We start from the raw sequence: 49,035 nt of genomic DNA on the forward strand, positions 1-49,035 counted from the left end.
TGTTCTAGTCGATGCCCTCTTTACCGGAGTTCCGTTGCCTCACCAGCGGCGACACGCCCAACACCGAGCTTCCTTGACCACCCCGCCCTCCGCTTAACTACACGGCATTGCGGCTAGAGTGGATGGACACCGCCCTACCGAGTTGCCCGGGAGATCCATGCCGTCCCCTCACGCCACCCCCGACCAGGGCGGCCCCGGCTCTGCCGGCACCTCCCCTGACATCACTACTGGTACCGATGCTGATGTCCCCGGTGGGATCCCGGCCGGCATCACGGCTGAGCAGGACGCTTTCCGCTCCGCGCTGACCACCACGATCGAGACCTTCCTCCAGGAGCAGCTCGCCGTGCTCGGCGCCATCTCGGACGAATCGGTACCCCTGATCTCGAGCATCGCGACCCTCACCAGTGGCGGCAAGCGCATGCGGGCCCTGCTGTGCTACTGGGGATGGCGTGCTGCGAGTGGCACACCCGGAGCCCCGGCCCCGGTGATCGCCGGCACCGCCCTCGAGTTCTTCCAGGCCGCCGCCCTGATCCACGACGACGTCATCGACCGCTCCGACACCCGACGCGGTCGGCCGAGCGTGCACAGGCAGTTCTCCGCCCGGCACGCCGATGCCGGCTGGCATCTGGACGCGGAACGCTTCGGCGTCTCGGCGGCGATCCTCGCGGGTGACCTCTGCCTGGCCTTCAGCGAGGAACTCTTCGACGCCTCGAGCTCCGACGCATCGTGTGCCCGGGCGGGCAGGACCAGCGCACGAGCCATCTTCAACCGCATGCGCACCGAGGTCATGGCAGGGCAGTACCTGGATCTCCTCGAGGAGGCCGTGGGTCCGGACCAGACGCCGGCGCTCGCCGAGGAGCGCGCTCTGAACATCCTGAGGTTCAAGTCCGCCAAGTACTCGATAGAGCGGCCGTTGATGCTCGGCGGTGCCCTCGCCGGAGCCGACCGGGCGCTCCTGGACGCCTACTCCGCCTTCGCTCTTCCGCTCGGGGAGGCGTTCCAGCTCCGCGACGACGTCCTGGGAGTCTTCGGTGATCCGGAGGTGACCGGAAAGCCTGCCGGCGACGACCTGCGCGAGGGCAAACGTACCTTCCTCATAGCCCGCGCTCTCCGTTCGAGTTCAAAGGACTCCTCGACCAGGATCAACGCGATGCTCGGGGACACCGATCTGGACGCGGAGGCGATCGCCTCACTGCGCGCGACGATCGTCGCCAGCGGCGCACTGTCGCACACGGAGGCGCTGATCGACCGGAAGTCGGCGGAGGCCTTCGACGCCCTGACCCGGCTACCCACCGACGCGATCAGCCGTGAGGCGCTCCGCCGGCTGGCCGAAGCCGCTGTGACCCGAACGGCCTGACGGCGTTGCAGGCCGCCGGTGCCCTGCTACCAGGCGGCGGCCTGGGCCCGACGCCGGATCTCCGTCTTGCGACCCTCGCGCAGGGCATCGATCGGACGGCCGGGCAGTGATGCATCCTCGGTGAAGAGCCAGCGGATGATGTCCTCGTCCTCGTAGCCGGAGTCCACGAGGACGATCACCGTCCCGCGGAGGCTGTCCAGGACGGCGTCCTCGACGAGGAACTCGGCCGGCACGCTGCGGATGTTGCGCTCGCCGATCCGCACGCTGACCAGGGACCTGTCGTTGATGAGAGAGTGCACCCTCGTGATGGGCACATCGAGGACTTCTGCTACCGCAGGGAGATCGAGCCAGGCGGGAACCAGGTGTTCTATGTCAGTCACGCACCAAGCGTGCCATGCTCCGGCAGTCAACTCCACCTGCTCCGGCACCCGGGACGCTCCGGGCAACGTCCCGCGTGCCGGTCGGCGACTCGTGTACATTTTCTCGGGTTGCATCCGTGACACCGGGAACAGCAGCAAGCCCTGCAAGATCAGCAGCATCGTGAATTCACGCCCCGATGGTCCCACCTGCGCCTTCCCGCCCGGTGCGAGCAGCCCGGGGAATGCGCGTCCGCGCGGGCTCAGCCGCCAACAGACGAGGAACGACACATGAGCGACCAACGACCGAACGTACAGCAGCACACCGTCCGCAGGAAGGACCTCGACGGCGGCCCACGCCTCCTCGACGTCGCCGTGACCGCCGCCGCGCTTCCGGCCGTGGTCCTGTCCTCCGTCGCCCTCGCAGGGCCGGCGTCGGCAGCACCGCCCCAGCACGCACCGATCACCCAGCTGACGGGCTCGCCCGTCGGTCAGCTCAAGGCCGGGAGGATCGTGCCGGCGGACCTCGTTGCCGTCCAGGTTCCGTCGCAGGCGATCAGTGTCACCGCGTCCGTCCCCGCCAGGCACGCCGGGATGACCACCGGGATGACCACGGACGGACACCACACGGTGAGGCAGGGCGAGACGATCACCGCCATCGCCGAGCAGCACGGCCTGTCGACGGAGGCCGTCCTGACGCTGAACCGGATGGACGCCGGTACCATCATCCGCCCGGGTCAGAAGATCACCGTCAGCGCTTCCCCTTCCCCCGGGTCGGTCGGACCGGCTCCCGCTGGGACCTACACGGTCGCGGCCGGGGATACGCTCACTGCGATCGCGGCCAGGAACCAGGTGCCCCTCGGGCCCCTCCTGAGCGTCAACGAGCTGTCGATGACTTCCCTGATCCATCCGGGCCAGGAACTCGTGCTGCCCGGCGGCGATGCCGCGCGCGGCCCGGCCGCCGAGCCCGTGTCCGCCGCTCCTGCGCCAGTCGATCCCGTCCCCGCGACCTTCCTCGGACACACCTACCCCGAGCAGGTCGTGTCGGATGCCAACGCCAGCAAGGCCGCGCTGGAGTCCCTCCCCGTTCCCTCGCGCGACGAGATGCAACAGATCGTCACCGACACGGCGCGCTCCATGGGGGTGGAGCCCAGCCTGGCGCTGGCCTTCTCCTTCCAGGAATCAGGGTTCGACCAGCGCGCTGTCTCTCCCGCCAACGCCATCGGGGCGATGCAGGTCATTCCCTCCTCCGGTGCCTGGGCGAGCGAGCTGGTGGGTCGCCCGCTCGATCTCCTCGACCCGAGGGACAATGCAACCGCCGGAGTGGCCATCATCCGGTCCCTGATCCGCACGAGCGACTCGCTGGACCTCGCGATCGCTTCCTACTACCAGGGCCAGTCCTCCGTGACGGCCCGCGGCATGTTCGACGACACGAAGCAGTACGTCGCGGCTGTCAAGGCGCACCAGGAGAACTTCCGGTAGGTTCGTCCTCTCCTGCGGTGGTCCCACCGGTGTCGTCGCACCCGCTTACGATCGTAGGGTGCACCAGCAACGGAAGGACCCCCTCGAGGGCGCAACCATCGACGGGCGCTACCTCGTCCACTCGAGGGTGGCCCGCGGCGGGATGTCCACCGTGTACGTGGCCACCGATCGTCGCCTCGACCGACGCGTGGCGCTCAAGGTGCTGTACCCCCACCTGGCGGACGAACCGGGTTTCGTCGAGCGATTCGAGCAGGAAGCCAAATCCGCCGCCCGGTTGTCCCATCCGCATGTCGTCGGCGTTCTCGACCAGGGCGTGGACGACAGCGATGACGCGCCCGTCGCCTACCTGGTGATGGAGTTCGTCCGCGGCAGGACGTTACGGGATCTTCTGCGCGAGCACGGCAGGCTCACTCCGCGCCGCACCCTCCAGCTCCTGGATCCCGTCGTCGAGGGACTCGCGGCGGCGCACGAGGCCGGCCTGATCCACCGGGACCTCAAGCCCGAGAACGTCCTGCTCTCGGACACCGGGCAGATCAAGATCGCCGACTTCGGCCTCGCCCGTGCAGTGTCGGCGTCCACCGGGGATGCACCTCTCCTGGGTACGGCCGCCTATCTTCCGCCCGAACTGGTGCTCGGTCGTCCGGCGCAGGCCCAGAGCGACATCTACTCGATCGGCGTCATGGCCTTCGAGCTCCTGACCGGAGCGCAGCCCTTCACGGGGGAGTCCTCCTTCCAGGTGGCGCTCCAGCACGCACAGACCGATGTACCGGCACCCTCCGTCCTGCTGCCCGGACTGGCGCCGGACATCGACGAGCTGGTGCAGTGGTGCACGGCAAGGGAACCGGAGAAACGCCCGATCGACGGCGCGGCGCTTCTCGGCGAACTGCGGCACATCCACGCCACCCTCACGGACGAGGAACTGGACCACTCCCCCGCCGGTACCGCGGTGCACCCGGTGCGCGACCAGCCCACGGACGTGGTCCTGCCACAGCTGCCGTCCGGAGCGCCCCCGGACGAGACCCACGTGATCGGCCGGAACCGGAACGAGACCCGGGTCCTCGGGTCGCTGCCGGGCCGTCCCCCGCTCGCGGGTTCAGCCGCCGCAGCGCCGCGAGCGGGGGCCACCAGGGCACTGCCGGTGCGCGAGGTGGAACCTGGCAGGCCCGCCGGGACATCAGTGCACGCACCGCGCGGTGCAGGGTCTGCCGAACGGCACCTCTCGAGGCGGCAGCAGGCACGGGTGGCCCAACGACCCGAGAAGTCCTTGCACAGCAGGACGGCGCGACGCTCGGCCTGGCTGCTCGCGGTCCTGCTGATCCTCCTCGGCGCCCTCGTGGTGACGAGCGGCTGGCTCATCGGCGCCGGTCAGAGCTCCATCGGTCGACCAGCGGACGAGGACACACGCCTGGGCTCAGATCTTCGCCAGGGCACCCGCGACGAGGAACGCCATCTCGAGGGACTGCATGTGGTTCAGGCGTGGATCGCAGACGGACTCGTACCGCTCGGCGAAGGCGTCCTGGTCGATGGGGTCAGCACCTCCGAGGCACTCCGCGACGTCGTCGCCCGTCATCTCCACGTGCACTCCGCCCGGGAACGTCCCGAGTGCCTTGTGCACCTCGAAGAAGCCCTGGACCTCGTCGATGACGTCGTCGAAGTTACGGGTCTTGTACCCGTTGGGCGAGGTGAGGGTGTTGCCGTGCATCGGGTCGGTGACCCAGAGGACCTGCGCACCGGAGGCGGTGACACGCTCGACGAGCTGCGGCAGCTTCTCCCGGATGTTCCGGGCACCCATGCGCGTGATGAACGTGAGCCTCCCCGGTTCGCGGTCCGGGTCGAGCTTGTCGATGAGCGCCAGGGCGTCGTCCGCCGAGGTCGAGGGACCGAGCTTGACCCCGATCGGGTTGCGCACCCGCGAGAGGAACTCGACATGGGCGCCGTCGATGTCGCGGGTCCTCTCCCCGATCCACAGGAAGTGGGCCGAGGTGTCGTACGGGAGCGAGGTCCGTGAATCGATTCGCGTCAGGGCGCGCTCGTAGTCGAGGAGGAGAGCCTCGTGGCTCGCGAAGAACTCCACGCGCTTGAGCGCATCGAAGTCGGTGCCGCACGCGTCCATGAAACGGACGGCGCGGTCGATCTCGCGTGCCAGGGATTCGTAGCGGGAGTGCGCCGGGTTGGCCGTGAAGCCCTTGTTCCAGTGATGGACGAGCCGCAGATCAGCGAAGCCGCCCTGTGTGAACGCGCGGATGAGATTCAGTGTCGACGCCGACGTGTGGTAGGCCTTCACCATCCGGGAGGCGTCGTGGCCACGACTCTCCGGGGAGAAGTCGTACCCGTTGACCATGTCGCCGCGGTACGCCGGGAGCGTGAGACCGTCGCGCGTCTCGTCGTTGGAGGAGCGCGGCTTGGCGAACTGCCCGGCCATCCGGCCCATCTTGATGACGGGGAGGGAGGCGCCGTAGGTCAGGACCACGGCCATCTGGAGGATGGTACGCACGCGGGCACTGATCTTGTCGGCCGTCGCACCGTCGAAGGTCTCCGCGCAATCCCCGCCCTGCAGCAGGAAGGCCTTGCCCTGGGCAGCGGCGGCGAGGCGCTCCCGCAGGACGTCCACCTCTCCTGCGAACACGAGGGGCGGAAGGCTCGAGAGTTCCTTCACCGACGACGCATGGACCTCCGGATCCTGCCAGGCGGGCTGCTGCGCTGCTGTCTTCGAACGCCAGGCGTCCAGGCCGTCGATGGTCGAAGCAGGATCCGCGGGGCGCGGAAGGGCCGGGGCAAGGGAATCAGTCACAGGGAAATTCTACCGGCTGGCGGTCGGCGCTACGATTCGGCGCGTGACCTGCCCTACTGGTCGGGCGACGTGCGCCTGGCCCACCGGCGCTTCTTCGGCCCTCCGCTGCGTGCGACTCCGGCGGTGTCCGATCCCGGACCGCCGGCGGTATTGCCGGAGGTGTTCCCGGCCGGATCGGCCGATGCCGTGGTTTCCTGGGGCCGGGTGCCGATCTCGGTCACCGCGCCCGGTGCGGGATCGGTTGTCCCGCTGGGCATCCTCACGGCGGCCCTGCGAGTGTCCGCTCCCGGTCTGGGCGTCTTGCGTCCTGCCGCCTTCTCGGCGGCGAGTCGCTCCTTGACTGTGCTCGCGTACGCGTCGACGTACTCCTGGCCCGAGAGCCGCATCAGTTCGTACATGATCTCGTCCGTGACGGAGCGCTGTACGAATCGGTCGTCCTCCAGGCCCTCGTACCGGGCGAAGTCGAGCGGCTCGCCGATGATGATGCCGACCCGGCGGATGTTCGGGATCCGGCGCCCGATCGGCTGGACCTTGTCGGTCCCGATCATGGCAACGGGGATGACCGGCACCCCGGTGGCCAGGACCAGCTTCGCCACGCCCGTCTTCCCCCGGTACAGGCGCCCGTCCGGACTGCGCGTCCCCTCCGGGTAGATCCCGAGGATCGCACCCTCGTTGAGGATGTCCATGCCCGCGCTGAGGGACGACGACGACGCCGCACCGCCCGAGCGATCCATCGGGAGCTGGTTCGAGAGGCGGAAGAACAGCGCGGTGAGTCTGCCCTTGATTCCCCTGCCCGTGAAGTACTCGGACTTGGCGAGGAAGGCGACGGGTCGCGGCACCACGACCGGCAGGAAGATCGAGTCGGAGAAGGAGAGGTGGTTGCTGACGATCACCGCAGGCCCCGACGCGGGGATGTTGTCGAGTCCCTTCACCCAGGGCCGGAACAGGAGATTCAGGAGCGGACCGACGATGATCCGCTTCATCACCCAATAGAACACGCCGCCCGCCTCCTGCATCATCGCCGCGGCACGTCGAATGCCACCCGCTTTTTCCTGTGGAAGCCTACTCTAGGGCGCCCTGGCCGATGCGACGTCGGTGCGAGGCGACGGACCGGGCCTGCGCACTCCCGTGCGCGACACGCAGGCCCGGTTGACGTAGCGCGACGGTGTGTCCACGATTGGATCAGCACCCTCTCGAATCCCAGGATGCCGGGCGGAAGTGATCCGACCCCAGGCTGCAGTACCCCGACAGCAGGTAGCAGAGTATGGGCCCTCGAGGTCAGGAACCGAACGAATCGACCGACGACGCCGTCTGGCAGGACCTCGTGGCACGCCTCGAGGGAACACCCGCGAATCCCGCGCCCGGGAACGGCACCCCCCAGCCGGAGCCCGGCCCGAACGATGATGCCGGGCCGACGGATCGCGAGCGCGCCGATGCGATCTTCCGGAACCAGCCGCTGAGGCGGTCCGGCCCCCGGGACCATGTGGTGCCCGAATCCGACGACGACGAGGGCCTGGAACCCGACGAGGGCTTCGTGCCCGAGGAGCCGCCGCCCCTCGGAGCCGGCGATCCGCTGACGATCCTGGCGTGGATCGGAGCAGCGGGTGGGCCGATCACGCTCCTGTTGTTCGCGCTCTTCTGGCGCGACGCACCCCTCGCGGCCACGCTGGGTATTCTCGCGCTGTTCCTGGCCGGCGCCGGGTACCTCGTCACGAAGCTGCCCCAGCACCGCGACATCGGCGACGACGGCGCAGAAGTCTAGCGACCCGTGCTGCCCGGCGGCGCCGGGAGGCGCCGCGGCAGGCGGGACAGATCGGCTGCTCCGATCAGCCCTGCTGCAGGTCCGAGCGCGGCCGGCTCGATACGCGCAGCCGGCCGGAAACCACGCCCCGTCAGATTCTCGCCGAACGCGCGGCGGGCGGGTTCGAGCAGGAGATCACCTGCTCCGCTCAGACCGCCGCCGATCACGAAGGTCCCCGGGTCCAGTGCCGCAGCGAGATTGGCCAGTCCCAGGCCCAGCCACTGACCGACGTCGTCGACCAGTGCGCGCGAGGCGGCATCACCGGCGAGCGCGAGCTCCGTCACCAGGGCGCCCGTGATCGGCGTCCCGTCGGCGGACGCGTCGATGACGGCCCGGGCCCCGGGCGAACGGGCGGCAGCGAGGTCGCGAGCCTTGCGACCGAGAGCATTGCCGGAGGCGTACTGCTCCCAGCAGCCGCGGTTACCGCACTCGCACGAGCGACCCTGCGGCACGATGATCTGGTGTCCGAACTCCCCCGCCATCCCGTGGCGTCCTCGTTCCACGCGGCCGTCCATGACCATGGCGCCCCCGATGCCCGTGCCGAGCGTGATGCTCACGAGGCGCGACTCGCCCCGACCGGCTCCGAATCGCCACTCCGCCCACGCCGCGGCATCGGCGTCGTTGGCAAGACTCACGTGACGGCCCAGACGCTGTTCCAGACTCCGCCTCAGTGGCTCGTTGCGCCAGGCGAGGTGCGGGCTGAACAGGACCGTGCTGTTGGTGGGATCCATCCAGCCTGCTGCGCCGACACCCACGGAACGAATGCGGTACCCGGCTGAGAGCTCACGGACCAGCTGCGTGATGACAGTTTCCACGGCGCGCGGATCATGGCCCGGTGTCGGACGGCGCACCTCGGCCAGGACGGTGCCGTGCCCGTCGATCACCCCGGCGGCGATCTTGGTGCCTCCGATGTCGACCCCGACCGACAGCCCGCGTCCGGCCCGGCGAACCGGGCCCGCGCCCCCGGCCCGCCCACCCGGTGGGAACACAAGGCGTGATTCCTTCCCTGCTTCGTCCTGCGTCCGCAGGAACCGGCGTCGGACCGGGCCGGAATTCATCGGAAGGGACTCCTGTCCTGGTGCCGGGGCGCCGTGCACGCGCGCTGACGCTCCACCCTACGGGAGCGTCGGGGAAGCGGAGGAGCCTATAGGCTGAGGCAACCGGTCGAAGTGATACCGAAGGAGCTATCGTGCGCGACATCAGCGTTCCCGTCCTCGTGGACGTCCCCCGCAAGACGAACACCACGGAACTGGTCATGCGGCAGGCGGCGAAGCCGTCCGACCCTGCGCTGTTCGCGGTCAAGGGTTCCTCGGGTGAGTGGGAGAACATCTCGGCCACCGAGTTCCGCCGGCAGGTCGAGGACATCGCGAAGGGACTGATCAGCTCGGGTGTCCAACCCGGGGACCGGGTGGCCCTCATGGCCCGGACGCGCTACGAGTGGTCCATGGCGGACTTCGCCATCTGGTTCGCCGGTGCCGTCTCCGTTCCCGTCTACGAGACCTCCTCCCCCGGGCAGGTCGCCTGGATCCTGAGCGACTCCGGCGCCGTCGCCGCGTTCGTCGAATCCGCCCGGCACGAGGCCGTGGTGCGCGAGGCCGTCGAGCTGGAGGACATCGGCTCCCTGCGGCACGTCTGGCAGTTCGACGGCGACGGACTCGACACGCTGCGCACCGCCGGAGCGGGCACCGACGAGCAGACGCTCGCCGAACGCCGCGATCGAGCCGGGCTCGACGACGTCGCCACCATCATCTACACCTCCGGTACCACGGGCAAACCGAAGGGCTGCGAGCTGACGCACGGCAATTTCGTGGAGCTCTCGGACAATGCGGGTGCGGCCCTGCCCGAAGTGGCACGCGAGGGCGGCCAGACCATCATGTTCCTGCCGCTGGCCCATGTGTTCGCCCGCTTCATCTCGGTCCTGTGCGTGGCCGTCGGCGCCACCGTGGCCCACACCCCGGACATCAAGAATCTGCTGCCCGACCTCCAGAGCTACAGACCCACGTTCATCCTGGCCGTACCCCGTGTGTTCGAGAAGGTCTACAACAACTCGATGCTCAAGGCCGAGGACGGCGGCCGGGGAAGGATCTTCCACAGGGGCGCCGAGGTGGCGATCGAGTGGTCTAGGGCCGAGCAGGCCGGGAGGATCCCGCTGTCCCTGCGGGTCAAGCACGCCGTCTTCGATCGCCTGCTCTACGGCAGGATCCGCACCGCCATGGGAGGGCGCGTGCAGCACGCGGTCTCCGGTGGAGCGCCTCTCGGGGACCGGCTGGGCCACTTCTTCCACGGCATCGGTCTGCTGGTGCTGGAGGGATACGGCCTGACCGAGACGACGGCGCCGATCACGGTGAACACCCCCCAGCGGGTCAGGATCGGCAGCGTGGGGCTCCCGCTGCCGGGCAACGCGGTGAAGATCGCGGACGACGGCGAGATCCTCGCCAAGGGTGTCTGCGTCATGAAGGGCTACCTCAACCGTCCGGGCCTGACGGACGAGGCCTTCGTGGACGGCTGGTTCCGTACCGGCGACATCGGTCAGCTGGACGAGGACGGGTTCCTGAGCATCACCGGGCGCAAGAAGGAGATCATCGTGACCGCCAGCGGGAAGAACGTGATCCCCGCGGTGCTGGAGGACGCGATCCGGTCCGATGCCCTGATCTCGCAGTGCGTGGTGGTGGGTGATCAGCGCCCCTTCGTCTCGGCACTGATCACCCTCGACGAGGAGGCCCTGCCGGGCTGGCTCGAGAGGCACGGCATCCCGAAGGACACGAGCACGAGCGAGGCCGCCGAGCTGCCGCAGCTCCTCGAGGAGATCCAGCGCCTGATCGACGACGCCAATACCACGGTGTCCCGTGCGGAGGCCATCAAGGCGTTCCGGATCGTCACGACCGACTTCACGGAATCGACGGGTCACCTGACGCCGTCGCTGAAGATCAAGCGCGCCCAGGTGCTCAAGGACTACTCCGACGTCGTGGAGGCCATCTACTCCTAGAAGTGCAGCAGATCTAGGGGTGCAGCAGCTCGCGGTTCGTTCTGAGCTTCAGGAGCGCATTCTCGACCACTTCGGTCAGTGCCGGATGGATCCAGTACTGGCCACGGGCCATCGAGTAGGCGTCGAGGTCGAAGGACATGGCCTGAAGAATGGGCTGGATGAGCAGTGATGCCTCGTGCCCCACGATATGGGCTCCGAGGATCCTGCCCGTCGGCTGCTCGGCGATGAGCTTCACGAATCCCGTCGTGTCCTCCATGGCCCACCCGTACGCCGTCGCGCCGTACTGCTGGACCGCCGTGACGACCGGGACGCCACTGGTCTCGGCGTAGGCGAGCGCCTGCTCCTCGGTCAGGCCCACGGCCGCGACCTGCGGGTGGGAGAAGACGGCAGCGGGGACGAAGCGGTGGTCACTGGCGCGCAGCTCATCGGGGTGCAGCAAATTGTGGGCGACCGTCCGGGCCTCGTGGTTGGCCACGTGCTTGAGCTGGTGGGCACTGCTGACATCGCCCAATGACCACACGCCCTCCACCGGCTCACCGGCGCGCAGCACGCGCTGGTACTCGTCCACCGCGAGCCGCCTGTCGGGGTGCAGGTCGAAGCCGACCTCCTCGACACCCAGCCCGTCCGTGTTCGGTGCCCTGCCGACGGCGACGAGCACGAGATCCACCTCGAGGTCGCTCTGTCCGTCGGGGCCCTCGAGCCGCGCCGTGACGCTGCCGTCGTCGTTGGCCGTCAGCCCGGTGACGGCGGTCCGGAGTCTGACGTCCCACTGCTGCGCGGCCTGCTCGGTGAAGACCGTGGACACGGTCTCGTCGAGGTGGCGGAGCATGGTCCCGGAGCGGACGGTGATGGTCACCTCGGTGCCGAACGAGCCGAAGATGTGGGCGAACTCGGCGGCGATGTACCCCCCGCCCTTGATCAGGAGGCGCCGGGGCCGGTCGGGCAGGCGCATGATCGTGTCGGAGGTGTGGACCTGGGGAAGATCGATACCCGGGATGTCCGGCCGGATGGCGTGGGATCCGGTGGCGATGACCAGCTGATCGGCGGAGATCACCTCACCGGAGGAGGTCTGGAAGGACTTCTCGCCCACGAGGTGGACATCATCCTCGATCAGGGTGACGTACTCGGGCTGGTCCGCCCGGTAGGAGCGGGCATCGGCCGAGTTGGCGTCGATCCGGGTGAAGATCCGGTCCCGCACGTCCTGCCAGCGCACCCCCTCGAGGGAGAGGTCGACGCCGAGCCGCGCCGCATCCCCCGACGCAGCCGCGAGGTCCGCGGGATAGACGTACATCTTGGTGGGGATGCAGCCCCGGTTCAGGCACGTCCCGCCGAACGCTCCGCGGTCGACGAGCACCACCTTCCTGTCGGCCCACCTGCGGGTGATGAGGCTGTTTCCGGAACCGGTACCGATGATCGCGAGGTCGTAGTGGGTCACGAAGGCAGTCTAGCCGCGACGCGGCCGGAGCAGCCCGTCGGCTCACTCCTTCGCCGGCGTGATGACGAGGAGAAGGTCACCGCCCTGGGTCGGTCCGACCTCGGGGAGCGCCACCCGCTGGACGGTTCCGGCCACCGGCGTCGTGATGTTGGCCTCCATCTTCATCGCCTCGATCGTCGCCACGGTGTCGCCCTCGGCCACGGTGTCGCCCTCGGCCACGGTGACGGTCACGGAGCCCGCGAAGGGCGCGGAGACCTGGCCGGGCACGGACGGGTCGGCCTTCTCGGCGGCTCTGACGTCGCTGTCGACACTCCGGTCGCGGACGGTCACCGGGCGCATCTGTCCGTTGAGGGTGCACATGAGGGTGCGCATCCCCTTCTCGTCGGGTTCGGAGATCGCCTCGAGGGTGGCGATGAGCCGGACACCCTTCTCCAGTTCGATGATGTGCTCGGTGTTCTGCTGCAGACCGTACAGGTAGTCGGCGGTGCCCAGGACCGAGACGTCGCCGTACGTTTCCCGGACGGCCCGGAAGTCCTTCGCCGGTCCGGCGAAGAGCAGCGTGTTCAGTGCCGTACGCCGCTGGGGCGAATCCCCGGCGAGCTTCTGTTCGTCCTCGGCGGAGAGCTCGGCGTCGCGGGGCCTGACCTCGCGGCCCTGCAGCGCCCTGGTGCGGAACGGCTCCGGCCATCCGCCCGGAGGGTTCCCCAGCTCACCGTTGAGGAATCCGATCACGGAATCGGGAATGTCGAAGGCCTGCGGGTTCTCCTCGAACTCGGCGGGGTCGGCGTCGCTGCCCACGAGCGCCAGGGCGAGATCGCCCACGACCTTCGACGACGGCGTGACCTTCACGAGCCTGCCGAGGATCCGGTCCGCCGCGGTGTACATGTCCTCGATCGCCTCGAAGCGCTCGCCGAGTCCGAGGGCGATGGCCTGCTGCCGGAGGTTGGAGAGCTGTCCGCCGGGGATCTCGTGCTGGTAGACCCGTCCCGTCGGTCCGGCCAGACCCGCCTCGAACGGTGCGTACATGCGCCGCACGGCTTCCCAGTAGGGCTCGAGCGCGCTGACGCTGTTCAGGTCCAGGCCCGTGTCTCGCGGCGTGTGGGCGAGGGCGGCGACGAGGGCCGAGGCCGCGGGCTGGCTCGTCGTGCCCGCCAGGGCAGCGCTGGCGACGTCGACGGCGTCGACCCCGGCGTCGGCTGCCGCCATCAGTGTGGCCAGCTGGCCTCCGGCGGTGTCGTGCGTGTGCAGGTGCACCGGAAGGTCGAAGCGCTCCCGCAGGGCGCTGACGAGCTTCGCTGCCGCGGCAGGCCGGAGCAGGCCCGCCATGTCCTTGATCGCCAGGATGTGCGCACCGGCGTCGACCATGCGCTGGGCGAGCTCGAGGTAGTACTCCAGCGTGTAGAGCTCCTCGTCCGGATCCAGCATGTCGGCGGTGTAGCACAGCGCCGCCTCGGCGACGGCCGTGCCCGTGGCGCGGACGGCGCGGATGGCCGGCTCCATCTGCGACACGTCGTTGAGGGCGTCGAAGATCCTGAAGATGTCGATGCCCGACGCCGCGGCCTCCCGCACGAACGCTTCGGTGACTGCCTCGGGGTACGGGGTGTAGCCGACGGTGTTCCGGCCGCGCAGGAGCATCTGCAGGCAGATGTTCGGCACCTCGCGGCGCAGTGCGTCGAGGCGCTCCCAGGGATCCTCGCCGAGGAAGCGCAGTGCGACGTCGTACGTGGCTCCGCCCCACGCCTCGACGGACAGCAGCCCGGGCGTCAGCCGGGACACGCTGGCACCGGCGGCCGTGAGATCCCGCGTCCGGACGCGGGTGGCCAGCAGGGACTGGTGGGCGTCGCGGAACGTGGTGTCGGTGACCGCGACGGCGTCCTGCTCGCGCAGGTGACAGGCGAAACCCTCCGGACCGAGTTCGAGCAGGCGCTGTCGGCTCCCCGCCGGAAGCGGTGCCTCGCGCTGGGAGTCGGTGAGGACCGGCAGCTTCTGCCGCGGGTCGAGATGGACGGGCCGTACGCCGTTGGGCTGGTTCACGGTGACGTCCGCGAGCCAGGTGAGCAGCTTGGTCCCCCGGTCTGCCGGCAACCGGGCCGTCAGCAGCTCCGGGCGCTCGTCGATGAACGACGTCGCCACGTTCCCGGCGATGAAGTCCGGGTCGTCGAGCACGGCCTGCAGGAACGAGATGTTCGTGGAGACCCCGCGCACCCGGAACTCCGCCAGCGCGCGTCGTGCCCGGGTCACTGCCGCCGGGTAGTCCCGCCCGCGGCACGTGAGCTTGACGAGCATCGAGTCGAAGTGCGGGCTGATCTCCGCGCCGGCGTAGACCGTGCCGCCGTCGAGCCGGACTCCGGCTCCACCGGCGGACCGGTAGGCGGAGATGCGTCCGACGTCGGGACGGAAGCCGTTCGCCGGGTCCTCCGTGGTGATCCTGGACTGCAGGGCCGCTCCGCGGAGGTGGACGGTGTCCTGGCTCAGTCCGAGATCCTCGAGGGTCTCGCCTGCGGCGATGCGCAATTGCGACTGCACGAGGTCGACGTCGGTGACCTCCTCGGTCACGGTGTGTTCCACCTGGATCCGCGGGTTCATCTCGATGAACACGTGCTGCCCGGCGCGCTCACCGACGGTGTCCACCAGGAACTCGACCGTGCCCGCGTTCACGTAGTCCAGGGCGGTCGCGAACTTCACCGCGTCCCGGTGCAGCGCCTGCCGGATCGAGTCGTCGAGATTCGGCGCCGGTGCGATCTCGATGACCTTCTGGTGGCGTCGCTGCAGTGAGCAGTCACGCTCGAACAGGTGCATCACGTGCCCGTCCGCGTCGGCCAGGATCTGCACCTCGATGTGCCGCGGGCGCAGGACCGCCTGCTCGAGGAACATCGTGGGATCACCGAACGCGGAGTCGGCCTCGCGCATGGCGGACTCCAGCGCCTCGGGCAGTGCCTCGCGGGTCTCCACGCGACGCATACCACGACCGCCGCCGCCCGCCACGGCCTTCGCGAACACGGGGAAGCCGATCTCGTCCGCTGCCTTGATGAGTTCCGCGACGTCGGCGCTCGGTCGTGAGGACCCCAGGACCGGTATGCCGGCCGAACGTGCGGCGTCCAGCGCCCTGACCTTGTTGCCGGCCAGCTCGAGGACCTCCGGTGGTGGACCGACGAAGGTGATGCCCGCATCGCGCGCCGCTCGTGCCAGGTCGGGGTTCTCCGAGAGGAAGCCGTAGCCGGGGTAGATCGCGTCGCACCCCGACTCCACCGCGACGCGGATGATCTCCTCGACGTCCAGGTAGGCGCGCACGGGATGGCCCTCCTCGCCGATCAGATAGGCCTCATCCGCCTTCTGCCGGTGGATGGAGTTCCGGTCCTCGTAGGGGAACACCGCCACGGTCTTGGCACCCAGCTCATGGGCGGCACGGAAAGCCCTGATGGCGATCTCGCCACGATTGGCTACCAGAATCTTGGAAAACATCTCACTCCTGCAACATTGCCGGTCGGGATCCTTCACGCTGGCTCGATCCTACCCGGCACTCCACCGGTAGCCACCCGGGTGCACCCACCTGCGGCGTCCCGGGAGCGGGGCGGCATCGCCCTATGATTGACCGGGAACCACGAGGGCAGCCGGCCCCCGGCCGGTGCCGCGACATGACGGGTATGGATTCGACACGTGCAGGTAGTCAGTATCAGCAGCCTCAAGGGCGGCGTCGGAAAGACATCCGTGACCCTCGGACTCGCCTCCGCTGCCCTGACGGCCGGCATCCCGACCCTCGTCATCGATCTTGACCCGCATGCCGATGCCACCACGGGGCTCGCCGTGCGGCCGGGCGGACGGATCGACGTCGGGCGGCTGCTGAAGAATGCCCGGCGGGGCGATCTCGCCGCCAACACCGTACCGAGCGGCTGGGCGGCGGCCGCTCGGACTCCGCAGGACCAGACGGTGCCGGTGCTCGACGTCGCCATGGGGTCGGCATACTCCGGCATCTACGACCGGCCCGATCTGGGCCGGCGTGACCAGGGCCGGCTCGCCGGTCTCCTGTCCCGGGTCGGCGGGTACAGCCTGGTCCTGGTCGACTGCCCGCCCTCGCTCAACGGGCTGACCCGCATCGCGTGGACCGCGAGCAACAAGGTTCTCCTCGTCGCGGAACCGGCCCTCTTCTCGGTGGCCGGGACGGAGCGGACCCTGCGCGCCCTGGAGCTGTTCCGCCGCGAATTCGCGCCCCACCTGCACACCGCGGGCATCGTCGCGAACCGCGTGCGCGAGACCTCGAGCGAGCACCGGTTCCGGCTGGCGGAGATGCGGCAGATGTTCGGCGATCTCCTGCTCCAGCCATCCCTCCCCGACGACCCGGCGTGGCAGCAGGTCCAGGGAGCCGCACACGCAGTGCACCAGTGGCCCGGGGAGTCCGCCCGCCACACCGCGGGTCTGTTCGACCAACTGCTCGGGAGCGTCGTCGATTCAGGGCGGATGCGGAGCCGTATCAGGCGGTGAGCGCCGGCGTCGTGGTCCGACGCCGATCGTGGTCACAGATTAGTCGTGGTCACAGGTCAACTGATCCTGCGGGTGGCGCGCCGCTCGCCGAGTTCGTCGGCAGGGAGGTCCTGCGCGGGAGAGTGTTCGCTCGGCAGGGCGGCCAGGCTGCCCTCCACCTCGCGCCACACCCTGCCGACGGCGATCCCGAAGACGCCCTGGCCACCCTGCACCAGATCGATCACCTCGTCGGCGGACGTGCACTCGTACACGCTCGCGCCGTCGCTCATCAGGGTGATCTGCGCGAGGTCCTCGACGCCTCGCTCGCGCAGATGGGCCACTGCGGTGCGGATCTGCTGGAGGGAGACACCGGTGTCGAGCAGACGCTTGACCACTTTGAGCACCAGGATGTCGCGGAACCCGTACAGACGATGCGTGCCGGAGCCGGCTGCTCCGCGTACGGCCGGTTCGACGAGTCCGGTACGTGCCCAGTAGTCCAGCTGGCGGTAGGTGATGCCGGCTGCCTTGCACGCCGTCGGCCCGCGGTAGCCGGCCTGCTCGTCCAGTTCGGGGAGGTCCTCGGTGAAGAGCAGACCCTGTGCGCTCGCCGGAAGAGGGGCCCCTACCGGGTTGGTTGCCGTATCGGCCTCACCCTTCGGACTCACGTGTTGCCTCCTCGAAAGATTCCCGCTGTTGGTACTCGGTGGGCCCACACCCGGGGTTCGACCCCGACTGCGGCCCGGGTCCATCGCACGGACCAAGGGAACTGTATGTCTTGACGGTAGATCGCCGCGGCTGTGAGGTCAAAGAGGTGCCGCAGCAATCCTGGTCGTGTCGTCAGCGTTCGAAGTCCTCCGGCTCGACGTCGGCGAGGAACTCCCGGAACTGCTGTACCTCGTTCTCCGCCGTCTCGCGCGTCCCGGAATCCGTCCCGTCGTCGTCCGCGTCGGCTATCTCGACTCCGGCGGCATCGAGCACGGCCTCGGCGCAGTAGATGGGGCAGGGCACGCGCAATGCGATCGCCAGCGCGTCCGACGCCCGCGAATTCACCGTGACGCCGTCCTGAAGGACCAGTTGCGCGTGGTACACGGTGTCCTCGACGGAGGTGATCTGCACGGACGTGATGCGCTTGCCCGTCGCGGCGACCACGTCGACCAGCAGGTCGTGGGTCATGGGCCGGGGAGGCACGATACCCTGCTGGACGAAGGCGATGGCACTGGCCTCGGGGGCGCCGATCCAGATGGGCAGATGCCGCTCCCCCGCACTCTCGCGCAGCAGGACCAGGGGCTGGTTCGAGGGCAGTTCGATGCGAACGCCCACCACTTCCACTTCGATCACCGGGCGCCGCCTAACTGTCCATCCGGGCCAGGTCGCTGAGGACCAGCGCACTGTGCAGTCCGAGGCACAGCTCGCTGATCTCGCGCGCGGTCTCGGCGGCCCGCGCCTTCGACGCCACGTCCCTGCGGGATGCCACGGGTGCGACGGCGCGTTCCACGAGTCCCAGTTCGCGGTCGGCCGCTGCACGGAACGGCCTGAGGTGGCGCGGTTCGATGCCGTGGGCCTCGAGCTGCATGCAGGCCGTGGCGATCTTCAGCGCGTGCTCGTCGAAGCGGTCGTCGACGGCGGTGATCAGGCCGAAGCTGACCAGCTCGTCGATCAGCGTGTGCGGCGCTCCTGCCTCGGCCGCCAGGGTCTCCGCCGTCAGCGTCCGGGACCGCGCGCTGAGCTCGCGGGACAACTGGTCTGAGACGACGCGTGGGGCGAGAGTCAGCCCGCCCGGCAGGGAATCGGGCCGCTCACCGCGATCGATCGCGTCGAGATAATCCTTGATGACCTTCAGGGGAAGATACTGATCCCGCTGCAGACTCAGGATGAAACGGAGGCGCTCCACGTCGTGCAGCGTGTACTTGCGGTACCCCGCATGGGTGCGCTGCGGTGTGATCAGGCCCTTCTCCTCGAGGAAGCGGATCTTCGACGCCGTGACCCGAGGGAAGTCCTCGGCCAGCTCGCGCAGGACCTCGCCGATGGTGATACCTGTGCCGGGGCGGCCGGAGACGACGTCGGAAGGGCGTCTGAAGGGATGGGAAGCAGGCATGAAGTGGACTAGGCCTGCGCTGAGGGGTGCTGGGCGGCCTGGGCCGTGACGCTACGGGCGGCGTAGAAGGTCAGCCTGAACTTGCCGATCTGGACCTCGTCGCCGTTGTGCAGCACCGTCTCGTCCACGCGGTCGTTGCTCACATAGGTGCCGTTGAGGCTACCGGTGTCCACCACTGTGAAGCCGTCGCCGGCGCGGCGGAACTCGGCGTGCTGCCGGGAGACCGTCACGTCGTCGAGGAAGATGTCCGCGTTGGGGTGGCGACCGGCCCGGGTGACGTCCTCGTCCAGCAGGAACCGTGCACCGGCATTGGGCCCGGTGTGGGCGATCAGCAGGGCGGAACCGGAGGGCAGCGCGGCGACGGAGGCCAGCTCCTCCTGCGACAGATGTCGTTCGTGCTCGCTGGTGATTTCCTGCCGCTCGAACTGGCTGGTGGCGTCCTGCGCGGACAGGCCGATCGACCTGGTCTCGGGAGACGACACGGGCGGCTCCTCCTTGTTCGCGGGTGAGTTCTCGGTGGGCACCATGACCATCTCCTGCCCTGCTGCGTGAAACACCCGATCACCGTCGACCGGGCCAGCCCTGCGGTCGGCGCAGGATAGACCTAGCCTACCTGCTGGGCGTAGGCGTCCGAACTCAGCAATTCCTTCACCAGCGACGGATCGGAGACCTTGATCTCGAACAGCCAGCCCTCGCCGTAGGGGTCGGTGTTGACGAGCGACGGGTCGTCGTCGAGCGCTTCGTTGCGGGAGACGATCTCGCCGGAGACGGGAGCGTAGATGTCGCTGACGCTCTTGGTCGACTCGACCTCGCCGATCACGTCCGCCCCGGTGACGTCCGAACCGGCGTCGGGCATCTGGACGTAGACGACGTCTCCGAGGGCATCCTGCGCGAAGTCGGTGATGCCCACGCGGACCGTGCCCTCGTCGGAGGGCTCACTGATCCATTCGTGCTCCGCGGTGTAGTAGAGGCCTTCGGGAACGTTGCTCATGGCTGCCTTTCGAACGCGCGGGGTGCAGTGGCTGGGAGGCCACCGGGTACGGGTATTGGTCGAGTATAGGCACAAGCGGTGTGGACGTGAGGCGCGTCTCATAGAGCGCGATGGACCTCATGATGCGCCGGTCGATCGACCCTGGGACGCGCTACCGGTCGATGCTTGCTCTCCGGCAGTCGAGTTCCTACACTGCGGGAACCGGGGCGACCGTCCCGCCCTTTGCCCGTGACCCGGCGCATGACCATAAGGAGCACGGCGTGACACTTCGGGATGTGCTGTCATCCACCGCAGCCGGCAGCACGGATGCACGTCGTCGGCTGTCGGAGCCGTGGTCCGCCTGGAACATCGCCACCGCAGCCGAGGAACCGCCGTTCGGCGCATTGGACGGCGCCGCGCTCCGCGCCAACGCGGCGGACCTCGTGCGCCGCGCCGGCGGCAAGCCGATCCGGCTCGCCAGCAAGTCGTTACGCGTGAGATCGGTCATCGAGGCACTGCTCGACATGCCGGGCTTCGCGGGCGTGCTCGCCTTCACCCTGCCCGAAGCGCTCTGGCTCGCTCGCTCGTGCCCGGACGTCGTCGTCGGCTACCCGACCACCGACCGGCGGGCGATCACCGAGCTGGCCCGCTCGGAGCAGGCCGCCGCCTCCGTGACGCTCATGGTGGACAGCGCGGAGCACCTGGATTTCATCGACGCCGTCGCACCATCCGCCACGCGGCTGCCGCTCCGGATCTGCCTGGACATGGACGCCTCCTGGCACGGGCCCGTGCCGTTCGGTCGGTTGGGGGTCTGGCGTTCACCCCTGCACACCCCGGCCCAGGTGCGCACTCTCGCGGAGGAGGTGCAGCGCCGCCCCGGCTTCACCCTGGTGGGGCTGATGGCCTACGAGGCGCAGATCGCCGGTGTGGCCGACCGCGTGCCCGACCGCCTCCCGATGAACGCGGCCGTCTCCTGGTTCCAGCGACGTTCGCGGGCCGAACTCGCAGAGCGCCGCGGTGAGGCTGTGGCGCAGGTGAGGGCGATCGCGGACCTCGAGTTCGTCAATGGTGGCGGCACCGGGTCGGTGGAGAGTACTGCCGCCGACCCCGCGGTGACCGAGATCGCCGCCGGGAGCGGCCTGTTCGCCGGCCACTCCTTCGATGCGTACTCCGCCTTCTCACCGCTACCCGCGAGCGGGTTCGCCCTTGCCGTGGTGCGCAAGCCCCGCGCCGACTGCGCCACCGTGCTCGGTGGCGGCTGGGTCGCCTCGGGTCCGCCCGGCATCGACCGCCTGCCGATCGTCGCCTATCCGGCAGGGCTTCGCATGGTGCCCCGGGAGATGGCCGGAGAGGTGCAGACGCCACTCGTCGGTGAGGCCGCACGCCGCCTCTCGGTGGGCGATCGGGTCTGGTTCCGGCACGCCAAGTCCGGTGAGCTGAGCGAACGGGTGAACGAGTTCGTCCTGATTGAGGACGACCGCATCGTCGATCGCCTCCCGACCTACCGCGGTGAGGGGAAGGCCTTCCTATGACGACGTCCACATCTCCAGTCACATCCACGACCACCTGGCAGAACTGGGGACGTACCGTCCGGGTGCAACCCGTGCGGATGGTCTCCCCAGGCTCCGTCGACGAGGTGTGCGCAGTGGTGCGCTCGGCCGCCGCCGACGGTCTCGGTGTCAAGGTGGTCGGGGCGGGGCACAGCTTCAGCCCGATCGCCGAGGCCGAGGGCGTTCTGCTGAGCCTCGACCGCCTCAGTGGCCTCATTCGTATGGACCGCGAGACCAGAACCGTGACCTTCGGCGCCGGCACGCGGCTGCACGAGGTCTCCGCGCTGCTGGAACCGCTCGGTCTGGGGATGGAGAACCTCGGCGACATCGACACGCAGTCCCTCGCCGGCGCCATCTCGACGGGCACGCACGGCACCGGCCTCCGCTTTCGCGGTCTCGCCGCCCAGGTCACCGGAGCGGTGCTCGTCACCGGTCATGGGGAGCTGCTGCGCATCGATGCTGACCACAGGCCCGAGCTCCTTTCTGCCGTGGCCCTGGGGCTCGGGGCACTCGGCATCCTCGTGGAGGTGACTATCGCCTGCGTCGACGCCTTCGATCTGCGCGCGGTCGAGAAGCCCGAGCCGCTCGACGCCGTGCTCGAGTCCCTGCACGAACGGGCGTCCGCCGTCGACCATTTCGAGTTCTTCTGGTTCCCGCATACACGTACAGCGCTGACCAAGGTGAACACACGCGTGCCCGTCGGTGAGGGACGCACGCCGTTGACGAGGGGTCGGCGGTGGTTCGACGACACGCTGATGGCCAACGGGATGTTCCGGATGACCTGTGGGATCGGCCGGGCAGTCCCCGCGAGTGTCCCCTGGCTGAACCGTGCCGCCGAACGACTCACCGGGGATCGTTCCCACTCCGATGCCTCATCCAAAGTGTTCGCGACACGGCGCACGGTGCGCTTCAGGGAGATGGAGTACGCCATCCCGGCCGACCAGGCCGCCGAGGCGCTGCGCGAGGTACGCGACCTGATCGAGCGGGAGCGCTGGCGCATCTCGTTCCCGGTCGAGGTGCGGTTCGCGGCAGCCGATGAGCTGTGGCTGTCCACCGCCTCCGGGCGCGAGACCGCCTACATCGCGGTGCACCGGGTGATCGGCGAGGATGTCGGGCCCTACTTCCGGGCGGTCGAGGACATCATGCGTGCCCGCGGCGGCCGCCCGCACTGGGGCAAGATGCACACGCGGGAGGCATCCGATCTGTCCGGGCAGTACCCGAAGCTCGCTGAATTCCGGACGCTGCGCGAAGAGCTCGATCCTGAAGGTAGTTTCCTCAACCCGTACCTGCGGCGCGTGCTCGGGTAGGGACGGATCTGGGTGGAGCTCACCCTGACGCACGTACTCAACGCCTGCGCGAACAGTCCCAGCTTCACCACATCGGCATCGGACGAGCCGACGCCCGGACCCGCGTCGTCATGCTCATCAACGACCTCCACGTACGGGTCGTCAACGCTACCACCGGAGACATTCTGCGGGAACTGACCATCGACACCACCCGCGCACATAAAGACACCCGAACCTCCACATTGCAGGTTCGGGTGTCTGGAGATCTACTGAAGGATCACACTGTCGGGATGACAGCATTTGAACCTGCGACCCTTTGACCCTAGGCGACCGGAAGGACCAAGATCCTGGATTTTCCGGTGATCTCTGCGGAGTGTTAGGTGTGTTGACCTAGGCCGCTCTGATACGAAGAAGTACTTTGCCGATGGGTGAAAACAAATTTAAAATTACGAACCTCCGCACGGATTCCTAGACAGAAAGACACCGTCGGCACACTGGTCTAACTGAATCGCAGAGAACCAACTAGCTATCCTAAAGTTACTGGACTGCTGACAGGGCCCAACCAGGAGCACTCAGGTCAAAGACGAATCATAGCCAGTTCCGGGCGCTGCATCACTTCAAGGATTTTTTCTTGCAGCCAAGCCGCTGAAGTTTTTTCAAATTCGGATTGCGAAATGCAGATGACGCCTGTCTTGCGAAGAAGCACTGCATTCACGACTTCTACCGTCGCTGAGAGGCGGTCTTTAAACGACAGGGAAGCTACTTGCGTTGATTGGCGTATACCACGGTCCTCGTCCGAAACGACGACCAAGCAAATCGAAACCGATTTCGCGATCGGAGGGCGCCCAACTCGCTGCACCTGCACCTGACCTTCGGGTACGTCACGAGCTGCAATCGCAACCGCGAGCATCGCGTCGCGCAACCTAGGTGCCGTACTCGGTGAACGATCGACTACGCGAACCTCGATAGCGAAACTCGTCCATCGATCACCATCCTTCGCCCGTGCAACAAGATCCAAAATGGGTGATCTAGGTCCACTCAAGCGGACGCCAGTCTCGATCTGGTGGGTATCGATAAATGCAGCGCCGAGAAGTTTCTCTACACGTTCCTCTGCTCGCGTGATGAGTTCGCGCCGCACCCGGTATCGGTCGCGAGTCGCCGTGTCTAGTCTCTCGAGTGGTTCCGAAACTACTTTTTTGCGTTCCCCGTCACCGGCCAACCCGGCAGAGCCTTTATCTCGGCTCGTGTCGCCTTCAACTGCTTCCTGGTCTAGCTTTTCCTCTCGATCCTCGGATGAGGCTTTAGAGCTTTGTCCGAGTTCGGCGCGCTGCCTGTATGTCTCATCTTCATCCGCATCCTGCTTCTTCTGTCTACTACGCCATGCGAAGAGTCCGTAGCCGGTAAGGACAGAGCCCAGCACAAACAGCACTCCTGAAAGCCATGGATAGACGCTCACAATGAACAAAAATTGTTGTGCGCGAGCATCGAGCGCTAGGTCCACGTTTGACGAGGCTTCGGTTCCTGCTGGCGCGTTAGGTGCAGTCGCTCGGAGCGCGAACCATGGTAAGGCAACTGCCGCTGCGAGGAGCAACAGTCCAATTGACGAAACGAACTTGTAAAAGCTACTGAAATCCAGTTTCACCGGGCCAAAGACATCGCTCATCGCACGCATCTCAGCGAGCTGGATCGAGCTCGACTAGAGAGTGGTTGCGCGGCCACGACCCGTACGGACCTAAACGTGGATCCGTTCATAGACCCTCCCCTCCTGAATATAAGTGACGCCGAAGGCTCGCACCTAGCGGACACCTGACGACTAGTGTCGAAGTCGAACCATTTACCGTAACTGTTAACAAAGACCATTGAATCCCCGCAAGCTCAGCTCGAGACCTTCCGGGACTAATACAAAACCATCCGCCCACACCTATCACTGAACCATCGACCCTCGGACAAGACCTACAATGCCCGCAGCGAAGCCACGTCCGCCGACATCGACGAATGCGCCAAGATAGAGTCGACGACTCCGGCGTCGTTACGATCCGCTACAACTCGAAACTCCACCACATCGGCCTCGGTCGCGCACACATAGGAACCACGATCTGACTCTTCATCCACGTCATCAACACCACCGCGGCGAACTCATCCAGGAACTCGAACTCAACCCCTACATCGAATACCAACCAAAACCACAAAAGCCCCTCCCGAGGGAGAGGCTTTCATGAACAATGTCCCGAGACGAAACATCTGTCGGGATGACAGGATTTGAACCTGCGACCCCTTGACCCCCAGTCAAGTGCGCTACCAAGCTGCGCCACATCCCGTCCGGCCCGCTCAACGGGCCGAACCACTCGGTCAACACTACATCATTTCCCCGGGTCGAGCGGCACAAGCAGGAGGGCATCAGCGCTTGCGGCTGCGCTTCTCCCGCACCCTCATGCTGACCTCGATCGGCGTGCCCTCGAAGCCGAACGTCTCGCGCAGGCGCCGGGTGATGAAGCGGCGGTAGCCCGGATCCAGGAAGCCCGTGGTGAACAGCACGAACTTCGGCGGCCTGCTGGAGGCCTGCGTGCCGAAGAGGATCCTCGGCTGCTTGCCACCGCGCACGGGGTGCGGGTTGGCCGCCACGAGTTCCCCGAGGAACGCATTGAGCCGCCCGGTCGGGATGCGCCGGTCCCAGGACTCGAGCGCGACGTCGAGCGCGGGCACCAGCCGGTCCTTGTGCCAGCCGGTCAGCGCCGAGATGTTCACGCGGGGAGCCCACTCCACGTGCGCCAGATCCTGCTCGATCTCCCGCTCGAGGTAGCGACGGCGCTCGTCGTCGAGCAGGTCCCACTTGTTGAACGCGAGCACGATGGCCCGGCCGGCCTCGATCGCCATGTTCAGGATGCGCACGTCCTGCTCGCTGAGCACCTCGTCCACGGCCAGGAGTACCACGGCCACCTCGGCCTTCTCCAGCGCGGACTGCGTGCGGAGCGAGGCGTAGAAGTCGGCGCCCTGCTGCATGTGGACGCGGCGGCGGATACCCGCGGTGTCCACGAAGCGCCAGGTGCGCCCGCCGAGTTCGATCATCTCGTCCACGGGATCACGGGTGGTCCCGGCCAGCGGGTCGACGACGACGCGGTCCGAGCCCGCCAGCTTGTTCAGCAGCGAGGACTTCCCCACGTTGGGGCGGCCGATGAGCGCGACCCTCCGCGGACCGCCGGAACGCTCGATCCCGCCGTGCTCGGAGAACTCGGGCAGGATCTCCACGACCTGGTCGAGCATGTCGGCCGTACCGCGACCGTGCAGGGCGGAGACCGGCCAGGGCTGGCCGAAGCCCAGGCCCCACAGCACTGCGGCGTCGGCCTCGTTCTGGATGTCGTCCACCTTGTTGGCGACCAGGATCACGGGCTTGTTCTTGCGGCGCAGCATCCGCACCACGGCCTCGTCGGTCGCCGTGGCACCGACCGTCGCATCGACCACGAACAATACGGCGTCGGCCATGTCGACGGCGATCTCCGCCTGGTCGGCCACACGGGCGTTGATACCCTTGGCGTCCTGTTCCCAGCCACCGGTGTCCACGAGGGTGAAGTTCCGCCCGATCCACTGCGCCGGATAGGAGACACGGTCACGCGTGACGCCCGGGGTGTCCTCGACGACGGCCTCGCGGCGCCCGAGGATGCGGTTCACGAGCGTGGACTTGCCGACGTTGGGCCGCCCGACGATGGCCAGGACAGGATTGAGCCTGCCCTCGTCCTCGTCGTCGTAGCCCTCGTCCTGCCGTGCGAGGAGGTAGGCGTCCTCGTCGTCGAGCTCGTAGTCCTCAAGACCGGCACGCAGCGAGGCGGCGCGCTGCTCGGCCTCGGCGTCGTCGAGGTTCTCGAGCACCTCGCTGACCTGGTCCTCGCCGGTCGGCTCGTACTCCTCGTCGGCTGACGGGCCGTTGCCCGGGGCGTCCGGCGAAAGGTTCTCGCTCATCAAAGTGTCCTTCGGTTGGTGGTCACCGTCTCCCGACGGTACATCTGGTGTAAGGAGCCTGGCCTCGGGCCCGGCAGTGCCGCGCCTAGTTCGCCACGGAGCGCACGATGGTCAGGAGCGCCGCGACGGTCTGCTCGAAGTCGAGCTCGGACGAGTCCAGCGTGACGACGCCGTCGGCAGCCTGCGTGAAGTCGGCGGCGGTCGAGTCCTTCGCATCCCGCTCCGTGACCTGCCGTTTGAGCTGCGCCGCGGTCTGCGTGCCGCCGAGCTGGTCGCCGCGTCGCCGCAGGCGGGCCTCCTCGCTCGCCGTGAGCAGCACCCGGACCTCGGCGTCGGGCGCGACGACGGTGGTGATGTCCCGGCCTTCTGCCACGATACGGTGCGCGGCGCCTGCGATGAGTGCCCGTTGGCGCCGGATCAGCTCCGCCCGTGCGCCCATCGTGGTGGCGACGGCACTCACTGCCGAGGACACCTCGGGCTCACGGATGGCGGAGGTGACGTCAGTGCCGGCGATCAGCACCGACTCGCGGTCGGGGCTGATACTGATGACCAGGTCGATGGAGCGCGTGGCAGCCTCGACGGCGGGGCTGTCGGTCAGATCGATGCCCGTCCGCATGCAGTGGAGCGTGACCGCGCGGTACATGGCACCGGTGTCCAGATAGGCTGCGCGGAGCCGGCGTGCCACCTCGCGGCTGACGCTCGACTTCCCGGACCCGGACGGCCCGTCGATGGCGACGACGAGCGACTTGCCGACGCGGAAGCCGGCGTAGGGATCAGGGGCGGTTGCGGTCTCGGGTGTGTTCGTGGATGTCGGGGTCACTGCACTACCTTCCAGCCCCGCTGCGTCAGGGACTCCGTCAATTCGTGGCGCTTTCCCGGCAGCACCGAGAGCTCGGCCAGGCCCACCTGCCGCCCGGGAGAATGTTCGAGCCGGAAGTCCTCCACGTTGATGCCGGTGCCGCCGATCTCCGTGAGCAGCTTCGCGATCTGCCCGGGCACGTCGTCCACGAGCACCGTCAGCCGGGCGAAGGAGTCCGGCGGTGCACCGTGCTTGCCGGGCACGCGCGCCTGGCCTGCGTTGCCCTCCGAGATCAGCTGGGCCATGTCGAGCCGGGCGCCGTCGGCCGTGGGTTCCTCCAGCGTGCTGATGAGGCGGTTCAGGTCCTCGCGCACGCCGTGGAGGATGTCGACGAGCCGGGCCGCGTTGGCGGAGAAGATCTGCACCCACAGGCGCGGATCGCTCGCGGCGATGCGCGTGACGTCGCGCAGTCCGTTCCCGGCCAGCGCCAGGGCCTGCACGGGTGAGTCCTGGAGCCTGGTCGCCACGAGCGAGGAGACCACCTGCGGCAGGTGCGAGATCAGGGCCACGGCCTCGTCGTGTTCCGCCGCGCTCATCCGGGCGGGCACGGCCCCGAGGTCGACGGCGAGCGACTCGGCGCGCAGGACGGCGTCCGGCGCGCTCGCGGCGTGGGCACACAGGACCCAGGGCGCACCGGTGAACAGTTCCGCGCGCGCCGCGACGGGTCCGGACTTCTCACGGCCGGCCATGGGATGCGTTCCCACGTAGCGGGACAGGTGCGCCGCCACACCGGGCATGCCGGTGAGATCTGCGAGGATCGCTTCCTTCACGCTGCAGATGTCGACCACGACGGCGTCCGGGTGGGCGAGGAGCGCATCGGCGACCACCCGCGCCGTGACATCGGGTGGTGTGGCCACGACGACGAGTTCGGGGAGCAGGTCCTCCCCGCCGTCCGGGGCGTCCGCGAGGAGCCGACCGGCGCCGATGTCACGTGCCACGGCCTCGGTCGAGGGGGAACTGTCGGAGAGCACGACGTCGAGCCCGCGGTTCCGCAGCCCCAGGCCGATGCTCGCCCCGAGCAGCCCGGCTCCGACGACGAGGACGGGTCCGAGGAGGTGCGTTCCCTGCTCCGTGCGCACGTCCATGAGCTAGAGACCCACCGATGCCATGAGGTGCCCGACCTCCTGGCGCCCCAGCACCCGGATGCTGCCCTGACGCTGATCACCGATGCGGATCGGTCCGACCTGGGTGCGCACGAGGCGCTCCACGGGGTGACCGACGGCGTCGAACAGGCGCCGGACCACACGATTGCGGCCCGAGTGGAGGATCACCTCGACGAGCACGTGCCCGGGTGTGGAGTCGACGAGCTTGAAGGAATCGACCTGCGCCAGGCCGTCCTCGAGCTCGATGCCCTCCTTCATCTGCGCGCCGATGCCCTGGGCCATCGGGCCGCGCACCTGGACGAGATAGGTCTTCGGGACCTCGTAGGACGGGTGCGTGAGCCGATTGGTCAGTTCGCCGTCGTTGGTCAGCAGCAGCAGACCCTCGGTCTCGGCGTCGAGCCGGCCCACGTGGAAGAGGCGCTCGCTCTTGTCCCGGTTCTTCAGGAAATCGCCGATGGAGCGCCGGCTCTCGGGGTCGTCCATCGTGGAGACGACGCCGCGGGGCTTGTTGAAGACGTAGTACTTCAGGTGATCCTTGAGCTGCAGGCGGATGCCGTCCACGTGGATGGCCACCTGCTCCGGATCCACGCGCACGCCGAGTTCGGTCACCACCGTGCCGTCCACTTCCACGCGGCCGTCGAGGATCATCTCCTCGCAGACCCGGCGCGAAGCGACCCCGGCCAGGGCCATGACCTTCTGCAGCCGCACACCCTCGGGATTGTGGACGTCGATCTCGTCGGCCGGGCGGCTTGCGCGCTTGGGCCGGGACGGACGCACCGGGCCGAGATTCTGGCCGAACCGCTCACGGGCGAACGCCCTGTCGCCCACCGGCTTCTGCCGTCCCGAGGACGCGGCGCCACCGGGACGGCCCGCTCGCTTCTCCCCGGTTCCGGGACGACCGGGCCTGCCACCCGAGGCACTTCCCGCCCTGGTCCCGAAGCGGTTCGACGGCGTGCCTGCGGACGGACGGCCCGACGCCGAGCGCGCGCGACCCTCGGCCGATTCGCGGCGATCGGCTCCTGCCGGGCGACCTGTCGCCGACCGGCCGTCGTCGCGCGTGCGTTCCTGGAACGGCTTCCCTGTGGGACGTCCCCCTCCGGAGCGGCCGCGCTCGGCGCCGGAGCGAGTACGGTCGGGACGGCCCTCAGCGGAACTGTTCCGGTCCGTGCGGCCCCCACCGGAACGCCCGCGCTCCGGGCGTTCCTCACCGGGACGACCACCGTCGCGGCCACCGCCTGACCGACCACCGCCACTACCGGCGCGGCCGTCACCCGAACGACCACCGCCGGACCGACCGCCCGCCGGGAACCCTGAGCCGCCGCGCTGGGCACCGCCCTTGCCGTGGCTGCCGCGCTCGGGACCTCCGCGGGAGGAGGACGGACGACGACGCTCAGCATCGTCCGGGCGTCCGGACGACTCGCCGTCGCGCGGCGTCCTGCGTCCTGAACCGGATCCTGGCTGCTGTGTCATGGGAAAATCCTTCGTGTCGGTCGTGCTCAGAACGTCGTGTCGTCGTACTCCCCCAGGGCCTCTATCCCCGGCAGGTGGGGTGCGATCCGCGGCAGTTCGGAGACGCTGCCCACACCCAGTTTCTCGAGGAACAGTGCGGTGGTCCCGTAGAGGGCCGCACCACTCACCGGATCGGTCTCCACTTCGACCACCAGTCCACGCTGCACCAGCGTCCGGACCACGGAGTCGACGGCGACTCCCCTGATCGCCGACACCCTGGCACGGGACACGGGCTGGCGGTAGGCGATGACCGCCAGGGTCTCGAGTGCTGCCTGCGAGAGCCGCGAGGATCTGCCGTCGAGCACGAAGTCGGCGACGACGGAGGAAAAATGCTTCCGGGAGTAGATGCGCCATCCGCCGGCGATGTTCCGCAGTTCGAAACCGCGCGGAGCTGCCGGTTCGATCGTCGGGGAGTTCCCTCCAGTATAGCCGTCGTACTCGCGCCGAAGATCCACCAGCACACGCTGCACCAGATCCTTGGGCCGTTCCAGGACGGCAGCGAGGTGATCCTCCGTCACGGGCTGGTCGGCGACCATCAGGATGGCCTCCACGGCTGCCCTGACACCGCCGGGAAGCTCCTCGAGCGCGGGACTCCCGGCGCCTGACTCCCCCGCCGGATCCTGCGACGGCGTCGACTCCGGCTGCGGCTCCGGATCGGGTGACTCCGCATCGGGGGAGAACTCGTCAGGCACGGGTGGTTCAGTCATCGCCGGCGCTCCACAGGACCACGAGACCATCCAGAGGTGCCGCCTGCTCGAAGGAGACGGCACCGTCCCTGAAGAGTTCGAGCAGGGCGAGGAATCGCGCCACGAGCACCGCGGCGGAAGCGGCATCCTCGGTGAGCTGCCGGAACGTCATCCGGCCACCGGCGCGCAGCAGCTCCTCGAGCACGGCGGACTGCTCGCTGACGCTCACCACGGGTGAGACCAGATGCCCCGTCTCCACCTCGAGGGGCGCCTCGCTCCGCGGCGCCAGCACCCGGGCGGCCAGCGCGGCGAACTCCTCGGGTGTGGACGTCCAGTGCAGTGCGGGCAGCAGCGTCGTGATCTCCGCTGCCGGCGGCACGTCGCGGGGATGGCGCCCGGCTTCGTCGTCGAACCGATGGAAGAGCTCGCGGGCCATCTCCTTGAACGCCCGGTACTGCAGGAGCCGCGCGAAGAGCAGATCCCTGGCCTCCAGCACCGCGATGTCGGCCTCGTCCTCGACGGTCCCGGTCCCGGCCGGCAGCAGCCTGGCCGCCTTGAGATCGAGCAGGGTGGCCGCGACGACGAGGAACTCGCTCGCCTCGTCCAGTTTCCACTGGCCCTCTGCTGCCTGGACGCGCCTGATGTGCGCGATGAACTCGTCGGTGACCTCTGCCAGGGCGATCTCCGTGACGTCGAGTTCGCGGCGCGAGATCAGATTCAGCAGCAGGTCGAAGGGTCCGCTGAAGTTGACGAGCTGCACCGCGAAGACCTGCGCCGCGTCGGCAGCAGCGGGCTCGTAGGGGTCCGCCTGCTCCAGTGCCAGGACGGGCTGCTCCCCGGCGCGCTCCGAACTGCGGACCGCCACTAGCGGCCCCGGGCGGGCCCGACGATCAGCGGCACTAGGGTGCTCCGCCCCTGCTGATGAGCTCCTTCGCGAGCTGCCGGTAGGCGTCGGCGCCACTGTGGTTCGCGGCGTAGGACGTGATGGGCTCTGCGGCGACCGTCGCGTCGGCGAACTTGATGGTGCGCCTGATCACGGTCTCGAAGACCTTGTCGCCGAAGGCCTCCACCAGGCGCGCGAGGACCTCGCGGCTGTGCAGGGTCCGCGCGTCGTACATGGTGGCCAGCACACCGTCGATCTGGAGCCGCGGGTTCAGGCGGTCCTGCACCTTCTCGATGGTCTCCACCAGCAGCGCCACCGCGCGCAGGGCGAAGAACTCACAGATCAGCGGGATGATCACGCCGTGGGCCGCAGTGAGCGCGTTGACGGTGAGCAGACCGAGCGACGGCTGGCAGTCGATGAGGATGACGTCGTAGTCGTCGGCGACCTTGCGCAGTGCGCGGTCGAGGACCTGCTCGCGGGCCACCTCGTTGACGAGCTGGACCTCGGCCGCGGAGAGATCGATGTTGGCCGGCAGCAGATCGACGTTCTCGACCGCGGTGTGCTGGATGGCGTCCTCGATGGAGACCTTGCGGTCCATGAGCACGTTGTAGACGGTCACGTCGAGCTCGTGGGGATTGGTACCCAGACCCGCGGACAGGGCGCCCTGCGGGTCGAAATCGACGAGGAGCACCTTGCGTCCCGCTTCGGCGAGCGCCGCACCGAGGTTGATCGTCGAGGTGGTCTTTCCCACCCCGCCCTTCTGGTTCACCATGGCGATGACCCTCGCCGGGCCGTGCGAGTCCAGAGTGTTCGGCTCGGGGAAGTCCGTCATGGGGCGGCCGGTAGGGCCCAGTTCCGCATCCGCCCCGCCGGGCAGAGTTGTGGAACCCTGTTCACTACTCACGAATTTGTCCACGCTTCCATCGGGATCGGTGCGGGCCGCCCGATCCTTACGATGCGGGCGGCTGTTCTCAGGGTCAACGGTACAACGCCTGCGACGGCGCCCGCGAAGGCGAGGCACCTTCCACCGCGAGCCTTGAACCTCAGCCTGAGGTCGAGGGCCGGCGTCGACGCCGTCCGATGCGCCGCGCCTGCCGAGTCCTCGTACGGCGATGCACTCGGCAGATCACGTAGCGGGTCCGGGGCGCAGCAGGGGCTCGAGTGCCTCGAGCACGGACGGGTCCTCGATGGTGGAGGGGACCACGAGTGGCTCCCCCGCGGCCATCTGCCGCATGGTCTTGCGCAGGATCTTCCCGGAGCGTGTCTTGGGCAGTGCCTCGACCACGACGACGGACCGGAAGTCGGCCACGGGTCCGATCGTGGCGCGGACCAGGTGCACCAATTCCGCGGTGAGCGTGTCCGTATCGGGCGCCATGCCCGCCTTCAGGACGACGTACCCGCTGGCGCGCTGGCCCTTGAGCGGATCCTGCAGGCCGAGCACGGCGCACTCCGCCACGGCCGGATGCTGGGCGAGTACCTGCTCGATGGCACCGGTCGAGAGCCGGTGCCCTGCGACGTTGATGACGTCGTCGGTGCGTCCCATCACGAAGACGTAGCCGTCGTCGTCCACATACCCCGAGTCACCGCTGGTGTAGTAGCCCTCGAAGGCGCTGAGATAGGAGTCCCGGTACCTGTCGTCGCTGCCCCACAGGGTGGTGAGCGTGCCGGGCGGGAGCGGCAGCCGCAGGGCGATGCTCCCCTCCGTGCCGGCCGGTACGGGCGTGCCGTCGTGGTCGAGGATCGCCACGTCGAACCCCGGGGAGGGCAGGGAGGGCGAGCCGGGCTTCAGCGGCAGGTCCGCCAGGCCCCGCGGGCTCGCGCAGATGGGCCATCCTGTCTCGGTCTGCCACCAGTTGTCCACCACGGGTACACCGAGGACGTCGGCGATCCACGCGGACGTGCCGGTGTCCAGCCGTTCCCCGGCGGTGAACAGCGTGGTCAGGGAGGACAGATCGTGGCTGCGGATCAGCGCGGCCTCGGGGTCCACGCGGCGGACGGCCCGCAGGGCGGTCGGGGCCGTGAAGAGAACTTTCACTTCGTGCTGCTCGATCAGCCGGCCGAACGTACCGGCGTCGGGCGTGCCCACGGGCTTCCCCTCGTACAGCACCGTGGTGGCCCCGGCCAGGAGCGGTCCGTAGACGATGTAGGAGTGGCCCACCACCCAGCCGACGTCGGACGCCGTCAGCATGACGTCTCCCGGGCCGATCCCGAAGATGGCCCGCATGGTCCACGTCAGCGCGACGGCGTGCCCGCCGTTGTCGCGCACCACACCCTTCGGAGAGCCGGTGGTGCCGGAGGTGTAGAGGATGTAGAGCGGGTCCGTCGCTGCCACCGCAACCGGGGGTACGGCCTCGGCTGCGGAGACGGCGTCGTCCCAGTCGACCCAGCGCCCCTCCGGGCCGGACTCGTCCGCGTAGTCCGCGATACCGTGCCCGAAGCCCTCGCGGGCCTTCGCGACCACGGGCATCCCGAGACTGCCGGCGAGCGTCAGCGCCTCGTGGACCGCCGGCAGGTACTCCACGCGCCGGCCCGGCTCCAGCCCGCCGGACGCGGTCACGATCGCTGTCGGCCTGGCGTCCCTGATACGCGCCGCCAGCTCCGCCGGGGCGAAACCGCCGAAGACCACGGAGTGGATGGCCCCGAGCCGCGCCGAGGCGAGCATGGCGATGACGGCCTCGGGGATCATCGGCAGGTAGATCAGGACGCGATCGCCCTTGCCCACCCCGAGGTCGGCGAGCGCTCCGGCGAAGACCGCCACCTCGTCCCTGAGCTCGGAGTAGGAGTAGGTGCGCTGGGTGCCCAGCATCGCGGAGTCGTAGACCAGGGCCGGCCGGTCTCCCCGCCCGGCGTCCACGTGGCGGTCGAGGGCGTTGTGACTCGTGTTCAGTGTGGCGTCCGGGAACCAGCGGTAGAACGGCGCCGACGACCTGTCCAGGGCAACGGTGGGTTCGGTGGTCCAGTCGACCGCGCCGGCGGCCGGGAGCCAGAAGTCGTCCGGCTGGGCGAGACTCACCGCGTGCAGGGCCCGATAGTCGGCGGGTGTGGAGACAGTCGTCCCTGCGTCGTTCCCAGCAGCAGCCATGATCAGCCCTCCGATGCGCGTGATGTTGAGGCACAGTATCACGCACGGTCCCGGTCGAGGGATCAGTCGACAGAGCCCATTTCTGTATACAGGTCTGCGTGACTGCTGCGGATATTTTCCGCGGAGACCGGATGAAGCTCTTGCCTGTGCAGTCGCTTGTGTATACATTGAAGCCACGCATATTGACGGGAGTGCCGCCGCGCCACTGGCGTGCCGCGACCACGCCGACCGGAGGGAGGAGACCATGCGGGCCAGCGATCGCGCCTACGCCGCCCTCCGCTCCGACATCGTCGACTGGCGGCTCGCCCCCGGGGACGTGCTGGGAGAGGTCGAGCAGTCGGCACGGCTCGGAGTCTCCCGCACTCCGCTGCGCGAGGCGCTCTCCCGGCTGATCGCCGAAGGCCTGGCCACCCCGCAGAACGGGCGCGGCGTCGTCGTCTCGGAGATCTCGCTCGAGGCCGTGACCGATCTGTTCGACGCACGCATACCCCTCGAGTGCGCCGCGGTGCGCAGCGCCGCCGTGCGCGGTGATCGCGCGGTCTTCGCCACGCTCGCCGACGAGTTCGTCGGTGCCGGTCCGCTCATCTCCGGCGACGACGACGGTCAGTGCGCCTACTACGCCCTCGTGGCCCGGCTGGACCACGGCATCGACGAGGCCGCCGCGAATCCCTATCTGCTCCAGGCGCAGAAGCCGATCCGCACCCATCTGGCCCGGATCAGGAGACTGGCGAGGGACAACCCCGACCGGCTGCTGGACTCCGCCTCCGAACACGAGCAGATCGCCCGCGCGCTCGCCCAAGGCAACGCCGATCTCGCCGAGGCCGCCATGCGCGTGCATCTCCACAGGAGCCTCCAGCACCTCCTCACCGCCTCCGGCACCCGCCAGGGCGCCGCACTGCAGCACTGACGCGTACTGAAGACCCACCCCCGCCCCACTCACCGAAAGGAACACCATGGTCGATCTCCACCCCGTCCGGGTCCACCGCAGCGAGGAGAACCTCGCGCGCGAGGACCAGCTCGCCTGGAAGATCGCGCAGGTCGCCGCCGATCCCGTCGAGGTGACGCCCGAGGTCACCGACATGGTGATCAACCGCATCATCGACAATGCGTCGGTGGCCATCGCCTCGCTGAACCGCGCTCCCGTCGTCGCCGCACGGGCCCAGGCCACGAGCCACCCCGCATCGGCGCACGGCGCGGGTGCTGCCGTGTTCGGGATCGACGAGCGCGTCTCGGCGGAGTGGGCCGCCTGGGCCAACGGCGTGGCCGTGCGTGAACTCGACTACCACGACACCTTCCTGGCCGCGGAGTACTCCCACCCGGGAGACAACATCCCGCCCATCCTGGCCGTCGCCCAGCACACGGGGTCCTCCGGCGCGGACCTGCTCCGCGCGATCGCCACCGGGTACGAGGTCCAGGTGGACCTGGTGAAGGCCATCAGCCTCCACAGGCACAAGATCGACCACGTGGCGCACCTGGGCCCGTCGGCCGCCGCCGGGATCGGAACCCTCCTCGGGCTCGAGCCGGAGGTCATCTTCCACGCCGTCGGGCAGGCACTGCACACGACGACGGCGACTCGCCAGTCACGCAAGGGCGAGATCTCCACCTGGAAGGCCCATGCCCCGGCCTTCGCCGGGAAGATGGCCGTCGAGGCCGTGGACCGCGCGATGCGCGGACAGACCTCGCCCACGCCCATCTACGAGGGCGAGGACGGCGTGATCGCCTGGCTCCTCGACGGACCGGACGCCACCTACGAGGTGCCCCTTCCCGCCCCGGGCGAGCCCAAGCAGGCCATCCTCGACACCTACACGAAGGAGCACTCGGCCGAATACCAGGCGCAGGCCTGGATCGACCTGGCCCGGCGCCTGAACCGGTCCCACCCCGAGGTGACGGACCCGGACAATGTCGCCTCGATCGTGATCCACACCTCCCACCACACACACGTGGTCATCGGATCGGGGGCCAATGATCCACAGAAGTACGATCCGAGCGCGTCGAGAGAGACCCTCGACCACTCCATCCCGTACATCTTCACCGTCGCGCTGCAGGACGGCCGCTGGCACCACGAGGAGTCCTACGCACCCGAGCGGGCCGCGCGGGCCGACACCGTGGCCCTCTGGCGCAAGGTGATCACGCTCGAGGACCCGGAGTGGACGCGCCGCTACCACTCACTGGACATCGCCGAGAAGGCGTTCGGCGGCAGGGTGGAGATCACCCTGACCGACGGCACCGTCATCACCGACGAGATCGCGGTGGCGGACGCCCATCCCCTCGGCGCCCGGCCCTTCGTCCGCGCCGACTACATCGCCAAGCTGCGCATGCTGGCCGCAGGCGTCGTCGACGACGCCGAGCTGGAGCGCTTCCTGACCGCCGTCGAGCAGTTGCCGGAGCTCTCCGCAGGCTCGCTCGATCAGCTCAACATCGTCGCCGGACCCGGCGTCATCGATGCGGCCGGCGCGCCGCAGGGACTGCTCTAGGAGACCCGGACATGCTGTACTCGACCGTCACGCCCGAACAGAAGCGCCGGAGCCTCCGCGAGAAGCTTTCCTCGGGACGCATCCAGCAGTTCCCCGGCGCCTTCAACCCGCTCTCGGCCCGGCTGATCGGCGACAAGGGTTTCGCCGGGGTCTACATCTCCGGCGCCGTCATCGCCGCCGATCTCGGACTGCCCGACATCGGCCTGACCACCCTCACGGAGGTGGCCCAGCGCGCAGGTCAGATGGCGCGCATGACCGATCTGCCATGTCTCGTCGACGCCGATACCGGCTTCGGCGAACCCATGAACGTGGCCCGCAGTGTCCAGGAGCTCGAGAACGCAGGCCTTGCCGGCTGCCACATCGAGGACCAGTTCAACCCCAAACGCTGCGGTCACCTCGACGGCAAGAACGTGGTCGATCTCGACACGGCGGCGAAGCGGATCCGGGCGGCCGCCGATGCCCGGCGCGACCCCGACTTCCTGATCATGGCCCGTACCGACATCCGCGGGACGGACACCCTCGAGGCGGCCCAGGACCGTGCGCGCGCCCTGGTGGAGGCCGGCGCGGATGCCATCTTCCCCGAGGCCATGCGCAGTCTCGACGAGTTCCGGGCCATCCGCGAGGCGGTCGACGTGCCGATCCTGGCGAACATGACCGAGTTCGGCAAGAGCGAGCTGTTCACCGTGGACGAGCTCGAGGGCGTGGGTGTGAACCTGGTCATCTACCCCGTGACGCTGCTGCGCAGTGCGATGGGCGCCGCCGAGCGTACGCTGGACTCGATCACGGCCCACGGCACGCAGGAAGCCGCCGTGGACCAGATGCAGACACGCAGCCGCCTCTACGAGCTGGTGGACTACGAGGGGTACAACAGGTTCGACTCCTCGGTCTTCAACTTCGAGGTGCCGCAGGGCTACCCGTCGGCAGCACCTGCCGCCGGAACCACGTTCACAGGACAGAATCCCCAGGAGGAGCAATCGTGACAGAACCAGAGATCCACAAGGGACTGGCGGGAGTGGTCGTCGACCACACCGCGGTCTCGAAGGTCAATCCCGACACGAACTCCCTGCTGTACCGGGGGTATCCCGTCCAGGAACTGGCCGGCCACCGCGACATGGAGGACGTCGCCTACCTGCTGTGGAACGGAGAACTGCCCGACGCCGCGCAGCGCAGGGAGTTCGACGCGTTCGAGCGCGCGCACAGGACACTGCCGGCCGAGGTGATCGCGGCCATCGACCTGTTGCCGCTCACGGCGCACCCCATGGACGTGGCGCGCACCGCGGTCTCCGTCATGGGTGCGAGCCACCCTCTGGCCGGCGACAACTCGGTCGAGGCGAACATGGAGAAGGCCGCGACGCTCTTCGCCGCGTTCCCCGCCGTCGTCGCCTACGACCAGCGACGCCGCCGTGACCAGCCGCTCGTCGAACCGCGGGACGACCTCGGCTACTCCGCGAACTTCCTGTGGATGACCTTCGGCGAGGAGGCACCGGCGGAGGTGATCCACGCCTTCGACGTGTCGATGGTCCTGTACGCCGAGCATTCCTTCAACGCCTCGACGTTCACGGCGCGGGTCATCACCTCCACCCTGGCCGATCTGCACTCCGCGGTCACCGGCGCGATCGGCGCTCTGAAGGGTTCCCTGCACGGCGGGGCGAACGAGGCCGTGATGCACACCTTCGAGGAGATCGGCATCGAGAAGGACGAGTCCCGCGAGGACGCGGCCGCGCGCGCGAAGGCGTGGATGGAGGATGCCCTCGCCGCGAAGAAGAAGGTCATGGGCTTCGGCCACCGTGTGTACAAGAACGGCGACTCGCGCGTACCCACCATGAAGTCCGCCCTCGACGCCATGATCGAGTACTACGGGCGCGACGAGATCCTCGGGCTGTACTCCGGGTTGGAGACGGCGATGGACGAGGCCAAGAACATCAAGCCCAATCTGGACTACCCGGCCGGTCCCACGTACCACCTCATGGGCTTCGACACGGAGATGTTCACCCCGCTGTTCATCGCGGCCCGCATCACGGGCTGGACGGCGCACATCATGGAGCAGTCAGCCTCGAACTCGCTGATCCGTCCGCTGAGCCTCTACAACGGGCCCGAGGAACGGCACGTCGGGGCCTGACCCGGCTTCCCCGGTAACCGGGCGCGCGGATGCGCTGCGGCATAGACCTCCCGCAGCGTGTCCGCGGTCACCAGGGTATACACCTGCGTGGTGGTCACGGATGCGTGGCCGAGCAGTTCCTGGACCACGCGGACATCGGCTCCGCCTTCCAGCAGATGGGTGGCGAAGGAGTGCCGGAGCGTGTGCGGGGAGACCTCCCGCTGCACTCCCGCCCGCTCGGCCGCCGTCTTCAGGATGGTCCAGGCGCTCTGCCGGCTCAGCCGGCCGCCGCGCGTGTTGAGGAAGAGGGCCGGACTGCCCGTACCCTTCAGTGCCAGTGCAGGACGACCACGGACCAGGTAGGCGTCGACGGCGCGGGCCGCGTAGGACCCTACGGGGACCAGCCGCTGCCTGGTGCCCTTGCCGGTGAGCCTGACCACGGACGGGCCCTCCAGCGCCTCGTCGACCGAGACGTCGTCGACGTCCAGACCCACGGCCTCGCTGATCCTCGCCCCGGTGGAGTAGAGGAACTCGAGCAGTGCGCGATCGCGCATCCCCGACGGCGTGGAGGTGTCCACGGTCTCGAGGATCCGCACCACCTCGGCCACGGGGATGGCCTTCGGCAGGCGGCGGCCGATCGCCGGCGGATGCACGTCGTGCGCCGGATCGCCGGCGGTGATCCCCTCGAGCATCCAGAAGCGGTGCAGGCCGCGTACGGCGACGATGGTCCGCGCAGCGGACCGCGCGCTCAGCGCCGAGAGGCCGTCCTCGCCCGAGACGATGGCCTGCGCGAAGGCCGAGACGTCGTGGCGGGTGACAGCACCGGCGCCCGCGACTCCCCGGTCCGCCAGGAATGCCGTGTAGCGGCGCAGATCACGGCGATATGCGGCCAGCGTGTTCGCGGCGAGACCGCGCTCCACGGACATGTGCTGCAGATAGTCCTGCACCAGCCGGGACAGGCCCCGGTCCGTACCGGTCTCCCCCGTGCCGGCCACTGACGATCAGTCCTCGATGACGGCGCCGCGCGGCCACGAGCCGTGCTGGCTCGGGTGTTCCGGCCAGGGCGACATGGCAGGACGCAGATCGATGAAGTCGTTGTCGCGGGCAACCCTCGCGGCCAGGATCGCGGCGGCGGCGGAAGGGCTGTGGATCCGCCCCTCGAGAACGGCGCTCACCGCGGCGTCGAGCTCCACCCACGCCAGGGTGATCTCGGCCTCCTCGTGGGTGCGCTCATGCCGGTCCGCGGCGGGCACCTCGCCGATGCCACGCGCCAGATAGACGCGCAGCGCCTCGGAGGAGGAGCCGGGTGAGAGGAAGAGATCGATCAGCACGTGCCACTGCGAGGCGGTGATGTCCGCCTCCTCGGCGAGTTCGCGGGCAGCGGCGTCGACGAACTCCTCGCCCTCCTGATCGAGCAGACCTGCAGGGATCTCCCACAGGTCCATCCGGACCGGATGACGGTACTGGCGCAGCAGCAGCACCCTGTCCTGGTCGTCGAGCACGAGAATGGCCACGGCTCCCGGGTGCCTGATGAAGTCCCGGGTGATCGGATCGCCGTCGTCGTCCAGGCGGAACGTCTCACTGACGACGTCCCAGATGCGCCCCTCGTAGTCCGTGGTGCTGCTCACGAGTCTGCGCGGACTCTGCTCGTCGCTGATGTTCCGAGACTGCTCGCTCATGATCTCAGACCTTCTCGCCGCGGCGCTCGAGGGATGCCTTCACGAGTCCGGCGAACAGCGCGTGCGGACGCGTGGGACGTGAACTCAGTTCCGGGTGGGCCTGCGTGGAGACGTAGTACGGATGGACGTCCTTCGGCAGCTCCGCGAACTCGACCAGGGCGCCGTCCGTCGTCGTCCCGGAGAAGACCAGACCGGCGTCGGCGATCTGCTCGCGATACTCGTTGTTGACCTCGTAGCGGTGGCGGTGGCGCTCGAAGACCGTGGTCTTCCCGTAGGTCGCGGCTACCAGCGAGCCCTCCTGGAGGGTCGCCTCCCAGCGGCCCAGGCGCATCGTGCCGCCCATGTCGCCCTCACCGGCGACGATCTCGAGCTGCTCGGCCATGGTCGCGATCACCGGGTGCGTGGTGTCGGGATCGAACTCGGTCGAGGACGCGTCCTCGAGGCCGACGACGTTGCGCGCGTACTCGATGACCATGCACTGCAGGCCGAGGCACAGACCGAGGGTCGGGATCCTGCTCTCGCGTGCGTAGGTCAGGGCTCCGAGCTTGCCCTCGATCCCGCGGATGCCGAAGCCGCCCGGGATGCAGACGGCGTCGACACCCGACAGGGCACGGTGGGCACCCTCGGGCGTCCGGCACTCGTCGGAGGGGACCCACTTGATCGTCACCTTGGTCTTGTTCGCGAACCCGCCGGCGCGCAGCGCCTCGGTGACGGACAGATAGGCGTCCGGCAGATCGATGTACTTGCCCACGAGGGCCACCTCGATGTGGTGCCGCGGATTGTGGACGACGTCGAGCAGCCTGTTCCACTTCGTCCAGTTCACGTCCTTGAACTTCAGGTCGAGCGCCTGGACGATGTACGCGTCGAGACCCTGCGCGTGGAGGGTCTTGGGGATGTCGTAGATGCTCGCGGCGTCGGCCGCATTGACCACGGCGTCGAGGTCGACGTCGCACATGCGGCCGATCTTCTCGCGCATGGCCGCCGGTACCTCGCGGTCCGAGCGGATGACGATGGCATCGGGCTGGATGCCGATGGAGCGCAGCATGGCCACGGAGTGCTGGGTGGGCTTGGTCTTGAGTTCCTGCGAGGGGCCGATGTAGGGCACGAGGGAGACGTGCAGGAAGAAGACGTTGTTCCTGCCGACGTCCTGGCGGACCTGGCGGGCCGATTCGAGGAAGGGCTGCGACTCGATGTCACCCACCGTGCCGCCGATCTCCGTGATGATCACGTCGGGGGCCTTCTTGCCGGGTGAGCCCTCGGCGGGCAGCCGCATGCGGCGCTTGATCTCGTCCGTGATGTGCGGGATGACCTGCACCGTGTCGCCGAGGTACTCACCCCGGCGCTCCCTGGCGATCACGGTCGAGTAGACCTGGCCCGTGGTCACATTGGCGGAGCCGTCCAGGTTCTCGTCGAGGAAACGCTCGTAGTGCCCGATGTCGAGATCGGTCTCCGCGCCGTCGTCCGTCACGAACACCTCACCGTGCTGGAACGGATTCATGGTGCCGGGGTCCACGTTGAGATAGGGATCGAGCTTCTGCATCGTCACGGAGAGACCGCGCGCCCTCAGGAGGTGGCCCAGGCTCGAGGCCGTCAGTCCCTTGCCCAGGGAGGAGGCCACACCACCGGTCACGAAGATATGCTTGGTCGTTGCGGATTTCAGGAACCGGGAATTAATTTGCTGCGCCACGGAATTCGAGCCTATCACCGCGCGGGTGGACGGGCCGCATCCGCCAGGAGCTCCTCGGCGTGGGCACGGGCCGACGCCGAGTCCTCCTGTCCCGCGAGCATGCGGGCGAGTTCGCGCACGCGCTCGTCGTCGGGCAGCACCTCGACGTCGCTCGCTGTGACACCGCCGCCCTCACCGTCCCGCGAGACGTTCTTGGTCACCCGGATATGGCGCGCGGCGAACGCCGCGACCTGGGGCAGATGGGTCACCACGATCACCTGCACGTGGTCCGCGAGCATGGCGAGCCGGCGCCCGATCTCCACGGCAGCCTTGCCGCCCACCCCGGCGTCGACCTCGTCGAAGACGAAGGTGGGTACGGGGTCGACGGCGGCCAGGACCACCTCGATGGCGAGCATCACACGCGAGAGCTCTCCGCCCGAGGCTCCCTTGCCGAGGGGGCGCGGCGCCGACCCGGGATGCGGCTGGAGCATGAAGGCTATCTCGTCCGCCCCGTGCACGGTCAGGGAGTCCGCGGGCGTGACATCGATCCGCAGCTGCGCGTCCGGCATGGCCAGCGCCGTCAGTTCCTCGCTGACCTTCTCCGCGAGATCCCCGGCGGCCTCCGCGCGCAGGGCGGACAGCTCACCCGCGAGATCGTGGACCCGGCGGTCGAGCCCGGCGATGACCTCGTCGAGTTCCTCCACCCGGTGCGAGTCCCCGCTGAGCTCGAGCAGGCGGCGGGCGGCGTCCTCCTGCCAACCGAGCACCTCGTCGATGGTGGGGGCGTACTTGCGCACGAGCACGGACAGTGCGGCCCGTCGTGCCTCGATCTCCTCGAGCCGGCCGGCCGCTTCGCCGTCGAGTGCGGTGCCGTAGCCGGCCAGATCGGCGGAGATGTCCGCGAGCAGATACCCGACCTCCGCGAGCCGCTCGGCGAGCCTGCCGAGATCCGCGTCGTGGTCCGCGACCCCCTCGAGCTGGCGCTTGGCCTCGTCAACGAGTGAGACGGCGTCGGCCCCGGCCCCGATCTCCTCGGAGACCAGAGCCTGGTGCGCCAGCAGCGCGGCCGTCCGGAGCTCCTCCACATTGCCCAGGCGCATGGACTCGGCCTTCAGGGCTGCGTCCTCGCCAGGCTGCGGCTCGAGAGCGCCGATCTCGGTCAGGGCAGCCTCGAGCCCCTCGGCCTCGCGGACCCGCTCCCGCGCCTCGCTCGTGAGCCGTTCCCGTTCGGCAAGGGCGTCACGCCACCGGCGGAACGCATCCGAGTAGGCCAGCAGGGCCTCCTCGACGGCGTCCCCGCCGAACCTGTCGAGTGCCTGGCGCTGGGCCGGGGCCCCCTTGAGTCGCAGCTGGTCGGACTGGCCGTGCACGACGACGAGCTCGTCGCCCAGCTCGGCGAGGACGCCGACGGGCGAGGTGCGGCCCCCCACGTAGGCGCGGCTGCGCCCCTCGCTCGTCACCGTGCGTGCGAGGATCAGCTCGGTGACGCCGTCGTCGTCGTCCAGAGCAGCACCGGCCTCAGCGGCTCTGAGCGCCGCCGGGCTCAGGGGATCGAGCCGCAGGACGGCCTCGGCGGACGCCGACTTGGCACCCAGCCGCACGGCGCCGGCGTCCGAGCGGGCACCGCGCAGCAGCCCGAGGGCGGTGATGACCATGGTCTTGCCCGCACCGGTCTCGCCCGTGACCACCGTCAGCCCCGGGCCGAGCCGGAGGGTGGCGTCGCTGATCACGCCCAGATCGCGGATGCGCATCTCCTCGATCATGGAGTGGTCCTCTCCTGCGGCTTCACGGGTCCGCGCCAGCCCTGGATGGGCAGCTCGAACTTGCGGACCAGACGCTCGGAGAACGGGGTCTGCCGCGTGCGTGCGAGGCGCACGGGGTGGTCGGAGCGGCGGACCTCGATGCGCGCACCGGGGGGCAGGTCGACACTGCGCCGCCCGTCGCACCACAGGACACCGGCGGCGTGGGTCCGGCTGAGGACCTCGACGGCGAGGACCGACGTCGGTGCGACCACGAGGGGCCGGGCGAAGAGTGCGTGAGCGCTGATGGGCACCATGAGCAGGGCCTCGACGCCCGGCCACACGACGGGCCCGCCCGCCGAGAAGGCGTACGCCGTCGAGCCGGTGGGTGTGGCCAGGACGATGCCGTCGCAGCCGAAGGAGCTCACCGGACGGCCGTCCACCTCCGTGACGACCTCGATCATCCGCTCACGGTTCGCCTTCTCGATGGCGGCCTCGTTCAGCGCCCAGTTGCGCGCCAGCACGGTGCCGCCGAGCAGCACCAGGACCTCGATGGTGGTGCGCTCCTCCACCGTGTAACTGCGATCGGCCACCCAGCGCACGGTCTCCTCCAGATCCGCCCGCTCACTTTCCGCGAGGAAACCCACGTGGCCCAGATTCACGCCGAGCAGGGGGATGTCGGCGTCGCGCACGAGTTCGGCGGCGCGGAGGATGGTCCCGTCACCCCCGAGGACCATGACGAGCTCGACGTCGTGGAGATCCACGCCGTCACCGAGGGACTCCGCGGAGGCGGCGCAGGTGCCGTACTCCTCGTGGATGCCGGCGAGCTCATCGGGCCGCATGACGGGCTGGAGTCCGAGCTCGATCAGGCGCGTACAGGCCTCCTGGGCCGCGACGATCGCACTCCTGCGACCGGTGTGCGCGAGTACGAGAATACGTCTACTCATCAAGCTCCATCTGGTCGGTCGGGTCGCGGCGGGAACAGTCCGCTGAACCCCGGGGCCTGCTCCACCCGGTGGCCGGACTCCCCTTCGATCCTAGGCATCAATCCGGTGCGGGGCACCTTCATCCACACGAAGTACTCGACATTGCCGTCCTGGCCGGGCAGCTCGCTCTGCGCCACACCACGGATGTGCAGGCCGCTGCCGACCGCACTGGTCAGTACCCCGGCGACGGCACGGCGCCGCGCATCCACGGACGTGACGACCCCGAGACGATTGAGGCCGCCCCGCCCCACCTCGAACTGCGGCTTGACCATGAGGAGCAGATCGCCGTCGGTCTCGGTGGCACGCGCCAGAGCCTGCATCACCAGCCGGAGGGAGATGAAGGACAGATCCGCGACGGTGAGCTGGGCTCTGCCGCCGATGCGGCCGGCGTCGAGCTCGCGGACGTTGAGCCCCTCGAAGACCCGCACGCGCGGATCCTCACGCAGCGGGCGGACCAGCTGCCCGTGCCCGACGTCGACGGCGACCACCTCCCGTGCTCCGCGGCGGAGCAGCACATCGGTGAAGCCGCCGGTCGAGGCGCCGGCGTCGAGGCACCGCTTCCCCTCGGGCGCCACGTCCGGGAAGACGCGCAACGCGCCGGCGAGCTTCGTCCCGGCGCGGCTCACGTACTCCTCGCCGCGCTCCTCGACCTCGAGCCGGTCCTCCGGTCGTACCGCCGTCGCCGGTCTGGTCACCATGATCCCGCCCTTCATGACCCGGCCTGCAGCGATCAGCTGCGCGGCGTGGGACCGGGAGCGGGCTAGACCGCGGACCACGAGCTCCTGGTCAAGGCGTGCCATGCGCTCCGGCCGGCTCCTGGCCCTGCTTCTGCCCAGTTTGGGGGCCCGCCTCGGAGTTCAGCTCGACGCTGAGCCGGTCGTGGACCTCGAGGTACAGCTCCGTGTGGGCGGCCACCTCGAGCTCGCCGAGGCCGTCGAGACGGGTCAGGATCTGCTCTATCCGCGCGTCGACCGCGTTCTGGTCGGCTGCCGTGTCATCGCTCGCCCCGGCCGCGGCCGTCACCTCCCGGGCTCGCCGGGGAGCGGTTTCGTCGGCCCCGGGCATCGGACGCTGATCGCCGGTCACCGGAAGCTGATCCGGGGAGCCGATTCCGGCGTCTCGTCGGGATGCGCCGACCACCAGGCGGCGCAGGCGGCACGCCAGCTGTCGACGGCGTCCTCGTCCCCGCGCACGCTCACTGCTGTCCCGTCCACGTGGGCCGTGGCCTCACCGCACGAGAAGGCATGCGACGCCGAACCGTCCACGGGCGTGACGGCCGGGTACTCCTCGAAGAGCCCGGCGATGGTGCCGAGGAGGAAGGTGGGCCGTTCGTCGACGGCGGCGGTGAGGGCGGAGCGGACGGAGTCCACGCCCGTGAGCACCAGGGCCGTGGCCATCTGCGCGCGGTTACCGCCGAGGATGTCGGTGTCCAGCCGGTCACCGACGACCAGCGCGCGCTCGAGGCCGAGCTGCCGGGCCGCGGTCGTGAAGAGGGCTGCCTCCGGTTTCCCGCCCACGCGCGGAGCCGCGCCCGTCGCGGCCCGGACCGCGGCCACGAGTGCGCCATTGCCCGGCGCGGTGCCGCGTTCCTGCGGGATGGACATGTCCGTGTTCGTCGCCACCCACGTCGCCCCGGCGGCAACCGCGTACGAGGCTTCGGCGAGATCCCTCCAGCCGAGATCCGGCGAGAAGCCCTGGATGACGGCGTCGGGGCTCTCCTCGGCCGACCCGACGACCACGAAGCCGTGGTTTCTCACGATGTCCGCGAGGGCCGGACTGCCGACGACCAGCACGCGCGAGCCCGCGGCAACGTGCTCAGCCAGCAGTTCGACGCCGACGCGCGCCGACCCGAACACCTGCTCCGCCGTCGCCGGAGCGCCGAGGGACCGGAGGTGGTCGGCTACCTGTTCGGCGGAGCGCGAGGCGTTGTTCGTGATGTAGGCGAGCTTCTTCCCTGCTCCCTCGAGCTTCCCCAGCGCCTCCGTCGCCCCGAGAATCGCCCCGGGCCCCGTGTAGACGACGCCGTCGAGGTCCGAGAGCACGCCGTCGAAGCCGTCGATCAGCCGGTCACCCATCGGATTCGCCCTGCGCCGGCTCCCGTGAGGTCTCCGGCTCGTGCGTCGCCGCGGGCTCGTCGCTCCTGACGGACCCCTCAGCCGTCGCGGGCTCCTGCGTCTTCCCACCCAGCACGTCTGCGATCGTCGGCACCGGGATCGACTCGGGGTCGTCGTCCTCGCCGAGATCAATGATGTCCGGTTCCAGCTCGTCGTCGAGCCCGAGCGCCTTCTCGGCAACACGCGCCTGACGCCGCCACGGTTCGGCCTCGTGCTGGCGCCCGACGGCGTCGAGCGCCGCAGCATAGGCGCGGAAGAGACGGGGGCTGAAGGGGAACGCCCGGTTCAGGTCGAGCTGCGGGATCTCCAGTGCCACCACTGCGGCGTCGAGCTGGCCGAGGTCGGTCCTGGCTCCGGAGACCACCATGGCGAGCTCGGCCTTGCCGGCGGCGTCGAGGCTCTGCGCGTCCTCGCCGCGGGCCAACTCCAGAGCCCTGTCGGGCCGCCCGAGTCCGCGCTCGGAATCCGCCATCACGGGCAGATGCACGTTCGACCCGCTGATGCGCCGGAAAGTGCGGAACTCCCTCAGCGCCTCACCGTAGTGACCTGCAGCGTAGGCGGTCAGCCCCACCGCCTCGCGCACGGCGGCCAGCCGACCACCTCGGCGACTGGCAGCAAGCGCATGCTGGAACGCGAGCTCGGGGTCGATGTCGAGGAGACGACCTGCCATGACCAGGTGCTTCGCAACCCAGAGGGCGCTGCGCTCCTCGAGATTACGCACCTGGGCCCTCGTGACGCGGTCCAGCTCGTCACCCTTGACGTCCTCGTCGATCTCCGGCGACCGTTCGCGGTCAGGACGATTGGCGCTGCGGAGATCCCTCGCGTTGTGGGCAGAGGGGCCGGATGGTGCCACCGCATCGCGACGGGCTCCCCCGCGACGATCGTCGTCCCGGCGTGGACCGCGCCGATCGTCCCCCGGACGCCCGCCGGCTGTGCTCCGTCTCTGCCGATCCTGACGATCCGATGGTTCCCGACGCGCCGATCTGTCCGACGGGCCCGATCGGTCCTGCCGCTCGTCCCGACGAGGCTCCCGCCGCTCCTGGCTCCCTTGCCGACCCGACGGCTCCCGACGTGGGGATTTGTCCGACCAGACCGATCGATCCTGCCGCTCGACCGGGCGACGCGCGGTGCGGTCCTGCGTCTCGGCCGGGCGACCGACCGGTCGACGCTCCTGGGGGTTCTCGCGTCCGACGGAATCCGACGAGCTCGCCAACCGTACCGCTGGCTCCGACTCGCTCTTCAGGGTCTTCCCGGACTTCGAGCCCCAGGAGTGTCGCCTCACTGGTCTTGTCGTATCTTCGGAGGAATTGCCTCCTACCGCTGTGTCCTGACCTGCAGCTTCCTGTGTCCGTGAGTCGCTGTTCTGCTCGCCGTTGTGGTCCTGCTCGATCATGGCAGCGCGGTCCTCTCCTCAGGAGCCGGCGTCGTCGTGCCGGCGTATCTCTATGCTTCTGTGGCTCTCTTCAATGGAACCACGACTGCGGAGCGACTACTTCATCGCCGCGGACGCTTGGTTTGGGGGGTGGGGTGGGGTGTTTTAAGTGGGGAAGGCCCCGCACCTGGTGGTGCGGGGCCTTCCCGTGATGGTGTGTCCGGCGGTGTCCTACTCTCCCACACTCTCTCGGGTGCAGTACCA

Annotated in this window: 40 protein-coding genes, 1 tRNA gene and 1 pseudogene; 12 read left to right on the forward strand and 30 right to left on the reverse strand. The window is 68.9% G+C overall.

Features of this window, described 5'->3' with window-relative positions; genetic code table 11:
- Positions 1–157 precede the first annotated feature (157 nt).
- The gene (locus E8P82_RS13735; protein ID WP_136455624.1) at positions 158–1,357 is read left to right on the forward strand and encodes a polyprenyl synthetase family protein; all 1,200 of its coding nucleotides are present in this window, start codon (positions 158–160) and stop codon (positions 1,355–1,357) included.
- 26 nt (positions 1,358–1,383) lie between these two features.
- Here the strand turns inward: E8P82_RS13735 and E8P82_RS13740 are convergent, their stop codons facing one another.
- The gene (locus tag E8P82_RS13740) at positions 1,384–1,737 is read right to left on the reverse strand and encodes an Rv2175c family DNA-binding protein (protein ID WP_136455625.1); all 354 of its coding nucleotides are present in this window, start codon (positions 1,735–1,737) and stop codon (positions 1,384–1,386) included.
- 267 nt (positions 1,738–2,004) lie between these two features.
- On the opposite strand from E8P82_RS13740, the gene E8P82_RS13745 reads away from it, so the two are divergent.
- Both E8P82_RS13745 and E8P82_RS13750 read left to right on the forward strand, forming a co-directional pair.
- Positions 2,005–3,195: a LysM peptidoglycan-binding domain-containing protein gene (locus E8P82_RS13745; protein WP_136455626.1), complete on the forward strand. Its 1,191-nt coding sequence runs from the start codon at positions 2,005–2,007 to the stop codon at positions 3,193–3,195.
- Positions 3,196–3,337: 142 nt separating this feature from the next.
- Positions 3,338–3,991 (forward strand): annotated as a pseudogene (locus E8P82_RS13750) (protein kinase domain-containing protein); the annotation flags it as partial.
- A 615-nt stretch (positions 3,992–4,606) separates the two neighbouring features.
- Here E8P82_RS13750 and E8P82_RS13755 read toward each other — a convergent pair.
- Positions 4,607–5,986, reverse strand: a complete 1,380-nt coding sequence (locus E8P82_RS13755) for a class II 3-deoxy-7-phosphoheptulonate synthase (protein WP_425456038.1) — start codon at positions 5,984–5,986, stop codon at positions 4,607–4,609.
- A 53-nt stretch (positions 5,987–6,039) separates the two neighbouring features.
- Entirely contained in the window at positions 6,040–6,984 is a 945-nt protein-coding gene (locus E8P82_RS13760; protein ID WP_136455627.1) for a lysophospholipid acyltransferase family protein, read from the reverse strand.
- 266 nt (positions 6,985–7,250) lie between these two features.
- Between E8P82_RS13760 and E8P82_RS13765 the strand changes: the two genes are divergently transcribed.
- Positions 7,251–7,748 (forward strand): hypothetical protein, encoded by a 498-nt coding sequence (locus E8P82_RS13765; RefSeq protein ID WP_136455628.1) that lies wholly within the window; start codon positions 7,251–7,253, stop codon positions 7,746–7,748.
- Here E8P82_RS13765 and E8P82_RS13770 read toward each other — a convergent pair.
- The gene (locus tag E8P82_RS13770; protein WP_136455629.1) at positions 7,745–8,845 is read right to left on the reverse strand and encodes an ROK family protein; all 1,101 of its coding nucleotides are present in this window, start codon (positions 8,843–8,845) and stop codon (positions 7,745–7,747) included. The genes E8P82_RS13765 and E8P82_RS13770 overlap by 4 nt on opposite strands.
- 131 nt (positions 8,846–8,976) lie before the next feature.
- On the opposite strand from E8P82_RS13770, the gene E8P82_RS13775 reads away from it, so the two are divergent.
- Positions 8,977–10,773, forward strand: coding sequence for an AMP-dependent synthetase/ligase (locus tag E8P82_RS13775; RefSeq protein ID WP_136455630.1), 1,797 nt, complete (start codon positions 8,977–8,979; stop codon positions 10,771–10,773).
- Positions 10,774–10,786: 13 nt separating this feature from the next.
- On the opposite strand, the gene E8P82_RS13780 is transcribed toward E8P82_RS13775, so the two are convergent.
- Positions 10,787–12,208: a mycothione reductase gene (locus E8P82_RS13780; protein WP_136455631.1), complete on the reverse strand. Its 1,422-nt coding sequence runs from the start codon at positions 12,206–12,208 to the stop codon at positions 10,787–10,789.
- A gap of 42 nt (positions 12,209–12,250) precedes the next feature.
- Positions 12,251–15,670, reverse strand: coding sequence for a pyruvate carboxylase (locus E8P82_RS13785; RefSeq protein ID WP_136455632.1), 3,420 nt, complete (start codon positions 15,668–15,670; stop codon positions 12,251–12,253).
- A gap of 195 nt (positions 15,671–15,865) precedes the next feature.
- Between E8P82_RS13785 and E8P82_RS13790 the strand changes: the two genes are divergently transcribed.
- Positions 15,866–16,687, forward strand: a complete 822-nt coding sequence (locus E8P82_RS13790) for a ParA family protein (protein ID WP_136455633.1) — start codon at positions 15,866–15,868, stop codon at positions 16,685–16,687.
- Between the two features lie 56 nt (positions 16,688–16,743).
- On the opposite strand, the gene E8P82_RS13795 is transcribed toward E8P82_RS13790, so the two are convergent.
- The 5 genes from E8P82_RS13795 to gcvH all read right to left on the reverse strand — a co-directional run bounded on the left by E8P82_RS13795 (position 16,744) and on the right by gcvH (position 19,752).
- Positions 16,744–17,331, reverse strand: coding sequence for a MerR family transcriptional regulator (locus tag E8P82_RS13795; RefSeq protein ID WP_136455634.1), 588 nt, complete (start codon positions 17,329–17,331; stop codon positions 16,744–16,746).
- A gap of 172 nt (positions 17,332–17,503) precedes the next feature.
- Positions 17,504–18,004, reverse strand: coding sequence for a bifunctional nuclease family protein (locus E8P82_RS13800; RefSeq protein WP_136455635.1), 501 nt, complete (start codon positions 18,002–18,004; stop codon positions 17,504–17,506).
- 10 nt (positions 18,005–18,014) lie between these two features.
- Positions 18,015–18,761, reverse strand: a complete 747-nt coding sequence (ftsR, locus tag E8P82_RS13805) for a transcriptional regulator FtsR (RefSeq protein WP_136455636.1) — start codon at positions 18,759–18,761, stop codon at positions 18,015–18,017.
- Between the two features lie 8 nt (positions 18,762–18,769).
- Complete coding sequence (locus E8P82_RS13810; RefSeq protein WP_136455657.1) at positions 18,770–19,288, reverse strand: FHA domain-containing protein; 519 nt, start codon at positions 19,286–19,288, stop codon at positions 18,770–18,772.
- A gap of 77 nt (positions 19,289–19,365) precedes the next feature.
- Positions 19,366–19,752: a glycine cleavage system protein GcvH gene (gcvH, locus tag E8P82_RS13815; RefSeq protein ID WP_136455637.1), complete on the reverse strand. Its 387-nt coding sequence runs from the start codon at positions 19,750–19,752 to the stop codon at positions 19,366–19,368.
- Between the two features lie 260 nt (positions 19,753–20,012).
- Between gcvH and E8P82_RS13820 the strand changes: the two genes are divergently transcribed.
- On the forward strand, positions 20,013–21,263 hold the full coding sequence (locus tag E8P82_RS13820; protein WP_246021396.1) for an amino acid deaminase/aldolase: 1,251 nt from the start codon (positions 20,013–20,015) through the stop codon (positions 21,261–21,263).
- Positions 21,260–22,588: a D-arabinono-1,4-lactone oxidase gene (locus E8P82_RS13825; RefSeq protein ID WP_136455638.1), complete on the forward strand. Its 1,329-nt coding sequence runs from the start codon at positions 21,260–21,262 to the stop codon at positions 22,586–22,588. Before E8P82_RS13820 ends, E8P82_RS13825 begins: the two co-directional genes overlap by 4 nt.
- Positions 22,589–23,144: 556 nt before the next feature.
- On the opposite strand, the gene E8P82_RS13830 is transcribed toward E8P82_RS13825, so the two are convergent.
- The 10 genes from E8P82_RS13830 to E8P82_RS13875 all read right to left on the reverse strand — a co-directional run bounded on the left by E8P82_RS13830 (position 23,145) and on the right by E8P82_RS13875 (position 34,643).
- The gene (locus E8P82_RS13830) at positions 23,145–24,230 is read right to left on the reverse strand and encodes a hypothetical protein (RefSeq protein WP_136455639.1); all 1,086 of its coding nucleotides are present in this window, start codon (positions 24,228–24,230) and stop codon (positions 23,145–23,147) included.
- Positions 24,231–24,811: 581 nt separating this feature from the next.
- Positions 24,812–24,885, reverse strand: a tRNA-Pro gene (locus E8P82_RS13835).
- Between the two features lie 79 nt (positions 24,886–24,964).
- On the reverse strand, positions 24,965–26,521 hold the full coding sequence (gene der / locus E8P82_RS13840) for a ribosome biogenesis GTPase Der (protein ID WP_136455640.1): 1,557 nt from the start codon (positions 26,519–26,521) through the stop codon (positions 24,965–24,967).
- Between the two features lie 85 nt (positions 26,522–26,606).
- On the reverse strand, positions 26,607–27,251 hold the full coding sequence (gene cmk, locus E8P82_RS13845) for a (d)CMP kinase (protein ID WP_246021421.1): 645 nt from the start codon (positions 27,249–27,251) through the stop codon (positions 26,607–26,609).
- Between the two features lie 86 nt (positions 27,252–27,337).
- Positions 27,338–28,465: a prephenate dehydrogenase gene (locus E8P82_RS13850; RefSeq protein ID WP_136455642.1), complete on the reverse strand. Its 1,128-nt coding sequence runs from the start codon at positions 28,463–28,465 to the stop codon at positions 27,338–27,340.
- 3 nt (positions 28,466–28,468) lie between these two features.
- Complete coding sequence (locus E8P82_RS13855; protein WP_136455643.1) at positions 28,469–29,953, reverse strand: pseudouridine synthase; 1,485 nt, start codon at positions 29,951–29,953, stop codon at positions 28,469–28,471.
- A gap of 26 nt (positions 29,954–29,979) precedes the next feature.
- A complete protein-coding gene (gene scpB / locus E8P82_RS13860; RefSeq protein ID WP_136455644.1) occupies positions 29,980–30,699 on the reverse strand; it encodes an SMC-Scp complex subunit ScpB in 720 nt (239 codons plus the stop codon).
- Positions 30,692–31,543 (reverse strand): segregation and condensation protein A, encoded by an 852-nt coding sequence (locus E8P82_RS13865; RefSeq protein WP_246021405.1) that lies wholly within the window; start codon positions 31,541–31,543, stop codon positions 30,692–30,694. Before E8P82_RS13865 ends, scpB begins: the two co-directional genes overlap by 8 nt.
- Before the next feature lie 34 nt (positions 31,544–31,577).
- Positions 31,578–32,465 (reverse strand): ParA family protein, encoded by an 888-nt coding sequence (locus E8P82_RS13870; protein WP_136455645.1) that lies wholly within the window; start codon positions 32,463–32,465, stop codon positions 31,578–31,580.
- A 222-nt stretch (positions 32,466–32,687) separates the two neighbouring features.
- Entirely contained in the window at positions 32,688–34,643 is a 1,956-nt protein-coding gene (locus tag E8P82_RS13875) for an AMP-binding protein (RefSeq protein ID WP_136455660.1), read from the reverse strand.
- A gap of 244 nt (positions 34,644–34,887) precedes the next feature.
- On the opposite strand from E8P82_RS13875, the gene E8P82_RS13880 reads away from it, so the two are divergent.
- The 4 genes from E8P82_RS13880 to E8P82_RS13895 are packed head-to-tail and all read left to right on the forward strand — an operon-like array spanning position 34,888 to position 39,236.
- A complete protein-coding gene (locus tag E8P82_RS13880; RefSeq protein WP_136455646.1) occupies positions 34,888–35,550 on the forward strand; it encodes a GntR family transcriptional regulator in 663 nt (220 codons plus the stop codon).
- A 46-nt stretch (positions 35,551–35,596) separates the two neighbouring features.
- A complete protein-coding gene (locus tag E8P82_RS13885) occupies positions 35,597–37,117 on the forward strand; it encodes an MmgE/PrpD family protein (protein WP_136455647.1) in 1,521 nt (506 codons plus the stop codon).
- A gap of 11 nt (positions 37,118–37,128) precedes the next feature.
- A complete protein-coding gene (prpB, locus tag E8P82_RS13890; RefSeq protein ID WP_136455648.1) occupies positions 37,129–38,097 on the forward strand; it encodes a methylisocitrate lyase in 969 nt (322 codons plus the stop codon).
- The gene (locus E8P82_RS13895; RefSeq protein WP_136455649.1) at positions 38,094–39,236 is read left to right on the forward strand and encodes a bifunctional 2-methylcitrate synthase/citrate synthase; all 1,143 of its coding nucleotides are present in this window, start codon (positions 38,094–38,096) and stop codon (positions 39,234–39,236) included. Before prpB ends, E8P82_RS13895 begins: the two co-directional genes overlap by 4 nt.
- Here the strand turns inward: E8P82_RS13895 and xerD are convergent.
- Genes xerD through E8P82_RS13940 form a run of 9 tightly spaced genes read right to left on the reverse strand, consistent with a single transcriptional unit; the run spans position 39,200 to position 48,252 of the window.
- Complete coding sequence (xerD, locus tag E8P82_RS13900) at positions 39,200–40,210, reverse strand: site-specific tyrosine recombinase XerD (protein ID WP_246021407.1); 1,011 nt, start codon at positions 40,208–40,210, stop codon at positions 39,200–39,202. The genes E8P82_RS13895 and xerD overlap by 37 nt on opposite strands.
- Before the next feature lie 6 nt (positions 40,211–40,216).
- On the reverse strand, positions 40,217–40,894 hold the full coding sequence (locus E8P82_RS13905; protein WP_136455650.1) for an NUDIX domain-containing protein: 678 nt from the start codon (positions 40,892–40,894) through the stop codon (positions 40,217–40,219).
- 4 nt (positions 40,895–40,898) lie between these two features.
- Entirely contained in the window at positions 40,899–42,599 is a 1,701-nt protein-coding gene (locus E8P82_RS13910) for a CTP synthase (RefSeq protein ID WP_136455651.1), read from the reverse strand.
- Positions 42,596–44,323 carry a DNA repair protein RecN gene (recN, locus tag E8P82_RS13915; RefSeq protein ID WP_136455652.1) on the reverse strand — a complete coding sequence of 576 codons (1,728 nt, stop codon included), beginning with the start codon at positions 44,321–44,323 and terminating at the stop codon, positions 42,596–42,598. The genes E8P82_RS13910 and recN overlap by 4 nt, the downstream gene beginning before the upstream one ends.
- On the reverse strand, positions 44,320–45,246 hold the full coding sequence (locus E8P82_RS13920) for an NAD kinase (RefSeq protein ID WP_136455653.1): 927 nt from the start codon (positions 45,244–45,246) through the stop codon (positions 44,320–44,322). Before E8P82_RS13920 ends, recN begins: the two co-directional genes overlap by 4 nt.
- Entirely contained in the window at positions 45,246–46,085 is an 840-nt protein-coding gene (locus tag E8P82_RS13925) for a TlyA family RNA methyltransferase (protein WP_136455654.1), read from the reverse strand. Before E8P82_RS13925 ends, E8P82_RS13920 begins: the two co-directional genes overlap by 1 nt.
- Complete coding sequence (locus E8P82_RS13930; protein WP_136455655.1) at positions 46,072–46,371, reverse strand: hypothetical protein; 300 nt, start codon at positions 46,369–46,371, stop codon at positions 46,072–46,074. Before E8P82_RS13930 ends, E8P82_RS13925 begins: the two co-directional genes overlap by 14 nt.
- Complete coding sequence (locus E8P82_RS13935) at positions 46,368–47,360, reverse strand: HAD-IIA family hydrolase (RefSeq protein ID WP_136455656.1); 993 nt, start codon at positions 47,358–47,360, stop codon at positions 46,368–46,370. The genes E8P82_RS13930 and E8P82_RS13935 overlap by 4 nt, the downstream gene beginning before the upstream one ends.
- On the reverse strand, positions 47,353–48,252 hold the full coding sequence (locus E8P82_RS13940) for a hypothetical protein (RefSeq protein WP_246021409.1): 900 nt from the start codon (positions 48,250–48,252) through the stop codon (positions 47,353–47,355). The genes E8P82_RS13935 and E8P82_RS13940 overlap by 8 nt, the downstream gene beginning before the upstream one ends.
- Between the last annotated feature and the right edge of the window lie 783 nt (positions 48,253–49,035).

Origin of the sequence: Arthrobacter echini (assembly GCF_004803505.1) — a bacterium.
GTDB lineage: Bacteria > Actinomycetota > Actinomycetes > Actinomycetales > Micrococcaceae > Arthrobacter_D > Arthrobacter_D echini.

What these genes read in the sequence shown, in the direction of transcription:
- E8P82_RS13735 (WP_136455624.1), top strand. Translation starts at nt 158, where the DNA reads ATGCCGTCCCCTCACGCCACCCCCGACCAGGGCGGCCCCGGCTCTGCC.
- E8P82_RS13810 (WP_136455657.1), bottom strand. Translation starts at nt 19,288, where the DNA reads ATGGTGCCCACCGAGAACTCACCCGCGAACAAGGAGGAGCCGCCCGTG.
- E8P82_RS13745 (WP_136455626.1), top strand. Translation starts at nt 2,005, where the DNA reads ATGAGCGACCAACGACCGAACGTACAGCAGCACACCGTCCGCAGGAAG.
- der (WP_136455640.1), bottom strand. Translation starts at nt 26,521, where the DNA reads ATGAGCGAGAACCTTTCGCCGGACGCCCCGGGCAACGGCCCGTCAGCC.
- E8P82_RS13850 (WP_136455642.1), bottom strand. Translation starts at nt 28,465, where the DNA reads ATGGACGTGCGCACGGAGCAGGGAACGCACCTCCTCGGACCCGTCCTC.
- prpB (WP_136455648.1), top strand. Translation starts at nt 37,129, where the DNA reads ATGCTGTACTCGACCGTCACGCCCGAACAGAAGCGCCGGAGCCTCCGC.
- ftsR (WP_136455636.1), bottom strand. Translation starts at nt 18,761, where the DNA reads ATGCCTGCTTCCCATCCCTTCAGACGCCCTTCCGACGTCGTCTCCGGC.
- E8P82_RS13825 (WP_136455638.1), top strand. Translation starts at nt 21,260, where the DNA reads ATGACGACGTCCACATCTCCAGTCACATCCACGACCACCTGGCAGAAC.
- E8P82_RS13785 (WP_136455632.1), bottom strand. Translation starts at nt 15,670, where the DNA reads ATGTTTTCCAAGATTCTGGTAGCCAATCGTGGCGAGATCGCCATCAGG.
- scpB (WP_136455644.1), bottom strand. Translation starts at nt 30,699, where the DNA reads ATGACTGAACCACCCGTGCCTGACGAGTTCTCCCCCGATGCGGAGTCA.
- E8P82_RS13885 (WP_136455647.1), top strand. Translation starts at nt 35,597, where the DNA reads ATGGTCGATCTCCACCCCGTCCGGGTCCACCGCAGCGAGGAGAACCTC.
- E8P82_RS13830 (WP_136455639.1), bottom strand. Translation starts at nt 24,230, where the DNA reads ATGAGCGATGTCTTTGGCCCGGTGAAACTGGATTTCAGTAGCTTTTAC.
- E8P82_RS13880 (WP_136455646.1), top strand. Translation starts at nt 34,888, where the DNA reads ATGCGGGCCAGCGATCGCGCCTACGCCGCCCTCCGCTCCGACATCGTC.
- E8P82_RS13925 (WP_136455654.1), bottom strand. Translation starts at nt 46,085, where the DNA reads ATGGCACGCCTTGACCAGGAGCTCGTGGTCCGCGGTCTAGCCCGCTCC.
- E8P82_RS13935 (WP_136455656.1), bottom strand. Translation starts at nt 47,360, where the DNA reads ATGGGTGACCGGCTGATCGACGGCTTCGACGGCGTGCTCTCGGACCTC.
- E8P82_RS13770 (WP_136455629.1), bottom strand. Translation starts at nt 8,845, where the DNA reads ATGAATTCCGGCCCGGTCCGACGCCGGTTCCTGCGGACGCAGGACGAA.
- gcvH (WP_136455637.1), bottom strand. Translation starts at nt 19,752, where the DNA reads ATGAGCAACGTTCCCGAAGGCCTCTACTACACCGCGGAGCACGAATGG.
- E8P82_RS13920 (WP_136455653.1), bottom strand. Translation starts at nt 45,246, where the DNA reads ATGAGTAGACGTATTCTCGTACTCGCGCACACCGGTCGCAGGAGTGCG.
- recN (WP_136455652.1), bottom strand. Translation starts at nt 44,323, where the DNA reads ATGATCGAGGAGATGCGCATCCGCGATCTGGGCGTGATCAGCGACGCC.
- E8P82_RS13905 (WP_136455650.1), bottom strand. Translation starts at nt 40,894, where the DNA reads ATGAGCGAGCAGTCTCGGAACATCAGCGACGAGCAGAGTCCGCGCAGA.
- E8P82_RS13875 (WP_136455660.1), bottom strand. Translation starts at nt 34,643, where the DNA reads ATGGCTGCTGCTGGGAACGACGCAGGGACGACTGTCTCCACACCCGCC.
- E8P82_RS13765 (WP_136455628.1), top strand. Translation starts at nt 7,251, where the DNA reads ATGGGCCCTCGAGGTCAGGAACCGAACGAATCGACCGACGACGCCGTC.
- E8P82_RS13855 (WP_136455643.1), bottom strand. Translation starts at nt 29,953, where the DNA reads ATGACACAGCAGCCAGGATCCGGTTCAGGACGCAGGACGCCGCGCGAC.